The following is a 57671-nucleotide window of genomic DNA, read 5'->3' as shown; positions in this document are numbered from 1 at the left end:
GGCCGCGCGACGTCCCCATCGTGCGTGTTCGGCCCGCTGCGGACGTCTCCGTGCTTGCTGTGCTCCCGCGTCCGAGCGGCGGCCGCAAGCGGGAAGACTCCAGACGCTCCGGTCACCTGAAGAATCAGCTGCGTACCCGGAGGGGAATCCGGGTGTTCCGCGGCCCTCGGGACGAACCGCACGGCGCGTCCCGGTCCGAGGTCTCGCACATCAGAGAGGAAGTCGGGCACATGGCAGCCACGCCCACCAGCGGGGAACGGCACCGATGCCGGATCTGCGCGGGTTCGGTCCGGGAATGTCTGGATCTGGGATCGCAACCCGTCTCGAACACCTACCCGAAGAACGTCTCCGAGTCGGCCGTCCCCCGCTTTCGCCTGGCCATCGGCGTGTGCACGACATGTGCCATGGTCCAGCAGACGGAGCAGGTCCCCGCCCAGAGCATGTACGGCGCCGAGTACCCGTTCCGCACCTCCACGTCGGCCCTGATGAGCGATCACTTCCACACCACCGCGCGGGACATCGTCTCGAAACTGTCAGGGATCTCCGACCCCTTCTTCGTCGAGATCGGCTGCAACGACGGCACTCTGTTGGGACGGGTGGCCGGTGCCGGGATCAGGCACCTCGGAGTCGACCCCGCCGGGGACGCCGCGGAGACCGCGGTTCGGGGCGGCGCGCGGGTCATGGTCGACTACTTCGGCGAGACCAGCGCGAAGGCGGTGCGGGCGCGGCACGGGACGGCCGACGTCGTCTACTCCGCCAACACGATCAGCCACATCGGGGCCATCGACGAGGTCTTCCGCGGCCTGGACGTCCTCCTGTCCCGAGACGGCGCCTTCGTCGTGGAGGACCGCTACCTGGCGGACATCATCGAGGGCACCTACTTCGACCAGATCTACGACGAGCACATCTACCTGTTCTCCGTCCGCTCGGTGAGCAACCTGGCCTCGCTCTTCGGCTTCGAGGTCGTGGACGCCGAACGCCTGGGAACCCACGGCGGATCAATGCGGTACACGATCTCCCGAAGGGGTGGACGCGCGGCCTCCCCAGCGGTGGCCGCGGCCCTGGCCCTGGAGGACCGCCGGGGCCTCGACGACCCCGACACGTATGTCCGCTTCGGTCAGCGGGTGGAGAACACCAGGGCGGAGCTCGTGGGACTGCTCCGGGACCTCAGGACGAGGGGAGCCTCCGTGGTGGGCTACGGGGCGACCTCAAAGAGCGCGACCGTGCTCAACTACTGCGGGATCGGGCCGGATCTCCTGCCGTTCGTGTGCGACTCCACACCCGGCAAACAGGGAAGGCTGACCCCGGGCTCGTGGATCCCGATCCGTCCGCCGGAGGCGTTCGTCCCCTATCCGGACTACGCCCTGCTCTTCGCCTGGAACCACGCCGAGGAGATCATGTCCAAGGAAAGGGCCTTCTCTGAGGGGGGCGGGCACTGGATCACCTACGTGCCCGAAGTGCGTGTCACGAGTCCGTCCCGCTGAGGCGCGACCGATGAGCGGTGCCCGCGCGGAGGCGACCGTCGCGCCGTGGGCATCCCACACCGTTTCGACTCGAACGACGGATCGGGGCCGGTGCGAGCACCGGCCCCGATCCGCGTCCATCTACCAGTCCAGTGTCCGGGAGAACGCCCGGACGTCCCGGACCAGGTCGTCAGGGCGTTCCAGAGCCGCGAAGTGGCCACCCTCCGCGAACTCGGTCCAGTGCGTCAGTGAGGGCAGAATGCCCTCGGCGTAGCTCCGAACGGCCCGAACGGCGTCCTTGGGGAAGCAGGCCACACCGACCGGCGCCTCCAGGGGCCACGGCCCGGCCCAGGTGCGCACGAAGTTCTCCGTGGTGTGGTTGGACTCGAAGTAGAAGTGCGCGCTGCTGCCCGCGGTGGCCGTGAACCAGTAGATGCTGGCGTTGGTCAGCATCCGGTCCCGGTCCACCGCGTCCTCCGGGGCCTTGCGCGAGTCCGTCCACTCCCAGAACTTCTCCCAGATCCAGGCGAGCTGACCCACCGGTGAGTCCGTGAGGGCGTAGGCCAGGGTCTGGGGCCGGGTGGACTGGATGTGCCGCCAGCCCGCGCCGTCCTCCTCGAACCAGGCGGCGAAGCCCAGTCGCTCGGCTTCGGTGGCGTCGGGTGCCCCCGCGCCCGGAGGGGGGACGGTGACCAGCATGTTCACGTGCACACCGGCGACGTGTTCGGGGTCCAGGAGACCCGTGCGCAGGGAGATGACCGAACCCCAGTCACCACCCTGGGCGGCGTAGCGCCGGTACCCGAGTCTGCGCATCAGCTCGGCCCATGCGCGGGCGACCCTCGCGGTGTCCCACCCGGGCTCGGTCGGCGTTCCCGAGAAACCGTATCCGGGGATCGAGGGGATGACCACGTGGAAGGCATCGGAGGGATCTCCACCATGGGAGACGGGATCGGTCAACGGCCCGAGGACGTCAAGGAACTCCACGGGAGAGCCGGGCCATCCGTGTGTGAGGAGGAGGGGCCGTGCTTCGGGTTCGGGTGATCGGACGTGCAGAAAGTGCACGTCCACACCGTCGATCTCCGTGATGAACTGGGGGTGACTGTTCAGGTGCGCTTCGGCCGCACGCCAGTCGAAGCCGGTCCTCCAGTACTCGACGAGCTCCCGCAGGTAGCCGAGTGGTACGCCGCGCTCCCACTCCCCGCCCGGCCCCTGTTGCGGCCAACGGGTGTCGGCCAGGCGACGGTGGAGGTCGTCCAGGGCCTCCTGGGGTACGTGGATCTCGAAGGGGCGAATCTGTGTCATGGATTCCTCGTCTCTCTCAGTGACGCGGCACTGCCCCTCGGTGGGGAGGTTGGGGTACGACTCGTTCGCGGGGGCGGGTGATGGCGTTGCGTGCGACACGGAGGAGCAGGTTCGGGCGCATGATCGACTGCGGGGGCGCCACGAGCCCGGCCGCGCGGACGAAGGCCTCTGACAGCTGCGCGTCGTGCTCGGCGGCCCGTTGGAGACGAGACGTGTAGGCGTTGGCGAGACGTGTCTTGAGAGTGCGCCGCCCCTCGGCTCCGGGGTAGCCCAGATCGGCGCCGGCCGCCAGTTCCCAGGGGGCCTGGACGTCCCGTCCGACGTCGCGGAAGAAGCGCGCGGCCGTGAGCGGTTCCGCCGCCCGCAGGTGTCGCCTGAGGCTGAGGGCCTCCCGTGCGGCGACGGTCATGCCCTGCGCGTAGACGGGGTTGAAGGAGCAGACGGCGTCCCCGAGGACCAGGAATCCCTCAGGGAAGCGCCGGAGGTCCTCGTAGCGACGCCGCACGCTGGCCGGGTAGTGGATCCTCGTCGGTTCGTCCAGCGGTTCGGCGTCGACGATCGCGTCGTGGATGTCGGGGATGGGCAGGGAGCGGCTGAACTCCGTGAAGCCCTCGGGGTCAGTGGGCGGGTGGTCCCCGAGGACCCCCGTCAGGGACAGCTGTACGTGTCCCTCTCCTCCGGGCACCGGGTAGAAGAAGGCGCCCCGAGGGTGCGAGGGGGTGGCCGCCGGAATGATGGCGATGTCCTCGCCGAACGGGTCGGAGTTCAGGCGGTAGTGCCGCGTCGTGTAGGCCAGACGGATGCCCACCCGGTCCTCAGTCGGACGCTCGTACCCGAGTTCCTCGAGCCAGACCGGGGTCCTCGATCCCTTTCCGGTGGCGTCCACCACCAGGTCGGACTCCAGGGTGGTCTGCTCCCCTCCGTCCGGGGTCACCCGAACGCCGACCACGCGGCCCCCGTCGCGATCGGTCACCAGGCCGTCGATGGAGTGCCCGGAGCAGACGGTCACCTGCGCGATCGCGAACACGCGTCGACGTACGTGGTCCTCCAGCACCGGGCGACTGGCCGCCAGTGAGAGCAGGCCCGAGCGGCTCGGCCGCATCCTTCGACCGCCGAAGTACCACCGGATGTCGCCGCTGAAATCGCCGACACGGACCCCGGCTCGGACGAGGTCGTCCGTGAGCCCGGGGAACAGGCCTTCCAGGATCTGTTGTCCCTGGGCGACGAGGCCGTGGGCGTGGCGCCCCTGCGGCACGCCCCTACGGGCCACGGCCCCGTCGGCCAGTGAGTCCCGGTCCACGAGCACGACCTCGTCGTGTGACTCGGAGAGGACCCTGGCGGCGAGCAGCCCCGCCATGCTCGCTCCGAGCACCACGGCACGGTCCCTGCCCCGGCGGTGGTTCACTGCGGTCATGGGTGTCTCCTGCCGATCAGATGTAGTCGGTGTTGGGTTCGAGCCCGCACAGGGTCCTGCCGTGGAGTTCGAAGTTGGTGGCCGGGTGCATGATCGCGTGCAGGGACAGGGTCCGGATGTCGCGTTCCACCCGTTGGATGGGCACGGACGAGTAGACGGAGGAGGCTCCGCTCGCGTCGGCGAGGAGCGTCACCGCCTCCCTCGCCCGACGACAGGCCGCACCCATGTGCAGACGCACCTGGGATCGGTCACGCACCGACCAGCGTCCGTCGGGGCCTCCGAGGTCCGCGATCTCGGCGGCGCGACGGGTGTGGAACGACGCTTCCTCGATGGCCGCCTCGGCCTCCGCGACCGTGAGGTGGGTAATCGGAGCCGAGGCCTGGTCGTCGTAGGAGGTGTAGGTGATCTTGCGGCCGGGCAGCCTCTCGAAGAACAGGTCCCGCGCGGCGAGGGCCAGGCCCAGGGCGACCCCGCTGATGGTGGCGCACGCCGTGGGCATGAAGGGGACCTCGTACACGCCGGGCCGCCCCTCCCCCGTGTCAGTGGTCGACCCTTGGAGGACCGGCACCACCGGAAGGACACGCTCCTCGGGCACGAAGAGGTTCTCGGCGGCCGTGGAGACGCTTCCCGATCCGCGAAGACCCGCGGCGTCCCAGTCGTCCAGGATGGTCAGGTCGCTGACCGGGACGGCCAGCATCACCGGCTCGAAGCTCCCGTCCGGCCGGGCGAGCACGGCCGCGCTGGTGTTCCACCCGCTCTGCTGGACCCCCGTGTTGAAGGACCACTTCCCGCTGACCCTGACACCGCCCTCGACCGGCTCCGCGACGGCGGACGGGCCGATGATGCCGCTCACCCTCGTGTCGGGTGACGAGAACACCTCTTCCTGGACCTTCTCCGGAAAGCGGCTCATCATCCAGGAACTGATGGCCCAGACCGCGACCGTCCAACCGGTCGCGCCGTCTCCGCGGGTGACCTCCGTGACGGCCTCGGTGACCGTGCGGGTGTCCGCCTCGTGGCCCCCGTAACGCGCGGGTCGACGCAGTCTCAGGAGACCCGCGCCATCGAGCGCCTGGACGACCTCGTCCGTCAGGCGGCGCCGCGATTCCGTTTCCTCGGCGTTCGCGCGCAGCAGCGGACGCAGTTCCCTCGCCGCAGAGACGAGTTCTCCTTCTCCGGCACCGGAAATTCCCATGTGCAACCTCCCTTGTTGACGAACTCTCCGGCCCAACGGTTCCACCCGAGGTCGAGGAATTCTTCTTTTGGCTTGCTGTCCGAGGCAAGGGTGAAACCGACTCCGTGGAGCGCAATCCAGAAGGCGCCCGCGATGTCGGGAGATCGGATGATGGCGGGCGAGCCAAGGCGAGGACGGGGACCCGAAGCAGAACCGTGTAAGGCAGAGGAGAGATATGGGAGAATCGAACGGGAACACGGAACCGATCACCATCGATGCGTGGTTCCACTACTACATTTCTCCGGAATTTCTGGATGGCATCCGTTCGGTGGCCGCGGAGTTCGAGAGAATCCACCCCGAGTACCGGATCAGAATCACCGGGCACCATTTCGAGGACATGCCCGGCGCAGTGGCTTCCGCCGCTTCACGCGGGAAACATCCCGCCATCGCGGAGTACCTCTACCTCTCCACGCGGGAGGCCCTCGACACCCGCGACAGGAACGGACGCCCGCTGTTCCGCTCAGTGGAGGGAGCGCTGCGGGGACGGGAGGAGATCCGCGGACAGCCCGTGGTCCTCGGCGACGTGCTCCCCTCCGCCCGCGACTACTTCAGCTACCGGGGCGAGGTCATGGCCATGCCCTGGATGGTCTCCACTCCTCTGATGCTCGTGAACCGCTCGCTCCTGGACCGGGCCGGAGTCGAACGCGTCCCCCGGACCTGGCGGGAACTGGCCGAGGCGTGCGCGGCCGTGCGGGCGTCCCCTGGAGGCCCGGACCACGGTGTGACCTGGGCCAACTACGGTTGGTTCTTCCAGCACGCGGTGGCGATCCAGGGCGGGCTCCTCGCGGACCGGGACAACGGTCGTCAGGGAAGACCGGAGAAGGTCCTGTTGGACTCCCCTGAGGCACTCGCGTACGCGCGGTGGTGGCAGAGCATGCACAGGGAGGGTCACTACCTCTACACGGGCACGAAGGCGGATTCCCGCAGTACCCCGCAGGCCTTCTCCGAGGCCCACGCCGCCTTCGCCGAGGAACGTGTCGCCTTCGTGTGGGGTTCCTCCGTCGAGGCGGCACAGGTGGTCGAAGCGGGGCGAGCCCAGGGCTTCGAAGTCAGCACGCACCCGATACCGCACAACGACGCGGTCCCCCCGCACGGCCATCTCATCGGCGGGGACGCCCTCTGGCTCTCCGACGGCCTCCCGGACGAGGTCGAGAGGGGAGCGCTGGCCTTCCTGCAGTTCCTGGACTCGCCGGAGGTCGCCGCCCGCCGACATCAGTCCACGGGGTTCAGCCCCGTGACTCGGAGCGCCGTCAGTCACCTCACGCGGAGCGGATGGTTCGAGCTCAACTCCCACCACCGCACGGCCGTCGAGCTGTTGGACGCCCACGCGCCGACTCCGGCGGCCCGCGGAGCCCTCATCCAGGGCTTCTCAGGAGTCCACGACATCGTGACCGACGCCATGCACGACGTGCTGTTGGCGCGGGCCGAACCCGCGACGCGTCTCCGGGAGGCCGCGGAGCAGGCGCGGTCGTTGCTCAACGAACGGACCCCGCCGGGGGCCACAGTCAGAGAAATGGGGAGGAGCACCGCATGAGTGCAGGTCCGCAGGACGTCCACGCGCTGGTGAAGGCGTTCGTTTCGGCAACCGGGGACGAGACGGAACACCGGTTCACGGAACTCGTCGAGACCGCCTGGCAGGACGGACGCGCCACCCCGGCCTCAACAGAGGTGGTGGATGAGGTCGTGAGGGTCCTGTGGGGAGCCGATACCAGGCACCAGGGCCTCCTGGTGGTTCTGTTGGGGTTGCTCGCGGGATCCGACGACGGTCTCCGCACGACCCTTCGGGAGCACCTCGACCCCTTCCTGGATCTACTCGCCGGGACCGGAGGCGGTCGTCCCCTGACTCTGGCGCTGTTCTACCTGCTCGGACACTTCCCTGAGAACAGGGAGCGGATCATGGCCGCGGTTCGGGAGCTGGATCCGCCCGAGGACGACCGGACCCGTCTCGAGCGCTCGTTGCGACGGCTCGACCCGGAGGAGGCCGTCATCGGGCGGGTCTGGCCCTCTCCCTCAGCCTGGCCCCTCAGCGACGACGAGATCCGCGCCGACCGCGCTTGGGTGTCCGAGCTGAGTGCCGACCAGCTCTCCCTGGCATGGGACCGGGACACCCGCTCCGTACGTTCCCACACGGGGGCGAAGGCCCTGTGGGCCGTGCGGGAGGGCATGCCCGTCACCGTGGAGGACAGGAGCCGTCACGCCGAGGACCCCGTGTTCGAGGTCTCCTCGCTCAAGGAGCGGCGACCAGGGGGCCACTCCTCCTCGCTGCGCTGCACCTCGTGCCGGGGGTCCCTGGTCACGGTCGGGACCACCTCCACCTGTCAGGGCTGCTCGCTCACGTACCCCGTGGACCACGGGGTCATCGACCTGCTCAACCCCTCGGCCCCGAAGGAGGGGAGCGCGGGGGACGCACTCCAGCAGGCCCAGGTCATGCCCAGGGTCGGGGGGCACTACGAGAACGGCCTACGCCCGGCCTTCCTGCGGTCCATGGGATCCAACTGGGGAGGCCAGGTGACGCCCTCGGACGAGGACGCCTACCTCGCCCGACACCTGGCGCCAGCGAAGGGGCCGGTCCTCGACCTGGCGGCGGGTGGCGGGCGGTGGACCGCCGTCGTCGCGGACACGGTCGGAGCGGAGCGGGTCACCGCCCTGGACGCGAACCCCTCGATGCTCCTCTGGCTGCGCGGACGGCTCCCCCAGGTGGAGGCGGTGAGGGCCAGCGCCCTCGACCTTCCGTTCGACGACGCCTCCTTGGGTGCGGTGAACTGCTGGAACTCCCTGCAGGCACTGCCGGACCCCGGACTCGCGATCCGGGAGGTGGGACGTTGTCTGAGACCCGGCGGCCTGCTGACACTCCTGACGTTCCTCCGCTCACCGGATCCGGTCTACCGGCATTTCCAGACGACACAGAACTTCCCCGGGTTCCCCGATGGGATGCCGCTCTTCGAACGCGACGAGATCCTCGCCTGGCTCCGCACGTCGGGCTTGTCCGTGCGTGACGAGTGGGCGCCGGGCACGTTCTTCGTCATCACTGCGGAGAAGGTGGGTTAGTCGCCCGCCACCACCCTCAACGGACGCCTGCGGCGCGGTGTCCTCGCGTCACCACCAGTCCACCTCTCGCCGCGCCGCTGAAGGTCGCACAGCCAACCCCGGGCGGGCGCCGCTGTGCGACACCACGGAGCCCGATCAGCAGCGCACAGGAGGGACGACGGCCGCTCGAAGGCCGCTGACCAACCTTGGGAGGCTGCTGGAGAAGACGGGAAGGAAGGAGGAGCCGAGGCCCGGTACCAAACAAGCCACCGAGTTGGAGGTTGTGCGGCCAGTGGTTGCGAGACTCGGGGTCAGGGCTTGGTCCACCGGCCAGAAGCAATTCCATCCACATCCAGGGCTATGACCCTGGCCATCGCGCCGCCCCGAAGAAACCAGGTCCTGGCCTCCTCGAACTGACCCGCGTCCTTCAACAGGACGCCGAGGTTGACCATCGCCTCGGTGTGGCCCTGTTCGGCAGCCCGACGGAACCAGTCCTGGGCCTTCCTCCTCCGACCCGCATCCTTCAACAGGACGCCGAGGTTGACCATCGCTTCGGTATGGCCCTGTTCGGCAGCCCGACGGAACCAGTCCTCGGCCTTCGCCATCCGCCCCGCCAGGGCCAGGGACGCCCCGAAGAGGAACATCGCGGAGGTGTCTCCTTGCTCCGCGGCCCGACGGAACCAGTCCTGGGCCTTCCTCCTCCGACCCGCGTTGAACAGCAGGCCCCCGAGGGTGACCATCGCCTCGGTGTCGCCCTGGCCGGCGGCCCGACGGAACCAGTCCTGAGCCTGCTTCTGTCGACCTGTCTGCTCCAGCAGCCTCCCAAGGTTGGTCATCGCTTCTGTGTGGCCCTGCTTGGCCAGAGGCGTCCAGGCCGTTTCGGCGACGTCGGCCCGGCCCGCGCTGTAGGCGGTGAGGCCGACGTCGAGGCGGTCCTGGTCGGTGGCCGTGTCCAGGGCCACGCGCCAGACGATCTCGGGCAGGGGGCCTTGGAGGGTGAGGTAGTCGAAGGCCCGCCACCGACCGTCGTGGTCGACGGGCACCAGGAGCCCGGCCATGCCGCTGCGCTGGTGGGTGGCCCAGGCCCAGGCCTGTTCGGCTTCCTCCGCCAGGGGCGGCGGATCGGGCAGGTAGGCGAAGTGGGCGGCCTGGATCTGTTCCCGGGTCAGGGGGCTGGGCACCCCGGCCTGCGCCAAGGCGACGGCGGCGGCCACCAGGGCATAGCCCCGGGGGTGGCCGCTGTCGGGGCCGGTGCGCCAGATCTGTTCCAGCACGGGGCCCGCCGCAAGCTGCTCGGCCACTCCGAAGCGTTCGTCGACCGCGGCCCGGACCAGGCGCTCGTCGCCGCTGGCGTGCGCCTGCTCGCGCTCGTGCCGGTTCCAGCGGCGCTCGACGACAATCGGTGGGGTCCTGAGTACCGCGTACCCCGCCCCCTCCGAAGCTGCGAGTTGTTCGGCGGTGCTCGGACGCAGGGTCTCCAACTGGTTCCGCCGAATGGTGGCGGCCACGATCGCCCCGGCCCCGCCCAGTACGGCGACCAGAGCAGGGGTCAGCCCCGAGGGGCTCAGATGGCGGTCCAGATCGTCCAACCACACCACCCACCCCTGCGGTGCGCGTGCGGCCCGTTCCTTGAGCCATGCGGGAAGAGGCCGCAGGTCGGCGCCCTCGGGCGGTGCCACCAGCATCCGGTCGGGCAGGGTGCGGCCCAGCGCGGCGACCAGGGCCCGGGTCTTACCTGCGGTCGAGGCGCCGGTCACCAGGACCAGACCACCGCGCGCTGAGGCGGCGGCCGCGGCCAGGCCCTTGTCGAGCGCGTCGTCCACGTCCCTGGCCACGTAGGGAGGAAGCCCCTCGTCCTCAGATCCGGGTAGGGCGCTGTGGACGCCCAGTTCACTCGCGTCGCACTGATGGACGGGCAGGGCCATTTCCACCCACCCGGGCACCGGTGCGTCGGCAGGTGGGGAGTGCACGGTGACCGGTCCGTTGATGTCCCCGGCCTGGATGGAGATCCCATGGTTGTCGCCCATGCGGTTGTCGACCACCCGGTCACCGGTCCTGGGGTCGGGGAGCCGCGAAGTGCCCCGGCCGCTCCGGTGCCGCGTCCAACATCGTCGAAGGGACTGTGCGTGGCCGTGTTCGTCGCATAGGACGATTCTGCCGCCCACACAGCGACTGTGGCCATGCTCTTCCGGACGAGGTCGCACGGTACACCCGAGCAACTGATGGATGTGAGGGTTCGATTTCCAGATCCTGGTCCTCGGATGAGGAGCTACGGTGAGTGCTCCGGCCAGGGGGCCACGCCCTCCACGAGTAGGCCCCCGCACCGTACGGGGTGCGGGGGGGCCGCTGGGCTTCCGGACGCTCAGAGCGCCGTCTCAGGCGCGTTCGCACCGTCCAGCAGTGTCCGGAGGAAGCTCTCCACCGCCTCGATCACGGTGGCCTCCTCGAAGAGGTCGGTGCGGTACTGGACGGAACCGAAGAGCTCCCCCGTGGGCGGCAGGTGGATCGTCCACAGGGCGCCGTCGGGGACGTCGGCGCCCTGAGGAACCGAGGTCAGCCGATCCTGGATCTCGGCGAACTCGACTCCCCCGAAGACCTCGTTGGCCAGGAGTTGGGGGGCGGGAAAGACCTGGAACACCACGGGTGCGGCGTCGTCCGCCATCCCGGGCGCCATGAGTTCGGGTGCCTCGGCGAACACGCGAACGGCGGGGATGTCCTGGGAGTAGTCGTCACCGCACGCGCGGCGGACGAGGCCGAGCACCTCCCGGAAGTCGGCGGGTTCACCCAGCTGGACTCGCAGCGGAAGGAAGTTGAAGAAGGGGCCCACCGTCCGATGGAAGCGCTGGTCCGGGCGCCCCGGCGTGAAAGTGGGAACGACGAGGTCGGTCTCTCCGGTCAGACGTGACAGGTGGAGTCCGTAGGCGGTCAGCAGCACCATGAAGGGGGTGCTGCGCGACCGCCGGGCCAGATCGAGCACGGGGAGGAAGCGGTCGGCAGCCACTCCGAACCGGTACACGGCGGTCCGGGGCGGGCGGCCCTCCGAGCGCGGGTGGTCGGTCGGGGTGGCGGTGAGCCGTGCGCCGTCCAGACGGTGCCTCCAGTACGTGCCCCGGTCAGCGTCCGACTCGGCCCTGGCACGCTCCTCCCACACGTGCTCGCTGTACTGGGGCACCCCGTCCGGCCCCGGCACTCCACCGTCGCGGCGTACGGCGTAGGCCTCGGCCAGGTCACGTACCAGGACCCGCACGGACCACCCGTCGGTCGCGATGTGGTGCGCCATCAGGACCAGGACCGCGTCCTCCTCGTCGAACCGTCCGAGAACGGCGCGCAGGTGGGGGACCTCGTCCGCCCGCTTGGACCACGACTCGACCTCGCTCACGAGGGCCTCCGCGACCTCGGCCCTTTCCTCATCCGTGCCCGCGTGTAGTGGGCGCTCCGTCAGGGAGACCGGTCGAACTGCGAGGACACGCTGGTGGTACTCGTCCCGGTCCCTGATGATCACGGTGCGCAGCGCCTCGTGGCGCTCCACCATGTCGTCCAGGGCGAGTCTCAGCGCGGGCACGTCCAGTGGTCCGCGCAGACGCCAGCCGTGGACGATGTGGTACCGGGGTCCGAAGGGACCCTGTTCGTCGCCTCCGTCGAAGACGCTGACGAACTGCTGGTTACAGGACAGCGGAATGCGGTCCTGATCGTTCCTGGGTTCGGTCGGTGCTTCCGAAACGGTCACTGTGCGTCCCCTTCTCGACAACGTTCGAAGACGACGCGGCCCCGCGGCCGTGCACACCCTGGGGGCCGCTCCGCCAGCGCACGCTAACAAGCGACGCCGCCCGCACGCTTCTCCCCGTTTGCCGCTTCACCGGCGCAAACAGGCGCACCGGCGAGTTCGCGAACGGATGCGCCGCAGGGCAATCGTGGAGACGTCGCGGTCGCCCAACCCGTGTGAGGCTTCTGCACGAGTCGGCGCCGAGACTGAGGAGACCAAGCACCATGGCCGTCACCCGAAGGCCCTCGGAACACCTCCGAGGCACACCAGACACGCCAGTGCCGACCCACAGCGAGATGGTCGCCCGGGCGGCGGCCATGGGCCCGAGCCTGATCGACGCCCAAGCCGAGACGGAGCGCCGCACGCACTACTCGGCGCAGACCCACAGGGCCTTCTCGGAAGCGGGCTTCTACCGAATCCTCGTGCCACGCCGGTTCGGAGGGTTCCAGATGGCCCCCCGGACCTTCCTGGAGGTGTCGAGGACCCTCGCCCGGGCCTGTCCCTCCACGGGGTGGATGTACTGTCTGGGCGCCACTCACGCGCTCGCGGTGGCGAGCCTCTTCGGCGAGAGGAGCCAGTCGGAGCTCTTCTCGGGCGGGGACTTCATCTGTCCCGCCACCATCATTCCCGGCGGCGAGGCCCGCAGAGGCACTGACGGCGGCTGGGAGATCGAGGGCACCTGGCGCTACTGCTCGGGTTCGCCCTACGCGACGCACTTCATGGGGCACGCCCTCGTCCACGGTGAAGGGGGCGCCCCTCCGGAGCCCATGCTCTTCGTCCTGCCCCGCGACCAGTGGGAGCTGCTCGACGACTGGGGAGAGCAGCTCGGCCTGCGCGGGAGCGGATCCCACGGAATCACCACCCTCCCGGGGGCTCGTGTGCCCGAGCACTGGACGCTGAAGGGGCACCTGAGCGATCTGACGATGGCTGAGGGCACCCCCGGAAGGGAGCTCCACGGTCCGCACTACAGCGGTGGCCCGCTGAGCTTCATGAACCTCGAGATCGCCGCCCTCGCGGTGGGCATGGCCCAGGGAGCCCTGGACGCCTACGGGGAGGCGATGGTCTCCCGCACGACCGTCCTTCCTCCCATCACCGCAAGGTTCGAGGACCCCGACTACCAGACCTGGTACGGCGAAGCCGCAGGGCTCATCGGCACCGCCGAGGCCGCCGTCAACGACGCCGTACGCCAGTGGGAGTCCCTGTGCGAAGCGGGGCCCGCTTCCTTCACCAGGGAGGAGGACCTGCGGATCACCGCGATGTGCCGCCAAATCATCCTGCTGTGCTGGCGAGCGGTCGAGCGACACCTCTTCCCCACCGTCGGTTCGAGCGCCGTGCGCCACGGCGAGCGGATCGAGCGGGTGTGGCGTGACATGTCCACGCTGCATGGACACGCGGGGATCTCCGTCCTCCTGCCGACCCGTGCGATGCGTGACCTGGCACGGACGCGGTTCGGGAGGGATCAGTGAAGGGAGGGGACGAGACGCCGCCGACTTCGGGCGAGGCCGGTTACGCCAAGGCGACCGAGGTGTTCAACACGGCCCTGCCCCTGCACCCCGCGGCGGCGGTGACGGTCCGGTCGGTGGAGGAGGCGCGCGCGGCCGTGCGTCGGGCAGCTGCCAAGGGCCTTGCGGTCCGGACGCACACGACGGGACACTCCGCGGGCTCGGGCCCGGACATGGCGAGCGCCATGCTGGTGCGCACCCGGATCGAGGGGCGGATCGAGGTCGACGCCGCGTCACGCAGTGTCCGCCTACCGGCCGGGTCCGTGTGGGGCGACATCGTCGACGCGTGCGCGGCTCACGGTCTGGCGGTGCCCCACGGTTCCTCTCCGACGGTCGGTGCCGTCGGCTACCTCCTGCGAGGAGGGCTGAGCTCGCATGGGAGGCTGACCGGTGTCGCCGCCAACAGTCTGCGCGCGGTGGAGTTGGTGACCTCCGACGGGCGGGCTCGCCGTGTCGACGCGGCGTCGGATCCCGACCTGCTGTGGGCCCTGCGCGGTGGGGGCGGGGGCCTCGGAGTGGTCACCTCCGTCGAGGTGGACCTCTTCCCCGTCTCCGAAGTCTTCACCGGAGCCGCCTTCTGGCGGGTTGAGGACGCTCACCGCCTGGCCCCCCTGTGGACGGCCTGGGCCCGCGGGGCACCGAGGAACGTCACCACGTCCCTGAGGGTCATGCGCCTGCCCGACTCCCCAGACGTGCCCCAGGAGCTGCGGGCCCGTCCCGTGTTCTGCGTCGACGGAGCCGCGATCAGCACGGGAACCGCGGGGCCGGAGGCGACCGCCACGGCCGGGGACCTGCTCGGGCCCCTGAGGGCGGCCGCGCGGCCCGTGTTGGACACCTGGCGGAAAACGGACCTCACGGCCGTGCCGTCCTCCCACATGGACCCGGTGACCCCGCTCCCCCTCATCACCGACCACATGCTGCTGCGCGGGGACGGAGGCCAGGAGACGGCCGACTTTCTCGAAGCGGCTCTGGACGGCTCCTGTGAGCACCTGGCCAACGTGGAACTTCGACAGCTGGGTGGCGCCCTGGCCGATCCCGACGTACCGGGCGGCGCCCTCGACCGGTTCGACGCGGCCTACGCCTACGTCGCGGGGGGAGTTCCCGTGGCGGGCAGGGACGCCGTCGACACGGGCCTCGCCCACGTCAGACGGGCCCTGTCTCCCTGGGACACGGGACGGGCGGCCCCCACCTTCTCGAGCGCCGGGGCGAACGGCACGCCGGCGCTGGCCGCGGAGCACGCCCGGGCCCTGGCCTCCGTCAGGGAGAGAACCGATCCACTCGGCCTCTTCCGCGACGACACGCACGCCGCCTGCACCTGACACGAAGGAGTTCCCATGCGTCCCAACGGCGCGATCGTCATCGACCCCACGGGCGCTGACATCCACGAGGAGGCCGAGCGGATCCGGGTCCTGGGCCCGATCGCCCGGATCGAGTTGCCCGGAGGGGTTCGGGCGTGGTCCGTGACCGGATACGAGGCAGCCAGGCAGGTCCTGGCCGACACGCGTTTCTCGAAGGATCCGCGCAAGCACTGGACGGCCTTCTCGGACGGCACGCTCGACCCGGCGTTCCCCCTGATCGGGTGGGCCATGATGGAGAACCTGACGACCTCGCACGGGGAGGACCACGCACGGCTCCGACGGCTGGTGACCGGGGCCTTCACCACGAGGCGGGTGGAGAGACTTCGCCCGGAGATCGAGAGGACCGTCGACCGGCTCCTCGACGCCCTGGAATCCGAAAGCGGCGACGCACCGGTGGACCTGCGCTCGGGGTTCGCCGAACCCCTGGCCCTGAACGTGATCTGTGAACTGCTCGGCGTTCCACAGGACGTCAGGGCGGTCCTGTTCAGCGGCGGCGAGGCGAACGTGGACACCACCAACACCTCACAGGAGACCGCGAGCGTCATCGAACGCGTGCACGGGATCGCCGGGGAGCTGATCGAGTCCAGGCGCGAGCAGCCCGGCAACGACCTGGTGAGCGACCTCATCCGGGCACGGGACGAGGACGGATCCAGGCTCAGTGAAGCCGAGCTGATGGGCACGATCCTGCTGCTGGTCTCCACCGGCACCGAGCCCGTCAAGAACCTCCTCACCAACACCATCTCGGAACTGCTGGGGAGTCCCGGGAGTCTGGCGGCCGCGTTGGAGGGCCGTACTCCCTGGGGTGACACCGTGGAGGAGACCCTGCGTGTCCAGGCCCCCGTCGCACATCTTCCGTTCCGCTTCGCCGTCGAGGACGTGGAGGTCGCGGGGACGGTGGTTCCCCGAGGTGAGCCCGTACTGATCCACTACGCCGCGGTGGGCCGCGATCCGGCGATCCACCACCGGGACCCCGACGTCTTCGATCCCGACCGCGCCGACAAGCGCCACCTGTCCTTCGGGCACGGGGTCTACCGCTGTGTGGGAATGCCGCTGGCTCGTCTGGAAGCGGAGGTGGCACTGTCCTCCCTGTTCAGGCGTTTTCCGGAATTGCGCCTGGCCGTGCCCGCCTCTCGGCTGGAGCGTCAGAGCACCTTCATCATGAACGGCCTCAGCTCCCTTCCCGTGCGACTTGGGAAGAAAGTGACCGAATGACCGGATTGCTCACGCTCCCCCCACGGGAATCAGCGAACGATGCGAGGAACCTCCGTTGACACCACTCCCATGCTTTATGCTAACTCCGCACGATTTCATGTGGTACTCCCCCCGAGCCACTCGAAAGAGAGAATTCCGATCTTTCGCGCTCCTCCCCCGAGGAAGGTTGAATGGCACCCCCAGAAGGCTTGAGCAAACCCCCGAACGCCAACCCGCGAGCATGGTTCGGGCTCGTCATACTCGCATTACCCACGCTCCTGATCTCAGTGGACATCGGCGTGCTGTTCCTGGCCCTGCCCCACCTCAGTGCTGACCTGGGGGCAAGCAGCACGCAACAGCTGTGGATCACCGACATCTACGGCTTCGTTCTGGCCGGCTTCCTCATCACCATGGGAACCCTGGGAGACAGGGTGGGCCGTCGACGCCTCCTGCTGGTCGGCGCGGCGTGCTTCGGCGTGGCCTCCATGGTCGCCGCGTTCTCCACCACCCCCGAGACGATCATCGCCGCCCGGGCCCTGCTCGGAATCGCGGGCGCGGCGATGATGCCGTCGACCCTCTCCCTGATCACCACGCTCTTCGAGGACGAACGTCAGCGCGGTCTGGCCATCGGTGTGTGGGTCAGCTGCATGATGTCCGGCGCCGCGCTCGGTCCGGTCATCGGAGGCGTTCTCCTGCAGTACTTCTGGTGGGGGGCGGCCTTCCTGCTCGCCGTTCCGATCATGGTCCTCCTGCTCGCCACGGGACCGTTCCTGCTGCCGGAGTTCCGCAACGACGCAGCCGGGCGGATCGACCTGCCCAGCGCCCTTCTGTCCCTCGTTGCGGCCCTGTCGCTGGTCTACGCGATCAAGGAGTTCTCCCTGAGAGGCGCGGAGACCGCGATCCTCTCCGGACCGGTCCTCGCCCTCGGCATCCTCCTCGCCGTGGTCTTCGCTCGCAGGCAACTGCGCCTGGACGATCCGCTCATCGACATCCGGCTCTTCTCCCGGATCCGGTTCAGCGCGACGCTGCTGTCGATGTTGTTCACCGCTCTCGCGCTGGCGGGCACCTTCCTCCTCGTGAGCCAGTACGTACAGTCCGTCGAGGGCCTCTCGCCCGGTCGTTCCGGGCTCTGGCTCGCCCCAGCCGGTATCGCGATCGCCGTGGGGTCCCTGCTGGCACCGATGCTGACAAGCAGGTGGAGCGCCGGGGCCGTCATGTCGGGCGGCTTCGCCCTCGGGGCGATCGGGTTCCTCATGATCAGTCAGGCCCCCTCAACCGGCGGAACGGCTCTGGTCACCATCGGGATCACCCTGGCCCACCTGGGAGCCGGACCAGTGGTCGCCTTGGGTGCCCACCTCATCGTCGGCTCCGTACCCCAGGAGAAGGCGGGATCAGCGGCTTCGATGTCGGAGACCGCGAACCACTTCGGCTCCACGCTCGGACTGGCCCTGATCGGTACCGCGAGCGCCGTCATCTACCGGCGGGCGATGGCCGAGGAACCCCTTCCCCCGGGCACTCCCGAGAACGCCGGGGAGACCCTGCCCGCGGCCGCGAACGCCTCAGCCGACCTCGCCGCGCCCGCGGGCGCCGAACTCCTTTCCGCCGCGCAGTCCGCCTTCACCACGGGACTGAACACGGCGGGGTGGATCGGAACAGCCGTCTTCCTGGTTCTGGCGGCCTCCGCGGCCTTCCTTCTGCGGGAACCGCGAGCCATTGGCGGTGAGAACTCCGCGAACGAGGAGGAAGGGGTTCCGGACTCCAGCGGACAGGAACACTGAGACAACCTCCCGGCAAACTACTCACAAGCGTCGCCCCCGGAGTCGGATCCCTGATTCGACTCCGGGATTTTTTTACAGCAAGCACAAACGAAGAATAAAGCATCTCCGTGAATTAATAAGATGGACAAGGGGGCGACAGCAAGGGAGTTCGATGAAAGCTGCGGTGGTTTCCAATGCTGGGCCGGACTGGGAAATTCGGGAAGTCCCGACTCCAACACCAGGACCGGGCGAGGTTCTGGTCCGGGTACGCGCCTGCGGACTGTGCCACAACGACGTACTCGTCGGGCAGAAGCGCTTTCCCTTCCTCGGTCCGGGACCGATCATCACCGGGCACGAGGCCGCCGGAGAGGTCGTTGGGCTCGGAGCGGACGTGAGGAACCGCCGGATCGGCGACCGGGTCGGAGTCCCGTGGATGCAGGGGTCATGCGGTCAGTGCGCCTACTGCGCCACGGACACGTCCCTGACCGGTCAGACGGCCATGGGTTGCGCGTCGCCCCGTACCACCGGGGTGACGGTTCAGGGAGGGCACGCCGAATACGTCGTCGCCTCGGCATCGGGCACGGTGCTGCTTCCCGACGGACTCTCCTATGAGGTCGCCGCGCCCGTCCTCTGCGCCGGGTACACGGCCTGGAGCGCTCTCACCGACGCGGCTCCAGGCCCGAACGAGCGAGTCGCGGTGGTGGGTCTGGGCGGTGTCGGACACATGGCGGTCCAGTACGCGAGTGCCTGTGGCCTCGAAACCCTGGTCGTGACCGGCAACCCGGAAAAGGCGGGTACAGCTCGCGAACTCGGCGCGGCGAACGTCGTCACCAGCGGCACGGAACTGGCCGAGATCGGTGGAGCCGACGTCATCATCGCGGTGACCCCCAGCGCTTCTCAGGCCTCGGAGGCGCTCCAGGGGCTCCGGCGAGGCGGACACTTCGTCGTGTCCGGCATCTTTCCCGACGGTTCCCTCGACCTGGGCCCCCGAAGCACATTCTGGGCGAGGCGGCAACGCATCAGCGGCAGCACTCACGCCGGTCCGGCCAGGCTCGCGGAGGCACTGGACCTCGTGGCCAGCGGCCGGGTCACTCCGATGTTCGAGCTCTTCTCGAAGGACAGGATCGAAGAGGCCGTCACCGAGCTCACCAGGGGCACGAGTCGGTTCCGGGCCGTCATCACCTACTGACCGGGAGGTTCCATGGCAGCGCAGGCCGGGTGCGGCGAGGTCGACGGCCGCACACACGTGAGGATCCGGCTCAACGAGTACCCGAACAGAGACCACACCAGAGGGATCCTCGAGGCGGCGCGGCGGTTCGAGCGTGAACACCCGTCCGTTGTCCTGGACATCACCACACACGAGTTCCCCTCACACCCCGAGGCAGTGCGAACCGCCGTCGCCGCGGGTGAACGTCCGGCGATCGTCCAGTACTTCTACTCCAAGGCGCAGGAGGCCCGGGACGCCACCCGACGAGACGGGCGACCACTGTTCGTTCCCGTCGGGAGAGCGGTTCGTGGTCGCACGGAGATCCTCGGCGTACCCCTGGTCCACGACCAGCTCATACCGGCAGCTCGTGATTACTACACACACGAGGGCGAGTTCTCGGCGATGCCGTTGCTGGTGTCGACCACACTCCTCTACACGAATTCCTCCCTCGTCCAGAAGACGGGAGTCCTCGAATCGCCCAGGACCTGGTCAGAGCTGCGATCAGTCTGCCAGGCGGTGGCCGCCCTACCCGAAGGGCCGGACCACGGCGTGACGTGGCCGAACCACGGATGGATCATCCAGCAGTTCATCGCCCGGCAGGGAGCTCTGCTCGCCGACCAGGGAAACGGCAGGTTCGGGCGCGCCACAACCGTGGACCTCACCTCCGAGGCCGTCCTTGCCTATGTCCGCTGGTGCGTGGGGATGCACAGGGAGGGCCTCTACCTGTACACGGGTCACTGGGGTGACGGGCCGGGCTTCGCCAGCTGGCGGGAGAACCACAGGGCGTTCGCCGAACAGCGCACTGCCTTCGCACTGAGCTCCTCAGTGGATGCCGAACAGATGGTCAGGGCCGGGGAAGAGAACTCCTTCTCCGTTTCCCTGGCTCCGCTGCCGTACAACGAAGACCGGCCGCAAGCGGGAACCATGATCGGGGGCGACGCCCTGTGGCTGTGCGCCGATCTTCCGAGAGCCGTCGAGGACGCGGCTCTCGCCTTCCTCCATTACCTGCTCAACGCCGAGAACACGGCTGAGCGACACCGCCGCGTGCGCTCCGTACCGGTCACTCGGGAAGCCGTCGAACTGCTCGAGAAGGACGGCTGGTTCCGCGAACACCCCCATGAGCGCGTCGCCGTTGACGCCCTCTCCTCGTCGTCGGGGGCTCCGGAGACCCTCGGAGCCGTCATCGGCGGGTTCGACGGTGTCCAGGACGCGCTGTCCCTCGCGGTGCACGACATCCTCCTCCACGAAGCAGAGCCTCACGAGCGACTCACACGCGCCTCCGAGGACGCACGAAGGGCGATCCATGAACACGAAAGAGCCCGCCGCGAGCGAGCCGAGAGCGTTGGAGAGTTCCGATGACATCTGACACCGCACACGGACGCTTCTCCCACTGGGTCCGCGAGACGCCGGACGCCGTCGCCGTGGTCTCGGGGGAACACCGCATGACCTACCGGCGACTCGACGAGGAGTCGGACCGGGTGGCCGACCTGCTCCTGGAGGGGGGTGTACGGCCGGAGGAACCGGTGGCACTCCTCATGGAACGGTCCGCCACGTTGTTCACCGCGGTGTTGGGGGTCCTGAAGGCGGGTGCCTGCTATCTGCCGCTTCATGACGCCTACCCGGACGAACGGATGGCCCGCATCCTCGAACTGGCAGGCGACCCGGTCGTCCTGGCCGATCCGGCCTCCGCGTCGGCGCGTACCCTGCCGGGTGTCGAACCGCTGATCGTGGAAGCCGGCGATGGACCCTCGCGTGGGGTCCCGGCCGTCCCGACCGGAACGGGTCCGGAGTCTCCCGCCTACGTCATGTTCACGTCCGGTTCCTCCGGGGAGCCGAAGGGCGTGGTCGTCAGCCACGCCAACGTGCTCGACCTCGTCTCCGATCCCTGTTGGGACTCCGGAAACCACCGTCGTGTCCTCATGGTGGCCCCGCACGCCTTCAGTGTCTCCGCCTACGAGATGTTGGTCCCCCTTCTGCGCGGCGGAACGGTGGTGACCGCGCCGAAGGGACCTGTCGGGGTCTCCCAACTGTCCCGCCTGATCCGGGAGAACGAGATCAGCGGTATGCACGTGACCGCGGGTCTGTTCCGGGTACTGGCCGAGGAGGCCCCGGGCTGTCTCTCCGGTCTGCGCGAGGTTCTGACCGGTGGGGACACCGTGTCCGCGGACGCGGTCCGCAGCGTCATGATCGCCTGTCCCGACCTTGTGGTGCGCACGACCTACGGGGCCACCGAGACCACCCTCTTCACGGTGAGCGCGCCCGTGGCGTCCCCACCCAGCTCCGGATCACGACTGCCGGTGGGCCTACCGATGGCGGGTGTGGGCGCACACGTCCTCGACGACGCCCTGCGGCCCGTTCCGGACGGAGTTCAGGGGGAGCTCCACCTCGACGGTCCCCGACTGGCGCTCGGTTACCTCAACCGCCCCGACAGCACGGCCGAACGTTTCACCGAGGCAGCGGACGGCTCCGGTACGCGCACGTATCGGACCGGCGACCTGGTGCGACGCGGAAGCGACGGCATGATCGAGGTCGTGGGCCGCGCGGACCAACAGGTGAAGATCCGGGGCTTTCGGGTCGAGCCCGGGGAGGTCGAGGCCGCCCTCTCCCGTATGCCGGAGGTGGCCCACGCGACCGTGGTGCCACAGGACTTCCCCCCGGGAGGGACCGGCCTCGCCGCGTACGTGGTGCCGGCCTCCGGACGGATCGTCGACCTGACAGAGGCACGCGACCTGGTTCGGCGACTGCTTCCGGAGTACATGGTCCCCTCCGCGTTCGCGGTGATGTCCGCCCTGCCCCTCACCCCCAACGGGAAGGTCGACCGGTCCGCGCTGCCGCCCCTGACCACCGATCGGGCAGTGGAACGGACCGAACCCCGGAGCTCCACGGAACGACTCGTGTGCGGTCTGTTCTCCGAGGTGCTGGAAGCGACGCCGGTCGGCCCCGAGGATGACTTCTTCATGTTGGGAGGCCAGTCCCTGCTCGCCATGCGTCTCCTCAATCGAGTGGAGGGCGAGACCGGGGTGGCCCTGCGTGTCGTCGACCTGTTGGACGCCTCCACGGCCCGCGGTCTCGCTTCCGTGGTGGATCGGCACAGGGCCGAGGAGCACGCGTGAGCGCGGAGGGAGAGGGCATGGTGCGGCTGCTGGAGACGGAGCGGTCTCCGTCGACGGCCCGGGAGCTCCCCGCCGGATTCGACACGGACGAGGTTCGCGCCCTGTACCGGGACATGGCGATGGTCCGACGCCTGGACACCGAAGCGCTGGCCCTGGCACGCCAGGGCGAGCTGGCGGTGTGGACGCCGCTACGCGGGCAGGAGGCCGCCCAGGTCGGTTCCGCGCGCGCACTGCGCCCGGACGACATGGCCTTCCCGACCTACCGCGACCACGGCGTCGCCTGGTGTCGCGGGGTACCGCCGGCGGAACTGCTGGCGCACTTCCGCGGTGTCGCGCATTCGGGCTGGGATCCCGGGAAGTACCGACTGCAGCCCTACTCCGTCGTCGTCGGAAGCCATGCCCTCCACGCCGTGGGCCATGCGATGGGGGCGGTTCTCCAGGGATCGGATGACGTCGCCGTCGCCTACGTCGGGGACGGGGCGATGAGCCAGGGAGAGGTCAACGAGGCCTTCGTCTGGGCCGCGTCCCGGAAGGCACCGGTGGTCTTCGTGTGCCAGAACAACCAGTGGGCCATCTCCGAACCGGTGGAGCGACAGTCCCTCGTTCCGTTGGCGGACAGGGCCGGGGGCTTCGGTCTTCCCGGGGTCCGTGTGGACGGCAACGACGTGCTCGCCTGCCTGTCCGCGACACGTGCCGCGCTGAGACGCGCCCGAGCCGGGCACGGACCCACACTCATCGAGGCGTACACCTACCGCATGGGACCACACACGTCCTCCGACGACCCACGGCGCTATCGCTCGGCCGCGGACGAGGCAGCCTGGCTGCGCAGGGACCCCCTGGACCGGTTGGAGGCGCTCCTGAGGAGGACGGACTCCGGGACGCCCGAGTTCCTGGAGTCCGTCGAGCGGGACTGCGAAGCGTTCGCCCGTGTCCTGAGGCGAGAGTGCCGTGCCCTGCCCGAACCGGCCGTGGACGAGATCTGGGCGCACACGTACGCCGATCCCCACCCTCACGCCGAGGACGAGAGGGCGTGGTTCACCGAGTACCTGGACTCGTTCGAGGAGGAGCCGACATGAGTGCGAGCGTTTCGGAGACCACGGCCCCACCGGCGGTGATGCCCCTGGCGAAGGCCCTCAACTCCGGCCTGAGGGCGGCCATGTCCTCCGACCCCTCAGTGGTGGTCCTCGGGGAGGACGTGGGCACGCTGGGCGGGGTCTTCCGGGTGACCGACGGCCTGGTCGCCGAGTTCGGACCCGATCGGGTCATGGACACCCCTCTCGGTGAAGCCGGCATCGTCGGCACCGCCATCGGTATGGCTCTGCGCGGCCTGCGCCCGGTCTGCGAGATCCAGTTCGACGGCTTCGTCTTCCCCGCCTTCAACCAGATCACCACCCAGCTCGCCCGGATCGCGTCACGGACCCGGGGTTCGACCCGGGTACCACTGGTGATCCGGATACCCTTCGGCGGCGGAATCGGGGCCGCGGAACACCACGGCGAGTCTCCGGAGGCCTACTTCACCCACACCCCGGGGCTGCGGGTGGTCGCCTGCTCATCACCGGACGACGCGTACTCGATGATCCGCCAGGCCATCGCCTGCCCCGATCCCGTGGTCTTCTTCGAGCCCAAGCGGCTCTACTGGGAGCGCGGTCCCGTCCGGACCGACCGGGTCCCCGGCAGGTCCATGGGCGACGCGGCGATCGTGCGCGAGGGCACCGACGTCAGTCTGCTGGCCTACGGGCCGACCGTGCGCACCTGCCTGGACGCCGCCGAAGCCGACACCGAGCGGTCTCTGGAGGTGGTGGACCTCCGGTCGCTCAGCCCCTTGGACCTGGCCACCGTCACGGCCTCGGTTCGCAGGACGGGACGGTGCGTCATCGTCCACGAGGCGCCCGTCTTCGGCGGTCATGGAGGCGAGGTGGCCGCGCTGGTGACCGAGCACTGCTTCACAGACCTGCGCTCGCCGGTACTCCGCGTGGGCGGGTTCTGCGCTCCCTATCCGCCCTCACGGCTGGAACACCACTACCTGCCCGACCTGGACCGGGTCCTGGACGCCGTGGACAGGGTGTGGTGAGTCCGATGAGAAGGGTCTGTTTCTCTCTGCCGGACGTCGGTGAGGGACTCACCGAGGCTGAGGTTCTGGAGTGGCTGGTGGAGCCTGGGGAGAGGGTGTCCGTGAACCAGCCCCTGATCGAGGTGGAGACGGCCAAGGCCGCGGTGGAACTCCCCTGCCCCTTCGACGGTGTCGTCGACACCCTGCTGGTGGAGGCCGGCACCGTCGTACCGGTGGGCACCCCGCTCCTGGCCGTGATCGTGGAGGACCGTGAGGACTCCCCGGGAGAGGCCCCGCCGTCCCTCGTGGGGCACGGCGCGCCAAGCCGAACCACGCCCGTGAGACGTCGGAGGAGAAGACCGAAGGAGCCCCCCTCCGGTCCCGGCCAGAACTGACAAGGGAGGCGCGCCCGCGGGCGCGCCTCCCCCTCAACGTTCACGCACCGTCGGGGACTCCGCGGAGGAGCCCTCTTCCCGCCTCCCGGAGATCGTTGAAGGATCGCAGGTCCGGGACGGTCCATCCCTCCAGGTCGTACTCCCCCATGCAGGTGTCGGCGAACGCCTTGAACGCGTCCACCTCCCCGGAAGAGGTCTGGGCACGGAGCATCTCCACCCGGGTGTTCTCGTGGTTGCCGGCGTAGTTGCGTTCGTACAGTTCGTGGCGACCACCGAACTCCGTCCCCGTCGCGTCCCACAGGAGCTTCATGAGCTTCGTACGCTCCTGCGCGTCCACTCCGCCCGTGCCCCGGACGTACCGGTCGAGGTAGGGCCGCACCTCCGGGGACCGCAGGTCCTCCACACCCGAACTGACGTACACCAGAGCGCTGGCCACGTCCTGTTTGATGATCTCCATGACGCGCGGATAGCCCACCTGCATGAACCACCGGTACGCCATGACGTAACGGCGGTTGGGCAAAAGCGCCCCGCCGCGCCACTCCACGGGGTTGCGGGCGGCTGCGTCCGACAGTCCCCAGAAGAGGTCCTTCCAGGCGAGGACCTCGCCCAAGCGGCTCTGCACCCCCCGGAAATCGTGCGTACCGGTCATCTCCAGAGCCTTGGCCAGGAGTCCCGCGATGAACTCCAGTTTGACCGCGAGCCGGGTACAGCCGTGGAACGTGAACCGCTCGGTGAATCCGGAGTGCTCGGCGAACATCTGGACCTTGCCGACGTTCCCGTAGACGAACACGTTCTCCCAGGGGATGAGCACCTTGTCGAGCACGAGAATCGTGTCGTTCTCATCCAGCCGCGAGGACAACGGATGGTCAAAGGGGCTGCCGGTGAGCGCTGACGCGGCGGTGTAGGAGGGGCGGCACAGCAGTTTCACTCCGGCCGCGTCCATGGGCACGGTGGCTATGAGGGCGAACTCGCGGCGCCTGACCGGCAGCCCGTAGTGCGCCACGAAGTTGTAGTGGGCGAGGGCCGAGCCCGTGGCCACCACCTTGGCCCCGCTCACGACCAGGCCGTTGTCCGTCTCCTTCTCGACGTGGACGAAGACGTCCGAGACGTCGTCGGGAGAGCGGTTCCGGTCCACAGGCGGATGGATGATGGCGTGGTTCCAGTAGAGCACCTTCTCCTGCGACTCCCGGTACCACCGACGCGCGTTCTCTTCGTAGGGCGCGTAGAAGTCCGCGTTCACCCCGAGGGTGCCGAGGAAGGATGCCTTGTAGTCGGGGCTGCGCCCCATCCACCCGTAGCTCATCCGGGACCAGGCGGCTATGGCGCGCTGGTCGGCCACGAGATCCTCCACTGAACGAGAGGCAGTGAAGAACTTGTGTGTGTAACCACCCGAACCGGTGTCCGTGGGCGCGATGAGGTCACCGTTGGCCTCGGGGTCGTGCAGAGCGTCGTACAACCGCGCGGTCATGCGCACGGGATTGTGGAACGCGGGGTGGGTCGTGACGTCACGGACCCGCTCACCGTGGAGGTACACCTCCCGGTCGTCCTTCAGGCTCTCGACGTACTCCAGCCCAGTCATCGGTCTGTTCATCCGCCGACCTCCCTCTTCCCTACGGGACCGGGCCGGGGGCGGTCCCCCGGCCCGGCCGGTTGTTCGGTACGAGTCGTCCGGTCAGCTCCGGAACTGTCCGGGTCTGCGCCCCTCGCCTGCCGGGCCGCGGTAGGCCTGGGCGATGTCCAGCCAGTGGTTCGCGTCGGCGCCGACGGCGCTCACGGCCAGGTCGTCGCGGTGGCGGCGGCGCGTCACCAGGAGGCAGAAGTCCGTGGCCTCCCCGGTGACGCGCTGTTCGGCGTCGGCGGGGCCGAACTCCCATTTCTCCCCGGAGGGCGAGGTGAGCTCGTAGCGGAACTCCGTGGCAGGCGGGGTGAGACCTCGGGACTGGTAGCCGAACTCCCAGGTCAGAACCGCGAAGCCCACCACGTTTCCGATCCGGTCGGTGCGTTCGGGGGTGACACCCAGCGCGTCGGCGATGTCCTGCCCGTGGGCCAGGACCTCCATCATCCCCGCGCAGGCGAGGACGCCCGGGGGGATGGGGCGCACGAGCCAGGGCACCGGTTGGTCGGCCGGGGCCGCGGCGAGCGCCTCGACCGCGAAGTCACGGTCGGCCCGCCAGCGCGCGAGCAGCTTCTCCGGGTCGTCCAGGGGGTAGGTCGCCAGGACCGCGTTGACGGCACCGTCGAAGTCCTCGCTGGCCTTGGCCGTCATGGCGGCGAAGGCCTCGGCGTCCGAGGCGGCGGTTCCGGCGAGCCGGAAGACGAAGCAGAGATGGGCGACCTGGTGGGCCACGGTCCACCCGGGCGCCGGGGTCTGCCTGGTCCAGTCGACGGGGTCGAGATCGGCCACGAGGGCGTCGATCTGGGCCGCCTCGGCGGACAGGTGCTCGATGACGGCGGGCAGTTCCGTGATGACGTTGGGAAGGTTGTTCACGGCTGGTTCCTCTCGTTCTCCGGTGGTGTCCGGCTGGTCCGCGCCGAAGCCGTGCGGACGGTGTGGCGGGCCGCGGTCATGGCGGCCCAGGAAACGGCCCGGACCAGGGCCGCGTCGTCGGCCCCGGCCTCCCGGCACGCGGCGACTGTGTCGTCGCCGACCTGGTAGGAGGCCCGGGCCGTGAGCAGGGTCAAGTGGCCGAGGGGGCGGTCGGCGACGGGAAGGTCCCGGACCGCCGTCCGCGCCCAGGAACGACTGACCCCGGCCGGTCCCGTTCCGTGCTCGGCGAGGTGCCGGTGGAGCAGGCCCCGGACGGTGTCGGGAAGCGTGCGGGCACCGGCCTCGTCGATCGCGGAGACCGCGGCGGTCAGGGCCTGCTGGATCCGGGGGTCGGCGACGGCCCAGCCCAGGTCGTCCGGTACCGGGGCCCTCCGTGCGGGTTCGGGCAGCAGTTCGAGGGAGGCCCCGGGGACCGGGCTCCCCCTGTCTGCGGCGATGACCGCGCCCGTCGCGCGGCGCAGCGTCCCCCGGACCGCCGCCGGGGCGAAGTCGGGCAGGGGTGAGTCGGGCAGGAAGACGTTGACGAGGCGGTTGATGTGCTCGAACGTCAGCGTGACGGCGCCCAGTTCGGCCCGTTCAACGGGGTCCGCGGTGGACCAGGCGCGTGGGTCACGGGCGTCGTCGGCCGGGTCGAGCGAGCCGAGCGTGGAGCCGTGCACCTCCACGCAGTAGGGACAGGTGTTGTCCCGGGAGACGGCGGTCGCCACCGCCTCCCGGGTGGATCGCGACGTGCGCCCGGCGACCAGCAGCGACTCACGCAGCGCCACCCAGGTGGCCGCGGCGCACTCGGGGGCGGGTGTGAGCAGGGCGACCGGTGGCGCGAGGACCCCGAAGTCCCGTTCCAGCTGGCGGTGGAGGGCGGCGGTGGCGCCTCGGGCCGCTCGCGGTGACACCGGCCGCACATGGCGCACGTCTCTCAGGGATCTTCTGACCGCGGCTCTCAGAGCGGTCCGGAACACGGGGCACCTCCCGGGGGTCGGTGGTGGAGGGCCGGGCGCCTCAGGTCCTCTGCCCGACGAGTTTGAGGACGCTCCCGCGACCCGACGTGGCGCCGTCGGGGGCGGGAGCGCCGTAGGTGACGTCGACGCCGCGCTCACGGGCGGCGTCGACGATGCCCGGAACGGACCGCTCGGCCAGGGCCGCGATGGTCATCGCGGGGTTGACCGTGAGGGCGCCGGGGACGGCGGAACCGTCCGTGACGAAGATGCCGGGGTGGCCCCGCAGCTCGTGCCGGTCGTCCAGGGCCGAGGTGTGCGGGTCGTCGCCGATGCGGCACGAGGCCAGCGGATGGACGGTGTAGGCACCGACCAGGTCGTTGGTCCACGGAGCGACGCTGGCGATCCCGTCCTTCTCGAGGATCTCCCTGACCTCGGCGTCCGACTGCTCCCAGCCCTTCAGGGTGTTCATGGTGGGGCGGTAGCTGAGCGGCCCCCGGCCGAGCATCTGCTGGGAGAGCCGGGTCGCGTTCCCGGTGGGCGGAGGAGCGCCGAAGACGCCCTCGTTGTCGTCCTCGCTCATGGTGAAGACGATCAGCCACGACTTCCAGCGGCGCAGCATCTCCTTCTTGTCCGCGCCGAACCAGGACGGGGCCGGGGCTCCGGGGACCTGGGCGAGGATGGTGCCGAGCGCCGGTGGGAAGTAGAGCTGTTCGAGGGAGTAACGGGAGTACTCCGGCAGGTCGGCGTCCAGCCGGTCCCAGTTGGCCACGCAGGGGCCCTTGCCGACCTGGAAGGCCTCGTAGGCGCGTTCGTCGTCCCGCTCCAGCCCGAGAACGTCGCGGACGCGGTCCTCGTTGACCACGGCCGTGTTGAGGCGCTCGCCGTTGCCGGAGAAGTAGCGGCCGACAGCGTTCGGCATCGTTCCGAGGTCGGCCTCGGAGCGCTTGAGGATGACGGGTGTGGCACCGGCGCCCGCGGCGAGCACGACGATCTTGGCGTCGATGACGCCGGAGTCCGTCCTGATCCGGTAGTCGTCCTCGTCGATGACGTCGTAGTGCACCCGGTAGCCGCCGTCGACCGTCCGCTCGACACGCTGCACCTCGTGGAGGGGCCGGATCGTCGCCCCGTGGGCGAGCGCGGCGGGCAGGTAGTTGAACATCAGGGACTTCTTGGCCTCGAAGCGGCAGCCCGCCATCATCCAGTTGCAGTTGACGCAGGTGTCCTTGTCGATCGCGACCGGGACGGGGTTGGCCGTGCGTCCGGAGTGGTCGCAGGCGGCGCCCCAGAGCCCGCCCGGGTAGCTGACGTCGGACCAGTCCTGGGTGCGGACCCCCATCGCCTCGGCGACCCGGTCGTACCAGGGGTCGAGGGCGTCCCTCGTGATGGCCTTCGGCCACATGCGCCGCCCGATGGACCCCTTGCGGTCGAAGACGAACCGGGGGGCGCGCGGCAGCGCGGCGAAGTACACCATGCTCCCGCCGCCCACGCAGTTGCCGCCCAGGATGCTCATCCCGTCGCCCACGGTGAAGTCGAAGGCCCTGGTGTAGGAGGAGCCGAGGAGGAAGTCGTGCTCGAAGTCCTCGCTCTCCAGCCAGGGACCGCGTTCGAGCACGGTGACCCGTGCCCCGCCCGCCGCGAGGTGGTAGGCGGTGATGGCTCCGCCGAATCCGCTCCCGACGACGAGGACGTCGGTGGTGTCGTTGCTGCTCATGCGGGGCTCCCCGAGGAGGTGGTGTCCGGGTGGAGGCGGGCCAGGGGCCTGCCGTAGGAGTACTCCTTGAAACGCAGCAGCCCGTCCGCGTCGGGTGCGGCGAAGCCCATGGCCAGCAGGCCCGGGTGTCCGTCCGCGATGGCGACGGGCGTGCTGATGTGGGCCGCGCTGTCGTAGGCCATGTTGCAGAAGAGCGCCAGCATCACCCAGAACTCCTTCTCCGGGTGGCCCGGCGCGGTCAGGGCCCTGACCAGCGCGGTCCGTTCCTCGAAGGGCAGCTGGACGAAGGCCGGCTCCTCCTCGGCCAGTGCGAGGCCGCACAGTCCGGCGTGGTGGCGCGCGTGGTCGTTGAGGAGACCGACGAACTCGCCCAGGCCCGAGGTGACGCCGGTGGCTGGGGTTCTCAGGAGCTCCAGCGCCCCCGCCTCGACCGCCCCGGCGTCGTGCGACCGTCCGGCGATCGTCGCGTCGTCCGGCGTGCGTTTGGCCCCGGGAAGGATGGTGTCGGCGAAGGCCTCCAGTGTCCGTGTCTCAACGCTCCCGGCGTCCGGGATGCCCTTGGGCATGGTCGTCTCCTCTGTGGTGTGCGGAGTGGGGGGTGGTGCGCCGGGCCCGGGATCCGGTCAGCCGTTCCGCGCGCGGCGGACCGTCATGGGCAGCCCGTCCTTCACGCGCAGTGAGAGCATGGGCTCCGGCACGACCCTGTGCCCGGGTGCGAGGGTCAGGCGCAGTTCCCGGGAGACGGTCGCGAGCACGAAGACCGCCTCCAACATCCCGAGGTTGCTGCCGACGCACACCCGGGGGCCCGCTCCGAAGGGGATGTAGGAGTAGCGGTGTCGGCCGTCGCGGTTGGCGGGGTCGAAGCGCTCCGGATCGAAGCGTTCCGGGTCCTCCCAGGAGTCCGGGCGCCGGTGCAGGGTGTAGGGGCAGATCAGGACGTCCGACCCGGCTGGCACGTGGTATCCGCCCACCTCGTCGTCGGCCAGCGATCTGCGGGGCAGGATCCACACCGGCGGGTACAACCGCATGGTCTCCTGGACGACCATGGTCGTGTAGGTGAGTTCGTGCAGGTCCTCGTAGGTGGGTGGCCGGTCACCGAGGACCCGCACCGCCTCCTCGTGAAGCCGTTCCGCGGTGCCCGGATTACGGTCCACCAGGTAGAACGCCCAGCTCAGGGTGCTGGCCGTGGTCTCGTGTCCGGCCAACAACAGGGTGACCAGCTCGTCGCGCACACGGCGTGCGCGGGCACGGGGGTTCGGCTCGGCCGCGGCGTCGGCGAGCACACGGGAGAGCGCGTCGTCCCCGCCCTCGGGAACGTGGTCCCGGACCAGGCGGCCCACGATGCGCTGGAGCTCCCTGCGAGCGCGCCGGAACCTCGTCTGGGTGGGGAAGGGGAGCCAGACGGGCAGCCCGTTCATCGTGACCATGTCGAACATGGCCTGGTCCTGGACCGCCTCGAAGGACTCCCCGATCGTGTCGAACGCGTGGAGGTCGGTGTCGAGCAGTGTGCGGCCCAGGACTCCCAGGGTCAGTCCGGTGGCCTCGGCTGCCAGGTCCACCGGCCCGTTGCGGGAACGCGCCCAGAGGCGGTCCACCAGGGCGGCCGCCTCCTTCGCCACGGCGTCGGCCTGCCCGGCGATCCTCTGATGGCCGAACACCGGCCGCATGGTCCGGCGCTGGGCCTTCCACAGCTCGCCCTCGCTGGTCAGCAGCCCGTCGCCGAGCGCCCTCTTGGCGTGGACCTGCCCGATGCCCTTGTGGTAGTTGCCGCTGTTCTCGGTGAGCACGCGCCTGGCGTGGTCGGGGTGGTTGAAGAAGTACAGGGTCTTGGGGCCCGCGGCCATACGCACGGCGTCGCCGTGGTTCTCGGTCGCCGTGGTCATCATGGCGAGCCGGTCGCCGACGAGGTCGCGCAACATGGCGGGCGCGGCGGACAGCGGCGTGCGCGGCGGGTGGCGAAGATCGGGTCGGGTCATGACACTCCCCCCTCACGCGGGACCAGCTCGCGGGCCAGGGTGGCCCGCCACTCCTCGTAGCGGGGGCGTGCGGGGTCGGGTTCCGGTCCCGTGGCGTCCGGGCGCAGCTCGCGTGAGGCGCGGGCCGCGCTCTCCGCGTCCGTCCCGCAGAGCACGGCGGCGCCGAGCTCCGCGTGGGGAACGAGCAGCCCGGCCCGGATCCTGGCCTCGGCGGCGAAGGCGCTCCCCTGCGCGAGGAAGCCCCGGTGTTCCCCCGCGTGCTCCCGGAGGCGGTGGAGTTCGGCCTCGTCCGCCCCTCCCGCGTAGGTGGCGGCCAGGCCGATCCCCGCGTAGAGGTCGGAGTGGCGAGCCGCGGGGAACCGTTCCACCAGGCGCGCGACCACGTCGACGTCTGTTCCGCCGACGAACCACAGGGCTCGGCCGATCCCCTGGTCGGCGGCCCGCAGCGCGTAGGCTCCGTCCCCGGTCCGCCGTGCCGCCCTGGCGTCACGAACCTGCCGGTGCACGTACTTCTCGGTGTGGAAGTAGGCCTGGTGGAATCCGTAGCCGTCGTGGACCAGCCACCTCAACAGCGGGTCGAGTCCCCGGGTGTCCGGCCACAGCGGCCGTGGGAGACGGGCCATGGCCCAGCCGATCCCGACGTAGGCCATGTACACGTGGGCCTCACCGGGCCCACGGAGGAAGGCCGCGGTCCGGCGACTGCCAGGTAAGAGTCCGTCCAGGAGCGCGAAACCCATGGCGGCGCCCTCGTAGGCGAAGCCCTGGTAGCGGGTGGGCAGCGCCGTCAGTCGTTCGTCGGTGGCGGACGGGGACCCCGTCTCCACCGCGTCCCCGAGGCCGGCGAGGAAGGACTCCCCCACGGTCTCCAGGACCTCTCGGGCCCGTGGCCCCTTGTCGTGGAACCCTCGGGTCTCCAGTCTCGTCTCGGATGCGTTGGGTGTCATCACCCGGCGCCTCAGGGCGCCCACCACGGTGGCCAACTGGTCCTCGCTCCCGTCGCTTCCGGATCGGTCTGTCACCCATCCTTCTCGCGGCGGCGGGTCCGGATCTACTCAGGAATTGCCGTGCGGGGCGGGTGTGGGGGTCGTCGCACGCTAGGAGAAACGGTGGCGCACTCCCGCACGCCATCTCTCATAGGCGGGTTCGGTGCCTCCGCCTCCCGGTTCGACGCGCTGTTCGTCGGCGAGCGTGGCCGCGGCGGCCGAGTCCAGACCCGTCAGTGCCCGGACGGCCGTCTCGGTGTGTTCGGGGACGTGTCCGGAGAACACCCGGGCCTTGGCCGCGAAGACCGCCCCCTGGAAGACGTGCGGCGCGTCCTCGCCCGCCCGTTCCAGGAGCTCGCGAAGCTCCTCGGGGGCAGCCCCTCCCGCGAAGACCGCGGCGAGGCCGACCCCGCTCCACAGGTCGGCGCGGCGCTGCCGCGCGAAACGCCCGACGGCGGCGGCGACCCCGTCGTGACGGGCGCCGTGGACGAACCACAGCGCCCTTCCCACTCCCTGGTCGAAGGCGCGGGGGAAGTAGTCGGGGGCGCCCTCCCAGGGGTAGGGCTCGGGCGTACGCCGTTGGTCGATCCAGCGTTGGGCGTCGAAGTAGGCCAGATCGAAGCCGTAGCCGTCGACCGCCAGCCAGCTCATGGTCGGATGGTAGGGGTTGCCCTCCAGGTCGGGCAGGATGTCGCGCCAGAGCGGTCGCGGCAGCCGGGACATCGCGAACCCGATACCGATGTAGGAGAGGAAGGTGTGGGGCACCGCCGGACCGAGCATGAGGTCGCGGGTGCGGTCCCTGCCCCCGAAGGGGAGCGCGTCACGGATCGTGTAGGCCATGGCCACGCCCTCGAAGGCGAACCCCCGCAGGTCCGGTGCGACCGCTTCCAGCCGCCGCTCCACCTCCCCGGGGTCACGGACCTCGATTCCCCACTCGAAGCCGCAGACCACCGCCTCGGGGATCCTCTCCAGGTGGCGGGCCGAAGGGGAGTCCCGACCGGGATGCCCCAGGTGCGCGAGACCGACGTGGTGGAGCTGCGGTGTGAGCAGCATTCGTCTGAGGGCGCCGACGGGGCGCGGACGGGCACCCATCTCAGGCGACGGTCTGACGGATGCAGGCGGCGCGGGAGAGCTTGCCCTCGAACGCCAACGCCGGGGACGCCAGAGTGATGGCGAGGGGCGCGTCCGTCTCCTGGACGTCCTCCAGGGGCAGGTGGACGAAGGTCCGCAGCCCCCTGGCGATCCTGACGGGGTGGCGGGTCGAGCTCATGAGCATCCTTCCCGAACGCGTGCGGTCGCTCTTGGGCACCGCGGCCGCGATGACCACGTGCGGCCCGGAGGGGACGTCGGCGATGGTGAACTCCGCCCGGCCCGTCGCCGAGAGGACCTCGAAGGCCACCGGTGACCCCTGGGGCACCGATTCGGGGAACACGGCGACGAGCACGTCGACGGGTCCGACCTCCTCCGGGACGTCGACAGCTCCGCTGATCGTGTGGGAGGGCCCCGGTGTCCTCGGCTTCAGGAAGCGCGCCCGGCGCATCTCGTCCATCCCGGGCAGGCAGGAGTACTCGTGGGACACGACGACGAGCAGCTCGGCCACTCTGGGGTCGCGGTACTGGGTGGGCGACATCCCCACCGCGCGGGTGAACCTGCTCGTGAAGGTGCCGACGCTGTTGTAGCCGACCCCGCACACGATGTCGGAGACCGTGAGGTCGGTCGTGAGCAGGAGCCGTTTGGCGGCGAACAGGCGTACGGACGTCAGGTACCTGCCAGGGGGTACACCGGTCGCACGAGCGAAGACCCGGGAGAAGTGATAGGGGCTCACGAAGACCTCGGCCGCGATCTGGTTGAGGGTGAGCGGCTCCGTGTAACGCTTGTGCATGGTGTGGATCGCTTGACGGACGGACCTGTCCATTCTCTCCATATGATTCTCCCAGGCGCAGCAAAAGTCAGGAAAGTCTTCCCATTCATCCGAACCGTCGGACAGGGGCTCGGCGTGCATGCAAGTCAGCCAAAAGGAACTCTGAAGCAGAACAGGTCAGGGTCGATAGCCCGAGGAACCTAAACCAGCAGGACCCCAGTTCGAACGGGAATTCAAAATAAACATGACCACCGCACCTACTTTCCGCTCCAGACCCACAGGAAACCGCAATCGAAACCAGAGGCAAGAACTCGCCCCAGTGCAACCCGACTCTAAGGTCCGCCAAGCAACCCTCATAGTTCCACCGAGCAAGAGCGGCCATCATCTTCCAGATTGCTCCATACATACACGAAAGGGACAGACCGCCCCAGTATTTGTACCCCCCAAAAAACACCCAAAGTGACACTGCACAACGCTGAGTGATTACCCATTGGGCGGAGATTAACCGAACGTAGTTGTTGAACAATTAACCGAACGGAACGTGGGCGGATATTTACATCGACTGAAAACTCTGACCCGCGGTTACGACAAAGTTCCCGCGCGGTTTGCCCTCCGCCGGATACCGCGGGCGACTCCCCACCCGCAACCCGCGCTCAACAAGGCCGAGCGAGGCCTACCATTCAGGAACCGCCGGAAGAGGCGACCGAAACACGGCGCCCCCGCTCGCCCGAAAAAAGCGCCAGCCACAAGTAGCGGCCACCCGCGCCCACGGTCAGAATCGGTCGCATGAGTCCCAGAAAGGCAGATCCCCTAGCCCGCGCGCATCTGGTCGACACCGCGGCCCGCCTGCTCTCCGACGAAGGACCCCAGGCACTGTCGACCCGCCGGATCGCCCAGGAGGCGGGCAGCTCGACCATGGCCGTGTACACCTACTTCGACGGCATCGGCGGGCTCGTGCACGCGATGGTCCACGAGGGCTTCTCCCGCCTGCAGGAGCACCTCACCGGAGTGGCCCGCTCCGACGACCCGGTCTCCGACCTCGCCCTGCTCGGCAGGGCGTTCCGCCACAACGCCACTCACAACGAGCACCTCTACGCGGTCATGTTCGGCGGGTGCTCCCTTGCCGGGTTCAGCCTGTCCGAGGCGGACCGTCAGCACGGCCGCTACACGCTCCGCAACGTGACGGTGTGCGTGGAACGCTGCATGACCGCGGGACGCTTCCACCCGGGTGACCCCGAGCTGGTCTCCCACCGCCTCTGGTGCGCGGTCCACGGGCTGACCACCCTCGATCTGGGCTCCTACCTCGTCCCGCCCTACGACGCGGACCGGTGTTTCGAGGACCAGCTCGTGTCCCTCATGGTGGGCTGCGGCGACCTCCACAAGTCCGCCGAGCTGTCCGTGGCGGACTCCGCGGCCCGCCTGCCCGGTCTGGAGGAGACCGGCCCCTAGCGCTCCTCCCGATCGGTCAGAGCGGCACGTTCCCGTGCTTGCGCCTGGGCTGTTCCCTGCGTTTGTCCCTCAGGAGGGCGAGCCCCTCGGCCACGGCGGCCCGGGTGTCGACCGGATCGATCACGTGGTCGACGAACCCCTCCTCCGGGGCGCGGTAGGGGTGCATCAACCGCTCCCGGTAGTCCGTGACGAGTTCCCGCCGCCGCGCCTCCGGGTCGGCCGCGGCGCGCAGCTCCCTGCGGTGGACCACGTTCACCGCGCCCTCAGCTCCCATCACCGCGATCTCGTTGCCGGGCCAGGCCAACGAGAGGTCGGTGCCGATGGAACGGGAGTCCATCACGATGTACGCGCCCCCGTAGGCCTTGCGCACGATCACCTGGACCCGGGGGACCGTCGCCTCACAGTAGGCGTAGAGCAGCTTCGCGCCGTGCCTGATGACTCCCGCGTGCTCCTGGGCGGTCCCCGGCAGGAAACCGGGCACGTCCACGAGGGTCACCAACGGGATGTTGAAGGCGTCGCAGAAGCGGACGAAGCGCGCGGCCTTCTGCGACGCGTCACTGTCGAGCACTCCGGCCAGGACCATCGGCTGGTTGCCGACGACCCCGACCACCGCGCCGTCCACACGGGCGAGCGCGCACAGCACGTTGGGCGCCCACCCCTCGTGGACCTCGAAGAAGTCGCCCTCGTCCACCACCTCGCCGATCACGTCCCGCATGTCGTAGGGCCTGTTGGGCTCCACCGGCACGATGTCCGCGAGGCGCGGACGCACGTCCCTTCCCGCCCCGGTCTGCGGGCCGGAGGGCGGGGTAGCGAGATTGTTGCCGGGCAGGAGTGAGACGAGGTGGCGGACGTCCTCCAGGCACTCATCCTCGTCGTCGTGGACGACCGCGGCCACGCCCGTCCGGCCGCCGTGGACGTCGGCGCCGCCCAGCTCGTCGTGGCCCACCCGCTCTCCGCTCACCGCGGCGATCACGTCCGGCCCGGTCAGGTACATCCTCGCGGTCCCGCGGACCATGAAGGTGAAGTCGGCCAACGCGGGCGAGTAGGCGGCCCCGCCCGCGCAGGGGCCGAGGACCACGCTGATCTGCGGGATCACACCCGACGCGGCCACCTGCCTCCGGAAGATGCCTCCGTAGCCGTCCAGTGCCGCCACACCCTCCTGGATGCGCGCCCCGCCGCTGTCGTTGAGCCCGATGAGCGGCGCGCCGGCGTCCAGGGCCAGGTCCATCACCCGGTGGATCTTTTTCGCGTGCTCGGCGCCGAGCGAGCCGCCGAGGATCGTGAAATCCTGGGCGTAGACGAACACCCGACGGCCGTCGATCGTCCCGGACCCGGTCACCACCCCGTCGGTGTGGGGGCGGCGGCCCTCCGTCTCCGGGCCCGCGTCCCGGCGGCGTCGGAACATCCCGAGCTCGACGAAGGACCCCTCGTCCAGGAGCAGGTCCAGGCGTTCCCGAGCGGTGCGCTTGCCCAGGTCGTGCTGGCGTTCGACACCGCTGGGATCTCCCGCCTCGGTACGGGCGAGGAGGGCGTCGCGCTCACGGCGCAGCGCCGCCATGGTGCGGGGCTCCTCCTCGGCCCCCGACCCGCGGACGGGTGCCGGCCGCAGGTCCACCTCGGACACGCTCATGCGGTTCTCACCCGCCCGTTGGGCGCGCCGGGGGCCGCACCGCCGGGCAGCCCGTGGAAGGCACCGCGGTGGAACAGCAGGGCCGCGTCCTCGCTCCCCGACGCGGCTTCGAGCACGCGACCGACGAACACGGAGTGGTCGCCCGCCACGACCTCCTCCGTCACCTCGCACTCCAGCCAGGCGAGGGACCCGGTGATCAGGGGAGCGCCCGTGTGGAGTCCGGGGACCCAACCCACCGGGGCGAACTGCGCCCACCCGTGCGGGCGGGAGCGGTCCGCGAAGTGCCGGGCGGCGTCCTCCTGGTCGGCGGACAGGACCGACACCGCGAAGCGCCCCTCGACCGAGACGGCCTTGTGCAGGCGTGCCGTGCGGGCCACGCAGCACAGGACCAGCGGGGGATCGAGGGAGACCGAGCAGAAGGCGTTGGCCGTCATGCCGTGGGGGTTCTCACCGCCGACCGTGAGTACCGTGACCCCGGTGGCGAACGTGGACATCACCCGGCGCAGGTCCGCCATGTCAACCCACCGCCCCTCGCGGAGCCGTGCCCTCGGCCCGGTAGGGGGCCAGGGCCTCACGGAGTTCCTCGGGCACCCGGGTCGGCACGGTCGCCGTGTTCGGGCCGCGCATGCAGGCGATCCGCTGCCGTCCCCTGGCCACCAGCGTCTCCCCCTCCTCTCCCAGCAGGACGTAGTCGAAGGTGAACTGGACCTGGGTCTGGGTGAGCTCCTCCAGACGCATTCGGATCGAGAGCTCGTCGAAGGCGGTGATCTCGGCGAAGAACTCGCAGTCGACCCGCAGCGTGAAGAGCTTGAGGTCGCCGCGCACGTCGGCCAGGACCGCCGGGGCGCGCTCCTTGAGGAACATCTCCCGGCAGCGGCCCTGCCAGCGCAGGTAGTTGACGTAGTAGACGTTGCCCACCAGGTTGGTCTCCTCGAAACCGACGGTGTGGCGGACCTCGTAGTAGTCGGACATCAGCGCTCCTCTCCGCTCAGCACGGCGAACACCACCGGGTCGGGGTTCCCGTTCAGGGTGGTGCTCCAGGTGGCGATCCTGGTGTCCCCGGACGAGAGGACCACCCATCCGTGCTCGCCCACCTCCTCCAGCGTCAGCGAGCGGCCGGTGCCGCCAGCCTTGCGCAGGCACTCCAGCGCGCCCCAGAGCCTGGCGGCGGCCAGGTGCGGGGACTCCTGGACCCGTTCGGCGACCAGGTCGCGCACCGACATGAGTCCGCCGCCGAGCAACCCGGCCCAGTCCTCGTCGGAGCGTTCCCGCAGGGTCTCCACGTCACAGGCCAGGCGCCCGCTTCCCGTGACCGCCAGGGTCAGCCCGGCGCCGTGCGACGCGGAGACCCGCGCACCCTCGACCTCGGGGCGGCCGTCGGGCCGGTGCCGGACGCGGACGACCCGGTTCAGGGCCCGTCCCACCGCCAGTTCGGTCCTGGCCCTGCGCTCCTCGGTGCCCCCTGGGCCCCCGGACGCGGGGTCGGGGTCGACCACCACGGCCCGGGAACCGCCGAGCACCCGCTCCAGCTCCCTCTCCAGGTGCGGGCCGAGCAGCGCGGGGACCCAGGGTCCCGGCCCGCCGCTCCTGCGGACCGCGCGCAGTCTCAGCCCTTCCCAGCGTTCAAGCACGCCGCCGGACGGTTCCCGCACGTCCACGTCGTAGACGTAGGAGTCGCCCTCCTGGGACCGCTCGCTGGCGACCAGGAGCACGCAGTCGGGCTCCTCCTGGTCCTGGGGGCGGGCCAGCACGATCCGCTCCACCCCCTCGGGCAACAGCGTCCCGTCGGGCACGCAGGCCTGGAGGACGTGCATGGCCGCGTCCCGCACCCCCGGGTCCGCCAGCACCCGTCCCTGCGGCAGGAAGGTCCCGAACCAGTCCCCCTGGGAAGCCGTGGACAGCTCGGCGACCACGTGGCGGGCACTGGCCCGCCGATAGGAGAGAAGCCGCTGGAACCTCTTGCCCTGGAAGAGCACGTCACCGTACAGCTCCGAGGGGTCGGCGGACACCCGGGGCAGGGCCGGGAGGACCTCCGTGGCGGGATCGTTCCCCCGCCCCGGGTCCGTGCGCGGCCACCGCAGGACGGCGCGGAAGTGGTCCGCGTCGAACCCCGTCTCCTCGCTGCGGATGACCACCTCCACCGACTCGGGGTCGCGCACCAGCGCGGCCACCCGGACGGTGGTCGTCCCGCCCGGGCGGACGGCCACGGGGCGCAGGAAGCGCGCCCCCTCCATCACCGGTGGGCCCGAGTGGCCGCTGGCCGCGGTCGCCACCTGTGCCATCGCCTCCATGCCGATGACCGCCGGGAAGAGCAGGTCCCCGTCAAGGCGGTGGTCCTCCAGGTAGGGGTCGTCCGTGGAGGACAGGACCGCCTCGGTGACGAGCTCGACGCCGGAGTAGTGGACCAGGACGCGGTCCAGGAACCGGCCCAGCGGGAGTTCGCGTGCCTCGACGTCGAGGGTGGGCAGCCCGCCCGTCCGGCCGCTGACGACCAGCACCGGCCCGGCCGAGCGGTCGGCCAGGACACGGTGGAGGATCGCGATCCCCTCTTCGGCGGCGACCGGGGTGATGCCGTCGCGCATCAGCGCTTCGACGACGCCCAGCCGCTCCCCCATGCCCGCGCCCGACCAGACCGACCACTCCAAGGCCAGGACGCGTGTGTGCGGGTGATCGCGGCCGTACTCCACCGTCATCTCGGTGAGCCAGTCGTTGGCAGTGGAGTAGTGGGCCTCACCCCGCAGACCCGCGCGCCCGATGATGCTGCCGAAGGTGACGAGCAGGCGGAGCCGGTCGGGGTCCAGGGCTTCGAGCACGGCCCCCAGGCCGTCGGTCTTGGGAGCGAGGGTGCGCCTGAAGACCGATTCCGTCAGACCTCCCAGGGCGGTCGGTTCGTTGCGCCCCGCGCCGTGGAGCACGGCGGTGACCGTACCCAGCTCCTCCTCAGCGGCGCGCACCGCCTCCCGGACCTCGTCGGGACGGGTGACGTCCGCCCGGAGGTAGACGTGGCGGACCCCGGCCGCCGACATCCGCTCCAGGTTGGCGGCGAGTTCGGTGTCCTGGTCTTCGGCGGCCCGACCCAACAGTGCCAGGGCCGATCCGTACTCGGTGGCCAGGGACAGCGCGCACTCAGCGGTGATGCCCTTGCCCCCACCCGTGACCAGTACGACGTCGTCCGGCCCGAGCGGCGGGCCCTGCTCCGGGTCGGCCGCCAAGGGAGAGTTGCGCAGGACCGGCACCGTGCGGCTCCCGTCCGCGTCGTAGCTGGCCTGGGTGAACCCGGTCGTGGCGGCGGCCTCGGCTGTCACACGGCTGACCGCGTCCCGTCGGCCCTCCTCCGAGGCGGGCTCGGGATCGGCCAGCGTGACCACCGTGGTGAGGGTCCCCGGAGCCTCCAGGTGCAGGGTCCGGGCCACACCGGAGGCACCGCGCCTGCCCTGGACGACGACGAAGCGGGTCCCGGCGCCGGAGGCCAGCGCGGACCGCGCGGCGTCCAGCAGGGTCCCCGCCAGCTCGGGTCCTCCTTCGGCGGGAAGGCAGAGCAGCACCCCCTTCCCCAGGCCCGAGAGGGACCGGCGCAGGGGTTCGGCGAGCGGGTGTCCGGCAGAGGCGTACACGCTCCAGCCGTCGTCCGAGGCGGCCCCCTCCTCGACCGCGACCCCCGAGGGGAGGGGCTCGGGCACATGGGTGACCTCGAAGGCCCGGACCCAGGGGGCGGCGCCCGCGACCTCTCCGTCCGTCGCGCCCGCTCCCGCGGTGTCCGCCAGCCCGTCGATCACCTCGGCCAACTCGCCCAGGGTCGAGGTGGCGTAGCCGGAGGTCGCTTCGAGAGGCGGCAGACCCAGGCGACGGGTCGCCTCGTTGACCACCTGGCCGACCGTGATGGAGCTCAGGTGGAGGTCGTCGAGCGGCCGCGTGTTGGCACCCACCATGGAGACCGGAAGCTCGACGCGCTCAGCGGCCAGGGTCCGCAGGAGCTCCAGGGTGTCGGCGGCTCCGCTCTCCTCGGTCACTTCCCCTCCCTGGTCGCCGCCGTCCCCGGGCCCGGCGGAACCGGTCTCCCTGCGTCCCACGTCCAGACCGGGCGCCGTTTCGCACGGGCTCGCGAGGAACGAGAACTCCTCGGGGAGCTCACGGACCAGGCGACCGGCGAAGAGCCCGCGCACGTCAACGGAGGCTCCCAGCGCGTAGGCGGCGGCGACGGCCCGCAGGAAGGGCACCAGCGAGGAGGAGTCCGAGTCCACGGCCTCGACCGGAACGTCGGTGACCGCCGCGGCCGTCAGACCCGAGAGGACCCGTCCCGGGCCCACCTCGATCAGCAGGTCCGCGCCCCGCGCCAGCTGGACCACCGCCTCGTGGAAACGCACCGGGAGGACGACCTGGTCCCTCAGGAGGGCGCGCAGGTCGGTGTCGGGTTCGAGTTCACCACCGGTGACGGTCGACACCAGGCCGGGGGACGGCGGAGCGAACCGTGTCTCGGAGAGCCTGCGGTCGAGGACCTCGGCCGAGGCGGCGACGAGCGGTGAGTGGAAGGCGTGGGAGACCCTGACCCGCGTCGCGGTGACTCCCTCGTCACGGGCCCGCGCGCAGACACGCTCCACGGCGTCGGCGGGCCCGGAGACGACCGTCTGCTCCGGTCCGTTGTACCCGGCGACGACCACCTCGGGCTCCCCCTCGACCAGGGCCTCCGCCGCTGGGCGCCCCGTCTCCAACCCGGCCATCGCGCCGTCCGAGCGCCCCGTCAGCGCCATCGCCCGCCCTCGTGCGGCGGCGAGGTCCAGGACCTCACTGCCGTCGACGGCACCGGCCCAGGACAGGGCGGTCAGCTCGCCCAGACTGTGCCCCGCCGCCCCGTCGGCCCTCACGCCGAGATCGTCCAGCACGGCCATGGCCGCGAGGGAGCCCGCCACGATTCGGGGCTGGGCGACCTCGGTCGCCACCTGGTCGCCGCCCTCCGGAAGGCCGGCCGAGCGCAGGACCCGGTCGGCCGCGCCGAAGCGGCGGCGCAGGGCGCCGGTGCGACCCGTCCCGGCGCCCTGCCCGGGGAAGAGGTACCGGATGCTGGGCGCGGTGGCGCGGTGGGCGAGGTAGGCACCCAGCTCCGGTGCCCACACCTGCGTCTGCCCGGCGTCCATCCGGGTCAGCAGGACGCGCACCGCCCGTTCCGCGGCCTCCGGGGAGGACGCGACCACGGCCGCCCGCGCGGGGCGGCCCTCGGAGCGCTCGGCGAGTGAGGCGGCGAGGTCGGTGAGTTCGGCGTAGGAGAGGCGGGGAAGCAGCTCCGCCAGGTCCTCCAGGCTCCGGCGCACCTCGGCCGGGTCGGCGCCGTCCACGACGAGCAGCTCCGCGTCCTGTCGGCCCGCGGCCAGGGTGCGGGTCCGCTCGGTCACACCGACGCCCCGCTGCCCCTGCGCGGCCTCCACGGTGATGTGGGTGTTGACGCCGCCGAAGCCCATGGCCGAGACACCGGCCCGGACGGGGTGGCCGTCCGGCCAGGCGAGCGGCCGGTCCGGCACCCGCAGGGCGGCCGTCTCCTCCTCCAACAGGGGGTGCGGGTCGTGGTGGCCGGTGGCGGGCGGGATCACCCCGTTGCGGACGGCGAGGATCGCCTTGATCAGCCCGGCGACCCCCGCCGCCGCCTTCGTGTGACCGAAGTTGGCCTTGATCGTTCCGAGGGCCGCGGGGGGCGCGGTGGGGTCGGCGGCGGTCCTGGCGCCGGAGAGCGCCGCGAGTTCGGTGGCGTCGCCCAGCGCCGTCCCGGTCCCGTGTCCCTCGAAGTAGCCGATGGTCTCGATCCCGTACCCGGCGCGGGCGTAGGCCCGTTCCAGGGCGAGACGGTGCCCGCTCTCCTCGGGTCGCGTGATCCCGCCCCGGCCGTCGGAGGAGACGGCCCATCCGGTGATCAGGGCGTGGATTCGTCTGCCCTGGGCGATCGCGTCCTCCTCCCGCATGAGGACGAGGGCACCCGACCCCTCCCCCGGCCAGAAGCCGTTGGAGTCCTTGTCGTAGACCTTCATCTCGCCGGTGGCCAGCGCCCCGGTCTTGGCGAAGCCGATCACCTCGAAGGGGTCGATGGACAGGTCCACACCGCCCGCCAGAGCAGCGTCCAGGTCCCCGTCGGCGAGGGCGGTGGCGGCGGTGGCCACGGACAGCAGGGAGGAGGAGCAGGCCCCGTCCACCGTGAAGCCGCCGCCTCCGAGGTCGAAGTGGTTGCACACGCGACCCGCGATGGTGTTGGAGAGGCCGCCCGCGAGGGTGTCCTCGTCGATGCGGGGGAAGGGGGCCTTGTAGGAGGTCTCCAGGTTGGCCAGGAATCCCTCGGCCTCCTCCTCGTCCCACCCGTGGTCGAGCAGGGCCGAGGCGACGGTGCGGCGAACGTAGGGCCAGCGCAGCCGCAGCGTGTTCGCCCGGGAGAACTCACCGGTGAGGCTGTTGCCGATCACCACGCCTGTGGAACGGCGCGGAAGCCCCTCACCCTCCGGGAAACCGGCGTCCTCCAGAGCCCGGGACATCGTCTCCAGGGCCAACCAGTGCGTCATGTCGGTTGACCGAAAAGAGCTCCCGGAAACCCGGTACCGCACTCTGTCGAAAGTGAACCCCCGAAGGACGGCGGCCTTCTTCGAGTAGAACCTGTCCTCGGCGGAGGGATTCTCCGACCAGTAGTCCGCCAGGTTCATGCGCTCGTCCGGAAGCCTGCGAAAAGCCCTCCTTCCTGCGAGGACGTTCTCCCACAGCTCACTGGGAGAGTTCGCGTCCGGGTAGGTCAGACCGATTCCCACCACTGCAATTCTGGTGCTTTTCATAACCCAACCCCGTACAATCCAGAGAGAGAGCGATAAACCGAAAATCCTGGATCAATCATGCGTGACGCGGGGACGAGTGTCTTCTTCCAGACTGCTACCCCGGGGCAACCCATTCCATAACAGCGTAATTATTTCCGGGAAACAGAATGGGCTCCCCCACGGGCGGCAGCCACCGCTCGCCCGCCGCGGCCGGACCGCGGCCGACGCGCCACCCGGAGCCGAGGCGACTGTGGCCCCCAAGGCACACCGGCAGAGGAGGGCGCACCATCAGGCAGGGGCACAGGGACCCAAAGTCCGGGACTCGGTTCCGGCAGGGGCGTGGCGAAGTGGGCCTCACTTCCCGGACGCCCGAAGAGGCGGATCATTGCGGCTTCCCGCCCCGCAGAAAAGGCGAGTCGACACAGTTTTCTCGCGCAAACGCAAAAGCACGGAAAACGCGCAGCGGAACTCCCCGAACCCTTCCCTTGTCAGCACGGAAGAGGAGCTTGCGAGGCCTTCCTCGGCACCCGATCACCCGCAGTCGAACCTTCACTGGAATCGCCCGGTCACTCAACCGCTGGAGGCGCCACTGGCGTTGGTCATCGCGATGACGGATCACCGTTCCCCCCTACGCGACGGGGCAGGAAAGGGTTACGGACCTCCACGGCGGACATATGCGCGGGAAAGCGTCAGATGATGCGGGAGCCGAAGGGGACGAGCCCTTCCGGAAGTTCCGCCCGCGCCCGCGCGGCGCCTCGACTCAGGGACGAGGACCATGGCGACCGGCACAGCTCCCACCCACGGAGTGATGCGCCGAATGGCAGGCCCCCGAGCCCCGGGGCGCCGGCACGCGCCCGGCCACCGCTCACGAAACCCCGGGGCTCCACTGCGTGCCCGGTGGGCCACCCCCATCGTCGGAACGCCCGCTGAGCCCTCACGGCGCGAAGCCCACCCGACGGACCGCCGCCCATAACGAAGCGATGGCGATTTTCGCAACGAAGGAGTGGTTGTCACTTCGTTACGTAGGAGTCGACCGGATCGCCCATCGGAACGCAAAGCACGTGGTGACAGGGGTTCTGGAGCGACACGCAACCGGATACAGCGCGATCGGGCCACCGTGATGCGATTCTGACTGGTTGATTAGTCAAGCGCAACACAGTAGTAACTGGATGGCCCGTGCCCTCGAACCCGGAGGTGACCCGAGTCATCCGCTGGAACATCGACAACAAAGTCTTCTGGCCCGCGCTGATCATGGTCGTCGGCTTCAGCGCACCGTTCGTGATCGCGCCGAGAACGGGCGAACGCCTGCTCGGCGACGTCCTGGCCTGGCTCCAGTCCGACCTGGGCTGGGTGTACATGTGGTTCGTCGCCGGCCTCGCGGTGCTGCTCGTCTGGCTCGTCTTCAGCAGACACGGCCGCATCAGGATGGGCGGCCCCGACGACCGGCCCGAGTTCTCCACTCCCACCTGGCTCGCGATGATCTTCACCGCCGCGATCGGCGGCGGCCTCATGTACTGGGGCATCATCGAGTGGGCCCACTACCACGCCGCTCCCCCGTTCCAACTGGAACCGCACGGCACCGAGGCCGCCGAGTGGTCGGCCACCTACCCCCTCTTCCACTGGGGCCCCACCGCCTGGGCGGTCTTCTGTGTTCCGACCCTCGCGCTCGCCTACGCCTACCACGTGCGCAGGATCCGCCGCCTGCGCCTCAGCGAGGCCTGCCGGGGAGTGCTCGGCGACCGTGTCGACGGCTGGCCCGGACGGGTCATCGACGTCCTGTTCATCCTCGGGATGATCGGGGCGGCGGGGACCTCCCTGGCCCTGGCCGTGCCCACCATCGCGGAGGGCGCCTCCCGCATGTTCGGGGTCGAGCCGGGCGCCGCCCTCAACACCGTCGTCATCGGCTTGTGGACCCTGCTGTTCGCGGGCAGTGTCGCACTGGGCCTGCACCGAGGTCTGAAGCGCCTCGCGAACCTCAACCTCTACCTGGCCGCAGCCCTGGGCCTCCTGGTCCTGGCGGTCGGACCGACGGTCTTCGTGATCGACACCTTCACCAACAGCGTCGGCCTGCTCGCCCAGAACATCGTCCGGATGAGCACCTACACCGATCCCGTCGGCGGATCCGGCTTCCAGGAGGTCTGGACCGTCTTCTACTGGGGCTGGTGGATCTCCTACGGACCGTTCGTCGGGATGTTCTGCGCCAAGATCTCCAAGGGACGCACCGTCAGGCAGATCATCGTCGGCATGTGCGGCTTCGGAAGCCTGGGCTGCTGGCTGTCGTTCGCGCTGCTCGGCAACTCCAGCATGGCCTTCGACCTGAGGGGCCAGGCGCCCATCGTCGACACGCTGGAGGCCGAGGGTGCCGTCCCGGCCATCTTCGCCACGCTGGAGGCCTTCCCGCTCAGCTGGATCATCACCCCGCTGTTCCTCGCGCTGCTGCTGATCTTCCTGGCCACGACGCTGGACTCCGCCTCCTACATCATGGGCGCGGCGACCTCCCGTGACCTTCCCAACGAGGTGGAGCCCTCACGGTTCAACCGCGTGCTCTGGGCCCTCGTCCTCGCGGCCGTGTCGGTCTCGGTGATGTCCGCCGGGGGCACCGACGCGTTGCAGACCCTGTCGGTCGTGACGGCGTTCCCGCTCATCGTCGTCCTGACCCTGGTCGCCGTGTCCCTCGTGCGCTGGCTGCGCGAGCACGATCGCCACCACGGCGCCCTGGAGGGAGACCCCGGGCCCGCTGACGAGCTCGCGGCGGACGGATCCACGGCCCCGACGGCCGGGCGATCGCCAGCATGACCGCGCACGGCACCAGGCAGCCCACACCGAGCCGGAGGTTCCCGTGCCGCACGGCGGTCAGTGGGGACCAGGCCGTGATCAGCCCACCGTCGACGAGGGGCTGACGAAGGGGGAACGCGGTGCGAGGGCGGTGGGGTTCGTCCGCGGATCCGCCGCCCGATGAGCACGCCGGACACGGACGACCAGGTCGCCGACACACCGGCGGGGACGATGTCCGGGAAGCGGACCGGGGACGCGTCGCGCGGTCCACGGGACACGCTCTCCCCCGCCAGGAGCACGTGCGGCTGCCGGAGGGAGGCAGGCCTCCTCCCTCCGGCGCGGACGCCCGGGCTCACCGGTCCGCGGGCAGGCTCATCCGCCGTTGGACTGGCGGATCCCCTCACCGAGCGCCTCGAAGGTGTAGACGAAGCCGCCGTCCTCCCCGCTGACCGTCATGAAGGCGTCGGTCGTTCCCGGGGCGATGGCCAGGTTGGTGGCGGTGTCCAGTCCCTCGGCGTCCTCGGCGGGGACGCTCACCGTCGCCAGGTGTTCGCCCGTGGAGCTGTAGACGAAGATGCTCGGCTGCCCGTGGACGGCCTGGTAGACGTTGCCCTGCGCGTCGACCGCGTTGGAGTCGATCTGGCTCGTGCCACCGTTGAAGTGGACACCCGTGTGGGCCGTGGCCACCTCGGTCCCGTCCTCGTTGAGCCCGAAGTGGTCGATGCGGTTCGCGGCGTACTGGCTGACCCACAGCCCGGTGAAGTCCTCGGTGAAGGAAATGCCGTTCGGAGCCGGGAGTTCGTCGGCCAGGACCGTGGCCTCGGCCGTGTCGCGGTCGATCCTGACGACCCTGCCCTGGGGGTCCCAGACGGGATCCGAGTGACCCGTGGTGTCACTGACGTACAGGTTCCCGTCCTCGTCGAACGCGATGTCGTCGGGGAGCATCGGCTTCCCGTCGACGTCGCCGGAGAAGAACGTGACCGGGTCCTCGCCCTCAGGGGTGAAGCTGTCGATCTTCCCGCCGATGAGATCGGTCAGGTACAGCCGGTCGTCGTGGGGGCTGAACTGCGCGGAGGTGTACACACTGGCCTCGTCGGTGAGGACCGGTGACACCTCCAGCGACTCCGTGTCCACCCTCAGGACCTTGGGTTCTCCCGCCGGAGCGGTGACGTCGACGACGAGTAGCCCGCCGTCCGGAGCGAAGGTGGGCCCCTCCAGCAGGGTCATCCCGGTCTCCTCGTGGACCGAGCTCACCTGGACCAGTTGGGAGGCGGTGCGCTCCTTCTCCGCGGCCTCCTCCTGGCCGCAGGCCGTGGTGGCGGCGATCAGAAGGACTGCCATGAGCAGCCCCGTGGTGGCGACGAGCGGGTGACCGCGTCGGTTCGATTCCATGTCTTCCGTCCCGATCGTGGGTTCCGTGGCGTAGGGGGTCAGCGTGCGTCCGTGACCGCGTGGTCCCGGACCAGGACCTCGTGGATTCGGTCCCGCCGCCAGTCCTCGAGCAGCCGGTGGAAGGCCACCGGGCCGGGGCCGTAGGACTGTCCGCCCGCGTGGCCGGCCCCCTCGCGGTTGTAGTAGCCGGGGGTGCACTCGCGCTGGAACTCGACGGTGTCGAGCACGTTCTCGCCGATGGTGCGGGCCCACTCGTCCACCGCGTCGGACTCCGGTTCGATGACACGGGCGCCGGTCCTGAGGCCCTCCGCGATGACGGCGGCGATGTGCCCCGCCTGTTCCAGCAGGATGTGCGTGAAGTTCACCGATGTGGCGTTCTGCAGCGGACCCAGGTGGAAGAGGTTGGGGAAGCCGTCGCTGTAGAAACCGTGCAGCGTCCTCGGGCCACGGCTCCAGGAGTCGAGGAGTTCCCGCCCACCGCGGCCCCGGACCGGGAGGGTCCCGGACACCACTCCGGAGACACCGACGTCGAAACCGGTGGCGAAGACGACGCAGTCGACCGGGTACTCGACGCCGCCCACGACGATCGCGTCCTCGGTCATGCGGGTGATCCCGCCGTGGTCCGCGGTGTCGACGAGCGTGACGTTGGGCCGGTTGAAGGTCTGGAGGTAGTGGTCGCTGAAGCAGGGCCGCTTGCACATGTAGCGGTACCAGGGTTTGAGCAGCTCCGCCGTGTCCGGGTCGTCCACGACCTCGTCCACGCGCGCGCGGATCTGGTTCATCTTCCGGGCGTCGGCCAGCTCCTCGACACGTTCGCGCTCCTCCGGGGACACGCTGGTGTCCAGCGCCCCGGTGGTCAGCTTCCGTTGCAGGCGCGCCGTCGACGTCCAGCCGTCCCGGGTCAGGTCCGTCTCGACCGGCTCGCCGGAGACGAGGGCGAGGAAGTTCTCCATGCGCTCCCGCTGCCAGCCGGGCTCCAGGGAGGCGGCCCACTCGGGGGAGGTCGGACGGTTGTCGCGGACGTCCACCGAGGACGGCGTCCGCTGGAACACGTACAGGTGCTCCGCGTCGCGTCCCACGTGCGGGATGACCTGCACTCCGGTGGCACCGGTGCCGACGACCGCCACACGCTTGTCGGCGAGTCCGGTGAGCCTGCCGCTCTGGTCACCGCCGGTGTAGCCGTAGTCCCACCGGCTCGTGTGGAAGGTGTGGCCGCGGAAGGTCTCCACACCCGGGATACCCGGGAGCTTCGGCTGGGTGAGCGTACCGGACGACGTGATGACGAACCGGGCGCGCATCCTGTCGCCCCGGTCCGTCTCGACCACCCACTCGTCGGTCTGGTCGTCCCAGATGAGACCGGTGACCCTGGTCTGGAACACGGCGTCGCGGTAGAGGGCGAAGGTCTCGGCGATCGCCACGGCGTGTTGCCGGATCTCCTCCCCCGGGGCGTAGCGCCACCGGGGCACGTGGCCGACCTCCTCCAGCAGGGGCATGTAGGAGTAGGACTCGATGTCGCAGTGGATGCCCGGATAGCGGTTCCAGTACCAGGTACCGCCGAAGTCGCCGGCCTCGTCCATCATCCGGATCGACTCGACCCCGGCCTGCCGCAGGCGCGCTCCGGTCACGAGCCCGCCGAAGCCGCCTCCGACCACGAGCACCTCGACGGCATCGGTGAGCGGTTCACGCTCCGTGCGGGGGGTGTAGGGGTCCTTCGCGTAGTAGCCGAAGTCTCCGGAGGCGGAACGGTACTGGGACGCGCCGTCGGGCCGGACGCGGCGTTCCCGTTCCTTCGCGTAGCGGGCCCGCAGACCCTGGATGTCGAGCTCCGCCGCGTCAGCCTCGATCGCCGTTCGCGTGTCTGGTGCAGTGCCCATGGGGCTTCCCAACTTCGTCGCCGATGGTGATGGGGGCGCGAGCGCCGAACCGGCGGGGGCGACCGGAACGCGGAACGGGCCCGTGCCGGACTGGGCACCCGGGGTTCCGCGCGGGAGGCGGCGCGCCTCCATGCAAAAAAGATTAGCATCAGGCTAAGTATTTCGTCAGCCGAGTCTCCGTCGGGGCGGAGCTATCCTGATCGCATGGGACCAGACGCCACGGAGCAGGGAGAACGCGCACGCGTCGTGCACGAGATCAGGGCCCTGACCGCGGCCATGGAGCAGGCCGCGCTCCCCGCGCAGGTCCAGCACCTGCTCTCGATGAACCTCACGATCCAACAGCTCAAGGTCCTCATGGTCCTGGTCACCACGCGCGAGGGAGCGACCGGTCGGGGACTGGCCGAATCCTTCGGGGTGTCCATGGCCACCATGTCGGGCCTGGTAGACCGGCTCGCGTCCCAGGGCATGGCCACGCGCTCGGAGGACCCCGACGACCACCGCGTCCGCCGCGTCCACGCCACCTCCCGGGGGGCGGCACTCGCCCAGCGCCTGGTGATGGAACGCCCGGAGTTCAACGACAGCGTGCTCATGGGCCTGAGCATCGAGGACCTCAACGCCCTTCAGCAGGGGATCCGCGCCGTGAGCGACCGTTACGCCAGCCTCGTCGGCGGGTTCGGCGTGCCCTCGGACGCCGCCGCGGCCAACGGGGCCGACGCCACCGCCTGACGCTCCCCGCACGGCCTTCGGTCCGCACCGGGAACTCCCCCGGGCGGATTTTGGCCCGTGTTTCCTCCCATGAGGCAGCGAGGGCCTTGGAGCAGACCGGCCGTAGGGCCGACATGTTCCTCCGTTCCGCTCCATGTTCCGGCCGTACAACCCCTGTTGGAACCCCGTTGTCCCCGTGCTGGCCGCCGGGGCGCCATCCGCGATCCCGCGATGAATATCCGGTTCGTGGGAGGGCAGTGCGTAGGGCAGGGGGCGGATCGTCGCCCTTGGTCGCGAGACGCACCAGTACGCCTTCGACCACCGAAAGGAAGAAGAGGAAACCGAGAGGAGGGGTCTGCCGTGACACTCGTAGACGCCCAGATCCAGGACCACTACCCCACCCGTGTCGACCCTGCCCAGGGCCGGGGGTGGATCGAACGCGCCGAACCGACCGTGCACCCCGGGGTGACGGACGGGCCGGCCTCCGCGAAGGAGCTCACCGACCACGCCCGCGACGGGTTCCACATCCAGCGGGACCTGCTGTCCGGGCCGGAGGTCAGCTCCACGCTCGACGAGCTCCGCGCGATGGTCGAGGACCCTGGTATCCGCGCCGACGAGCGCACCATCACCGAACCCGCGTCCGACGAGGTGCGGTCCGTCTTCGACGCGCACCTGTTCAGTGAGCGGATCGCCCGGCTCATCCGGGAACCCCGCATCCTGGACCGGGCACGCCAGATCCTCGGCTCGGACGTCTACGTCCACCAGAGCCGCGTGAACTTCATGCCGGGCTTCCGCGGCAACGGGTTCTACTGGCACTCGGACTTCGAGACCTGGCACGCCGAAGACGGTATGCCCCGGATGGGGGCGGTCAGCCTTTCCATCGGCCTGACCGACAACCATCCCTTCAACGGCGGGCTCATGCTCATGCCGGGGGCGCACCGGACGTTCGTCCCCTGCCTGGGACGCACCCCGGACGACAACTACCGGTCCTCTCTGAAGGCCCAGAAGATCGGTGTCCCGCAGGAGGAGGACATCGCCGCACTGGCCCATCAGCACGGGATCGAGCAGTTCACCGGCCCGAGCGGTTCGGCCCTGTGGTTCGACTGCAACAGCATGCACGGCTCCGGCAACAACATCACGCCGTACCCGCGCTCGAACATCTTCGTCGTGTTCAACAGCGTGGAGAACGCTCTGGTCGAGCCCTTCTCCGCCCGGGAACGCCGGCCCGGCTTCGTGGCTGCGCGCGACTTCACGCCGCTGCGTTCCTGACTCCCGGAGTATCAGCCGTCTCCGGGCATCGCCGCACCAGGCGGCGCGCACCGTGAGTGGCGCGTTGACCCGGACCGGGTCCGCCACCGATGATGCTGCGCTATGAACCTCGGTGCAGGCGACGCCACGGACCCACCCGCTGCCGTCGTCGTCCGTGACCTGTGTGTCCGGCGCGGCGGCAGCTCGGTGTTCGACGGACTCGACCTGGGGGTGGCCCGGGGCGGCGTCACCGGTCTGATGGGCCCCTCCGGGTGCGGCAAGACCACCCTGATGCGCACGATCGTCGGCACACAACGTGTCCGGGCGGGCAGCGTCACGGTGCTCGGCCAGGAGGCCGGGAGCGCGGGACTGAGGCACCGCGTCGCCTACGACACCCAGGCCGCGTCGGTGTACTCCGACCTCACCGTCGAACAGAACCTGCGCTACTTCGCCCGCCTGGTCGGCGCCTCCCGCAGCGACGTGGGGCGCGTTCTCGACCAGGTGAACCTGCGGGCCCAGGCCGGTCGGAGGGTCGACACGCTCAGCGGCGGACAGGCCAGCCGGGTCTCGCTCGCGGTCGCGATCCTCGGCCGCCCCGAACTCGTCGTCCTCGACGAACCCACCGTGGGCCTCGACCCACTGCTGCGCGAGGAACTGTGGACGGTGTTCCGCTCCCTCGTCGCCGAGGGGACGACGCTCATCGTCTCCAGCCACGTGATGGACGAGGCCCTGCGCTGTGACCGACTGCTGCTGATGCGCGACGGTCGCGTCATGGCCGACACCACACCCGCTCGGCTGCTCTCCGAGACCGGAGCGAGCGACCCCGACCGCGCCTTCCTGGCCCTGATCGAGAGGGGGGCCGGATGAACCTCACACGTGCCTACGCCACGAGCGGTCGCGTCCTGCGCCAGCTCGGCCACGACCCCCGGTCGATCGTGCTCCTGCTGGTGGCCCCGAGCCTGCTCGTCGGCCTCTTCGCGTGGCTCTTCACCGACACACCGGTGTTCGACGACATCGGCCCGGCGATCCTGGCCCTCTTCCCGTTCGTGGTGATGTTCCTGATCACGAGCGTCACCACGCTGCGGGAACGCCGCTCCGGAACCCTCGAACGCCTCCTGTCGACCCCGATCGGCAAGTTCGACCTCATCTTCGGCTACGCGTTCGCGTTCGGACTCACCGCCGTCGTCCAGGCCTTCGTGACGGTGCTTTTCGCCGTGTACGTGTGCGGGCTCGACGTCGAGGGGCCGCTCTGGTCGTTGGGCCTGGTCGCGGTCGTCGACGCCCTTCTGGGGACCGCGCTCGGACTTTTGGCCAGCGCGTTCGCGCGCACCGAGTTCCAGGCGGTGCAGTTCATGCCCGTGCTGGTGTTCCCGCAGATCATCCTGGGCGGGCTCTTCATGCCGCGTGACCAGATGCCGGACGTGCTCCACGCGATCTCGGACTGGCTGCCCCTCAGCCACGCGATCGACGCGGTCGACGCGGTGGCGGCCGGGGACGGCGCCTGGGACGTGTACCGGCCGCTGCTGATCGTGGCCGCCTTCACCGTGGGCGCGGTGCTCCTGGCCTCCCTCACCCTCCGCCGCCGCACACCCTGACACGGCCACCGGGCCCGGGGCCGGTGCGTCAACCGGGCGGACCGCGCCGAGCACTTCTTCGTCGGACTCCACTTGTAGGACACCGGGCGGGAGGCGCTCGGCCACTCCGACGACCAGCTGATCCACCAGGCGCTGGGTGAGGCCATGATCGGGTTCGCCGCGGACATCGCGGACGCCCACACGACTCTGCGGCGCTGGCGCTCGGCACTCCACGGCCAGCACACCCGGGCCGGGGAGCGTCATCTCGGCGGCGGTGGACGCGAGAAGGACCGGCTACCGCGATCCGATTCCCCGGGGCTGCTGGAGGGCCTGCACTGGCACTACCTGGAGCCGAACGCGAGGCACGCCCCCGGGACACCCGCCCTTGAGAAAGCCGTCGATCGGGCCACCGATTCGGAGGGTGGAGCCTTGGCTGTCTGCCCCCGTGGGAGAGCGGTCGTGCGAGGCGTTCCGGCGGGCCACGACCTTCGAGTGGATGTTCCGGGACGCGGCCTGGCGTGGCGGCACTGAACCGGGTTCAGGGCTCCGGGACCGGGGTGAGCCGGAAGACGGGGATGACCCGGTCGGTCCGCCGCTGGTAGAGGGCGAAGTTGGGCCAGACCTCGCTCATGCGCGCCCAGGCGCGGTCCCTGGCGGCTCCGCTGAGCTCCTCGGCCCGCACTGTGACCAGGCGGCCCGATCGCTCGATCTCCGCCGTGCGCGCGGCCCTCAGGTTGTGCACCCACGCCGGGGTGGCGGGCGCGCCGAAGGACGAACCGGCCACCAGGCGGTCCGGGCCGTCGGGGACGCACAGCAGGGGTGTGGTGCGCGGCCGTCCGCTCCTGCGGCCCTTGACGGTGAGCACGGTGTTGGGCAGCCCGGCGAGGTCGAGCAGTCCGAGCCGCCCTCGACTGAGGCGGTGCAGCCTACGGTCGAGCCAGGTGATCTGGGGCAGGAGTCGGGGCAGCCACGGGAGGGCCCCGATGCGTACGGCGAGCGGTGTGAACAGGCCCATGTCCGCATCGTAGGCGCCTCCCGCCGGATTCGGCAGACCCCGTACGGCCCACGGGACGATCGGTCCGGGTGACTTGCGACGACACGCCCTCGCTGCTGGGATCTCGACGGGTCGGGGGGAAGACGCTGCACGTGGTGTACGCCTGGCGATGCCGTTGGTGATGTCCCTTTACGCGGGCCCCACCCGGTTCCCACCGCAGGAGGAGGTCTCCGACCAGGGCCACCGGGTACTGGCCGAAGCGTCCCGGCACGTGCGGGAGCGTCGTCCCGAGGACTCGTGGAGGAGTGCTGGCGCTGGGGAACCGGGCACCGCGCTGTCGCGCCGCATCGGCCCGTTCGACCTCGTGGTGGTGGGATCGCGGGGGCTGGGCGCGGCGCGGTCGGTACTGGAGGCATCGGCGAGCGTCCCTCTGGCGTCCCGCACGAAGTGTCCCGGTGGCGGTCCTGCCGGGGCACCCCCGGCCCCGCTGAGCGGGCCAACGTCCACCCCGACCGGTGGTAACACGCTCCCAACTGGTGTGATGTCGTCGGGCACGGGAACACCGCCGTGCCCGGCGGAGTTCCTCCTACGAAGGAACACGCCGATACCCGGACCAAGGGCCTCGGCGCGAACGCCCGGCTCTCCCGGGCCGTTCGGGCGCCGCCGTTCCCTCACCTCTCCCCCGTCACCCGAGGAACCCGATGCCCCAGCTGCACCCCGACCTGTCCGCTGCCCGATTCCTGCCGACGCCGACCTTCGGCCCACGCACGGCACGTCTGGCGCAGCGGCTCACCGAACGCATGCGGCCGGTCCGGGCACCCTCCGACCTCCTCATCGAGGAGCACACCGCGCCGGGGCCCGAGGGCGCGCCGTCGCTCGGTCTCCGTGTCTACCGGCCACGGTCGCTGGAGGGGCCCTCACCCGCGCTGTTGTGGAGCCACGGCGGCGGCTACCTGTTCGGCAGTCCGATCCAGGACGAGAAGGGCAGCATCGAGTTCGCCCGCGAGCTCGGCGTCACCGTGGTCGCGCTCCGCTACCGAAAGGCACCCCAGCACACCGCCCCGGCACCGGTCGAGGACGCCCTCGCGGCGCTGTCCTGGATGGTCGAACAGGCCGGGCCGCTGGGCATCGACCCCGACCGCGTCGCGATCGGCGGGGCCAGCGCCGGCGGCGGCGTCACGGCCGCCCTGGCCCAGATGAGCCTGGACCGGGGCGGCCCCCGACCCCTGTTCCAGCTGCTCGTCTACCCGATGCTCGACGACCGCACCGCGCTGCGCGGCGACCTGGAGGGGCTCGACGCGCGCATGTGGTCGATGGCCAGCAACCGGTTCGCCTGGCGGGCCTATCTCGGTTGCGACCCCGGGGACGCGGGGGTCTGCCCCTACGCGGCGCCGGCCCGTCGCGACGACCTGTCCGGGCTGCCCCCGGCCTGGATCGGAGTGGGCACGCTGGACCTGTTCCACGACGAGGACCTCGCCTACGCGGGGCGCCTGCGCGAAGCCGGGGTTCCCTGTGCGACCACCGTGGTGCCGGGGGCATTCCACGGGTTCGACACGTACCTTCCGCACGCGGAGGTGGTCCGGGAGTTCCGCCGCGAACAGGTAGCGGTGCTGCGCGCGGCCTTCGGGTGAACACTTCCGAACCGACGTTCCGGAGAACACCCGCTTCGAAAGGGACTCGATACATCATTGAATGGTGGCGCCACAGGGGGCTCTTCATGAATTCTGTTGGCCGGTCCCGGTCAGCAGAATTCCTCGTTTCACCCTTTGCGCCCGACCGGCTTTCGTGTTTTTCATTAACTGGCAAGTAACCAAGCCGAACACGAAGGACGGCCATGACCGCTATCCCCCACTCCGGAATGGACAGACGCGCGCTCCTGAGGACGGCGGCCCTCACTTCGGGAGCCGCGGTCCTCGGCGGTTCCCTCGGCGCCCTGGGCGCCGGTGGCGCCGCAGCCGAGACCGTCGACCCCGCCGCCCAGGCGGCGCCCGAACTGTACTGGCGCGGCGCCTGGAACGCGCGTCCGCCGAGCAGCCCCATCCAGGTCCTGGCCACTCCGCCGCAGTTCATCGTGGTCCACCACACCGCGACGGCCAACAGCACGAACTACACGCTCGACCACGCCCTGAACCTGTCCAAGTCGATCCAGAACTACCACATGGACAGCAACGGCTGGATCGACACCGGTCAGCAGCTCACCATCAGCCGTGGCGGCTTCCTCATGGAGGGGCGCGACCGCACCCCGGAGTCCATCGCGGCCCGCCAGCACGTCGTGGGCACGCACGTGGCGAACAACAACAGCACGTGCATCGGCATCGAGAACGAGGGCACCTACATGACCCAGGGCCCGACCCAGGCCCTGACGAACACGCTGGTCGACACCCTGGCCTGGCTGTGCGGGGCGTACGGCCTCAACCCGGGCAGCGCGATTCGCGGACACCGGGACTTCAACGCCACCGCC

General features: G+C 70.1%; 42 protein-coding genes (1 of these 42 only partly in view). 21 read left to right on the top strand and 21 right to left on the bottom strand.

Annotated features, from left to right (window positions below):
* Positions 1 to 230: 230 nt before the first annotated feature.
* A complete protein-coding gene (locus KBX21_RS05305; RefSeq protein WP_210841158.1) occupies positions 231 to 1484 on the top strand; it encodes a class I SAM-dependent methyltransferase in 1254 nt (417 codons plus the stop codon).
* A 120-nt stretch (positions 1485 to 1604) separates the two neighbouring features.
* Here the strand turns inward: KBX21_RS05305 and KBX21_RS05300 are convergent, their stop codons facing one another.
* From KBX21_RS05300 to KBX21_RS05290, 3 genes are read right to left on the bottom strand one after another with little or no spacing between them, the layout of a single operon-like run.
* Positions 1605 to 2765: an epoxide hydrolase family protein gene (locus tag KBX21_RS05300; protein ID WP_210841157.1), complete on the bottom strand. Its 1161-nt coding sequence runs from the start codon at positions 2763 to 2765 to the stop codon at positions 1605 to 1607.
* Between the two features lie 16 nt (positions 2766 to 2781).
* Positions 2782 to 4179 (bottom strand): NAD(P)/FAD-dependent oxidoreductase, encoded by a 1398-nt coding sequence (locus KBX21_RS05295; protein WP_247665241.1) that lies wholly within the window; start codon positions 4177 to 4179, stop codon positions 2782 to 2784.
* 16 nt (positions 4180 to 4195) lie between these two features.
* On the bottom strand, positions 4196 to 5371 hold the full coding sequence (locus KBX21_RS05290; RefSeq protein ID WP_210841156.1) for an acyl-CoA dehydrogenase family protein: 1176 nt from the start codon (positions 5369 to 5371) through the stop codon (positions 4196 to 4198).
* Positions 5372 to 5585: 214 nt separating this feature from the next.
* Here KBX21_RS05290 and KBX21_RS05285 point away from each other — a divergent pair, with 214 nt between their 5' ends.
* Positions 5586 to 6944, top strand: a complete 1359-nt coding sequence (locus KBX21_RS05285) for an extracellular solute-binding protein (protein ID WP_210841155.1) — start codon at positions 5586 to 5588, stop codon at positions 6942 to 6944.
* Complete coding sequence (locus KBX21_RS05280; RefSeq protein ID WP_210841154.1) at positions 6941 to 8458, top strand: class I SAM-dependent methyltransferase; 1518 nt, start codon at positions 6941 to 6943, stop codon at positions 8456 to 8458. Before KBX21_RS05285 ends, KBX21_RS05280 begins: the two co-directional genes overlap by 4 nt.
* A 290-nt stretch (positions 8459 to 8748) precedes the next feature.
* Here KBX21_RS05280 and KBX21_RS05275 read toward each other — a convergent pair whose 3' ends face one another.
* Both KBX21_RS05275 and KBX21_RS05270 read right to left on the bottom strand, forming a co-directional pair.
* Positions 8749 to 10464, bottom strand: coding sequence for a tetratricopeptide repeat protein (locus KBX21_RS05275; protein WP_210841153.1), 1716 nt, complete (start codon positions 10462 to 10464; stop codon positions 8749 to 8751).
* A 335-nt stretch (positions 10465 to 10799) separates the two neighbouring features.
* Entirely contained in the window at positions 10800 to 12164 is a 1365-nt protein-coding gene (locus KBX21_RS05270; protein ID WP_210841152.1) for a condensation domain-containing protein, read from the bottom strand.
* Positions 12165 to 12478: 314 nt separating this feature from the next.
* Between KBX21_RS05270 and KBX21_RS05265 the strand changes: the two genes are divergently transcribed.
* The 10 genes from KBX21_RS05265 (at position 12479) to KBX21_RS27065 (ending at position 24773) form a co-directional block, all read left to right on the top strand.
* Positions 12479 to 13666 carry an acyl-CoA dehydrogenase family protein gene (locus KBX21_RS05265; protein WP_307869158.1) on the top strand — a complete coding sequence of 396 codons (1188 nt, stop codon included), beginning with the start codon at positions 12479 to 12481 and terminating at the stop codon, positions 13664 to 13666.
* On the top strand, positions 13663 to 15021 hold the full coding sequence (locus KBX21_RS05260) for an FAD-binding protein (RefSeq protein ID WP_210841150.1): 1359 nt from the start codon (positions 13663 to 13665) through the stop codon (positions 15019 to 15021). The genes KBX21_RS05265 and KBX21_RS05260 overlap by 4 nt, the downstream gene beginning before the upstream one ends.
* Before the next feature lie 15 nt (positions 15022 to 15036).
* Complete coding sequence (locus KBX21_RS05255) at positions 15037 to 16272, top strand: cytochrome P450 (RefSeq protein WP_210841149.1); 1236 nt, start codon at positions 15037 to 15039, stop codon at positions 16270 to 16272.
* A gap of 188 nt (positions 16273 to 16460) precedes the next feature.
* Positions 16461 to 18029, top strand: coding sequence for an MFS transporter (locus tag KBX21_RS05250; RefSeq protein ID WP_247665239.1), 1569 nt, complete (start codon positions 16461 to 16463; stop codon positions 18027 to 18029).
* 151 nt (positions 18030 to 18180) lie between these two features.
* Positions 18181 to 19197: an alcohol dehydrogenase catalytic domain-containing protein gene (locus tag KBX21_RS05245; RefSeq protein WP_210841147.1), complete on the top strand. Its 1017-nt coding sequence runs from the start codon at positions 18181 to 18183 to the stop codon at positions 19195 to 19197.
* A gap of 12 nt (positions 19198 to 19209) precedes the next feature.
* Positions 19210 to 20574 (top strand): extracellular solute-binding protein, encoded by a 1365-nt coding sequence (locus KBX21_RS05240; protein WP_210841146.1) that lies wholly within the window; start codon positions 19210 to 19212, stop codon positions 20572 to 20574.
* Positions 20571 to 22328 (top strand): non-ribosomal peptide synthetase, encoded by a 1758-nt coding sequence (locus tag KBX21_RS05235; protein WP_210841145.1) that lies wholly within the window; start codon positions 20571 to 20573, stop codon positions 22326 to 22328. Before KBX21_RS05240 ends, KBX21_RS05235 begins: the two co-directional genes overlap by 4 nt.
* Before the next feature lie 17 nt (positions 22329 to 22345).
* Positions 22346 to 23404, top strand: a complete 1059-nt coding sequence (locus KBX21_RS05230; RefSeq protein ID WP_374225700.1) for a thiamine pyrophosphate-dependent enzyme — start codon at positions 22346 to 22348, stop codon at positions 23402 to 23404.
* Positions 23401 to 24399: an alpha-ketoacid dehydrogenase subunit beta gene (locus KBX21_RS05225; protein ID WP_210841143.1), complete on the top strand. Its 999-nt coding sequence runs from the start codon at positions 23401 to 23403 to the stop codon at positions 24397 to 24399. The genes KBX21_RS05230 and KBX21_RS05225 overlap by 4 nt, the downstream gene beginning before the upstream one ends.
* Positions 24400 to 24404: 5 nt before the next feature.
* Positions 24405 to 24773, top strand: coding sequence for a biotin/lipoyl-containing protein (locus KBX21_RS27065; RefSeq protein WP_210841142.1), 369 nt, complete (start codon positions 24405 to 24407; stop codon positions 24771 to 24773).
* A gap of 40 nt (positions 24774 to 24813) precedes the next feature.
* Here the strand turns inward: KBX21_RS27065 and KBX21_RS05215 are convergent, their stop codons facing one another.
* The 9 genes from KBX21_RS05215 to KBX21_RS05175 all read right to left on the bottom strand — a co-directional run bounded on the left by KBX21_RS05215 (position 24814) and on the right by KBX21_RS05175 (position 34811).
* Positions 24814 to 26364, bottom strand: coding sequence for a 4-hydroxyphenylacetate 3-hydroxylase N-terminal domain-containing protein (locus tag KBX21_RS05215; protein ID WP_210841141.1), 1551 nt, complete (start codon positions 26362 to 26364; stop codon positions 24814 to 24816).
* 81 nt (positions 26365 to 26445) lie between these two features.
* Positions 26446 to 27261 (bottom strand): TIGR03084 family metal-binding protein, encoded by an 816-nt coding sequence (locus KBX21_RS05210; RefSeq protein ID WP_307869157.1) that lies wholly within the window; start codon positions 27259 to 27261, stop codon positions 26446 to 26448.
* On the bottom strand, positions 27258 to 28214 hold the full coding sequence (locus KBX21_RS05205; protein ID WP_210841140.1) for a carboxymuconolactone decarboxylase family protein: 957 nt from the start codon (positions 28212 to 28214) through the stop codon (positions 27258 to 27260). Before KBX21_RS05205 ends, KBX21_RS05210 begins: the two co-directional genes overlap by 4 nt.
* Before the next feature lie 106 nt (positions 28215 to 28320).
* Positions 28321 to 29970, bottom strand: a complete 1650-nt coding sequence (locus KBX21_RS05200) for an FAD-dependent oxidoreductase (protein WP_210841139.1) — start codon at positions 29968 to 29970, stop codon at positions 28321 to 28323.
* The gene (locus KBX21_RS05195; RefSeq protein WP_210841138.1) at positions 29967 to 30536 is read right to left on the bottom strand and encodes a DUF5987 family protein; all 570 of its coding nucleotides are present in this window, start codon (positions 30534 to 30536) and stop codon (positions 29967 to 29969) included. The genes KBX21_RS05200 and KBX21_RS05195 overlap by 4 nt, the downstream gene beginning before the upstream one ends.
* A 57-nt stretch (positions 30537 to 30593) precedes the next feature.
* Positions 30594 to 31946 carry a cytochrome P450 gene (locus tag KBX21_RS05190; RefSeq protein ID WP_210841137.1) on the bottom strand — a complete coding sequence of 451 codons (1353 nt, stop codon included), beginning with the start codon at positions 31944 to 31946 and terminating at the stop codon, positions 30594 to 30596.
* Complete coding sequence (locus tag KBX21_RS05185) at positions 31943 to 32965, bottom strand: DUF1702 family protein (protein ID WP_307869156.1); 1023 nt, start codon at positions 32963 to 32965, stop codon at positions 31943 to 31945. The genes KBX21_RS05190 and KBX21_RS05185 overlap by 4 nt, the downstream gene beginning before the upstream one ends.
* Positions 32966 to 33040: 75 nt before the next feature.
* Positions 33041 to 34021 carry a DUF1702 family protein gene (locus KBX21_RS05180; protein WP_210841136.1) on the bottom strand — a complete coding sequence of 327 codons (981 nt, stop codon included), beginning with the start codon at positions 34019 to 34021 and terminating at the stop codon, positions 33041 to 33043.
* 1 nt (position 34022) lies between these two features.
* A complete protein-coding gene (locus KBX21_RS05175; protein WP_210841135.1) occupies positions 34023 to 34811 on the bottom strand; it encodes a helix-turn-helix transcriptional regulator in 789 nt (262 codons plus the stop codon).
* A gap of 765 nt (positions 34812 to 35576) precedes the next feature.
* Between KBX21_RS05175 and KBX21_RS05170 the strand changes: the two genes are divergently transcribed.
* Complete coding sequence (locus KBX21_RS05170) at positions 35577 to 36239, top strand: TetR/AcrR family transcriptional regulator (protein ID WP_210841134.1); 663 nt, start codon at positions 35577 to 35579, stop codon at positions 36237 to 36239.
* A gap of 16 nt (positions 36240 to 36255) precedes the next feature.
* Here the strand turns inward: KBX21_RS05170 and KBX21_RS05165 are convergent, their stop codons facing one another.
* From KBX21_RS05165 to KBX21_RS05150, 4 genes are read right to left on the bottom strand one after another with little or no spacing between them, the layout of a single operon-like run.
* The gene (locus KBX21_RS05165; protein WP_210841133.1) at positions 36256 to 37869 is read right to left on the bottom strand and encodes an acyl-CoA carboxylase subunit beta; all 1614 of its coding nucleotides are present in this window, start codon (positions 37867 to 37869) and stop codon (positions 36256 to 36258) included.
* Entirely contained in the window at positions 37866 to 38384 is a 519-nt protein-coding gene (locus KBX21_RS05160; protein WP_210841132.1) for a flavin reductase family protein, read from the bottom strand. Before KBX21_RS05160 ends, KBX21_RS05165 begins: the two co-directional genes overlap by 4 nt.
* A gap of 1 nt (position 38385) precedes the next feature.
* On the bottom strand, positions 38386 to 38841 hold the full coding sequence (locus tag KBX21_RS05155) for a thioesterase family protein (RefSeq protein ID WP_210841131.1): 456 nt from the start codon (positions 38839 to 38841) through the stop codon (positions 38386 to 38388).
* Entirely contained in the window at positions 38841 to 44645 is a 5805-nt protein-coding gene (locus tag KBX21_RS05150) for an SDR family NAD(P)-dependent oxidoreductase (protein ID WP_374225698.1), read from the bottom strand. Before KBX21_RS05150 ends, KBX21_RS05155 begins: the two co-directional genes overlap by 1 nt.
* A 1179-nt stretch (positions 44646 to 45824) precedes the next feature.
* Here KBX21_RS05150 and KBX21_RS05145 point away from each other — a divergent pair.
* Complete coding sequence (locus tag KBX21_RS05145) at positions 45825 to 47444, top strand: BCCT family transporter (protein ID WP_307869155.1); 1620 nt, start codon at positions 45825 to 45827, stop codon at positions 47442 to 47444.
* Between the two features lie 351 nt (positions 47445 to 47795).
* Here KBX21_RS05145 and KBX21_RS05140 read toward each other — a convergent pair whose 3' ends face one another.
* The gene (locus tag KBX21_RS05140; RefSeq protein WP_210841129.1) at positions 47796 to 48815 is read right to left on the bottom strand and encodes an SMP-30/gluconolactonase/LRE family protein; all 1020 of its coding nucleotides are present in this window, start codon (positions 48813 to 48815) and stop codon (positions 47796 to 47798) included.
* A 38-nt stretch (positions 48816 to 48853) separates the two neighbouring features.
* Positions 48854 to 50689, bottom strand: a complete 1836-nt coding sequence (locus KBX21_RS05135) for an NAD(P)/FAD-dependent oxidoreductase (protein WP_210841128.1) — start codon at positions 50687 to 50689, stop codon at positions 48854 to 48856.
* Between the two features lie 204 nt (positions 50690 to 50893).
* Here KBX21_RS05135 and KBX21_RS05130 point away from each other — a divergent pair, with 204 nt between their 5' ends.
* From KBX21_RS05130 to KBX21_RS05115, 4 genes are all read left to right on the top strand, one after another.
* Positions 50894 to 51415 carry a MarR family winged helix-turn-helix transcriptional regulator gene (locus KBX21_RS05130; protein WP_210841127.1) on the top strand — a complete coding sequence of 174 codons (522 nt, stop codon included), beginning with the start codon at positions 50894 to 50896 and terminating at the stop codon, positions 51413 to 51415.
* Positions 51416 to 51754: 339 nt separating this feature from the next.
* Positions 51755 to 52663: an ectoine hydroxylase gene (gene thpD / locus KBX21_RS05125; RefSeq protein ID WP_210841126.1), complete on the top strand. Its 909-nt coding sequence runs from the start codon at positions 51755 to 51757 to the stop codon at positions 52661 to 52663.
* A gap of 102 nt (positions 52664 to 52765) precedes the next feature.
* Positions 52766 to 53509 carry an ABC transporter ATP-binding protein gene (locus KBX21_RS05120; protein WP_210841125.1) on the top strand — a complete coding sequence of 248 codons (744 nt, stop codon included), beginning with the start codon at positions 52766 to 52768 and terminating at the stop codon, positions 53507 to 53509.
* Complete coding sequence (locus KBX21_RS05115) at positions 53506 to 54237, top strand: ABC transporter permease (protein ID WP_210841124.1); 732 nt, start codon at positions 53506 to 53508, stop codon at positions 54235 to 54237. Before KBX21_RS05120 ends, KBX21_RS05115 begins: the two co-directional genes overlap by 4 nt.
* Positions 54238 to 54754: 517 nt before the next feature.
* Here KBX21_RS05115 and KBX21_RS05110 read toward each other — a convergent pair.
* Complete coding sequence (locus tag KBX21_RS05110) at positions 54755 to 55231, bottom strand: nitroreductase family deazaflavin-dependent oxidoreductase (protein WP_210841123.1); 477 nt, start codon at positions 55229 to 55231, stop codon at positions 54755 to 54757.
* A 680-nt stretch (positions 55232 to 55911) separates the two neighbouring features.
* Here KBX21_RS05110 and KBX21_RS05105 point away from each other — a divergent pair.
* Positions 55912 to 56841, top strand: a complete 930-nt coding sequence (locus KBX21_RS05105) for an alpha/beta hydrolase (protein ID WP_210841122.1) — start codon at positions 55912 to 55914, stop codon at positions 56839 to 56841.
* A gap of 203 nt (positions 56842 to 57044) precedes the next feature.
* A protein-coding gene (locus KBX21_RS05100; protein ID WP_210841121.1) for a peptidoglycan recognition family protein crosses the window boundary here: on the top strand, positions 57045 to 57671 show its 5' portion. It continues 201 nt past the right edge of the window; the window shows 627 of its 828 coding nt (coding positions 1–627); the start codon lies at positions 57045 to 57047; the stop codon falls past the right edge of the window.

Origin of the sequence: Nocardiopsis sp. B62 (assembly GCF_018070675.1) — a bacterium.
GTDB lineage: Bacteria > Actinomycetota > Actinomycetes > Streptosporangiales > Streptosporangiaceae > Nocardiopsis > Nocardiopsis prasina.
The sequence above is the reverse complement of the archived record's forward strand: the minus strand, read 5'-3'. Positions and strand labels throughout refer to the sequence as shown.

Excerpts from the sequence above, each read along its gene's own strand:
- KBX21_RS05305 (WP_210841158.1), top strand. The coding sequence starts at position 231 with ATGGCAGCCACGCCCACCAGCGGGGAACGGCACCGATGCCGGATCTGC.
- KBX21_RS05300 (WP_210841157.1), bottom strand. The coding sequence starts at position 2,765 with ATGACACAGATTCGCCCCTTCGAGATCCACGTACCCCAGGAGGCCCTG.
- KBX21_RS05295 (WP_247665241.1), bottom strand. The coding sequence starts at position 4,179 with ATGACCGCAGTGAACCACCGCCGGGGCAGGGACCGTGCCGTGGTGCTC.
- KBX21_RS05290 (WP_210841156.1), bottom strand. The coding sequence starts at position 5,371 with ATGGGAATTTCCGGTGCCGGAGAAGGAGAACTCGTCTCTGCGGCGAGG.
- KBX21_RS05285 (WP_210841155.1), top strand. The coding sequence starts at position 5,586 with ATGGGAGAATCGAACGGGAACACGGAACCGATCACCATCGATGCGTGG.
- KBX21_RS05280 (WP_210841154.1), top strand. The coding sequence starts at position 6,941 with ATGAGTGCAGGTCCGCAGGACGTCCACGCGCTGGTGAAGGCGTTCGTT.
- KBX21_RS05275 (WP_210841153.1), bottom strand. The coding sequence starts at position 10,464 with ATGGGCGACAACCATGGGATCTCCATCCAGGCCGGGGACATCAACGGA.
- KBX21_RS05255 (WP_210841149.1), top strand. The coding sequence starts at position 15,037 with ATGCGTCCCAACGGCGCGATCGTCATCGACCCCACGGGCGCTGACATC.
- KBX21_RS05245 (WP_210841147.1), top strand. The coding sequence starts at position 18,181 with ATGAAAGCTGCGGTGGTTTCCAATGCTGGGCCGGACTGGGAAATTCGG.
- KBX21_RS05240 (WP_210841146.1), top strand. The coding sequence starts at position 19,210 with ATGGCAGCGCAGGCCGGGTGCGGCGAGGTCGACGGCCGCACACACGTG.
- KBX21_RS05235 (WP_210841145.1), top strand. The coding sequence starts at position 20,571 with ATGACATCTGACACCGCACACGGACGCTTCTCCCACTGGGTCCGCGAG.
- KBX21_RS05230 (WP_374225700.1), top strand. The coding sequence starts at position 22,346 with ATGGTGCGGCTGCTGGAGACGGAGCGGTCTCCGTCGACGGCCCGGGAG.
- KBX21_RS05225 (WP_210841143.1), top strand. The coding sequence starts at position 23,401 with ATGAGTGCGAGCGTTTCGGAGACCACGGCCCCACCGGCGGTGATGCCC.
- KBX21_RS27065 (WP_210841142.1), top strand. The coding sequence starts at position 24,405 with ATGAGAAGGGTCTGTTTCTCTCTGCCGGACGTCGGTGAGGGACTCACC.
- KBX21_RS05215 (WP_210841141.1), bottom strand. The coding sequence starts at position 26,364 with ATGAACAGACCGATGACTGGGCTGGAGTACGTCGAGAGCCTGAAGGAC.
- KBX21_RS05200 (WP_210841139.1), bottom strand. The coding sequence starts at position 29,970 with ATGAGCAGCAACGACACCACCGACGTCCTCGTCGTCGGGAGCGGATTC.
- KBX21_RS05195 (WP_210841138.1), bottom strand. The coding sequence starts at position 30,536 with ATGCCCAAGGGCATCCCGGACGCCGGGAGCGTTGAGACACGGACACTG.
- KBX21_RS05190 (WP_210841137.1), bottom strand. The coding sequence starts at position 31,946 with ATGACCCGACCCGATCTTCGCCACCCGCCGCGCACGCCGCTGTCCGCC.
- KBX21_RS05180 (WP_210841136.1), bottom strand. The coding sequence starts at position 34,021 with ATGGGTGCCCGTCCGCGCCCCGTCGGCGCCCTCAGACGAATGCTGCTC.
- KBX21_RS05175 (WP_210841135.1), bottom strand. The coding sequence starts at position 34,811 with ATGCACAAGCGTTACACGGAGCCGCTCACCCTCAACCAGATCGCGGCC.
- KBX21_RS05170 (WP_210841134.1), top strand. The coding sequence starts at position 35,577 with ATGAGTCCCAGAAAGGCAGATCCCCTAGCCCGCGCGCATCTGGTCGAC.
- KBX21_RS05165 (WP_210841133.1), bottom strand. The coding sequence starts at position 37,869 with ATGAGCGTGTCCGAGGTGGACCTGCGGCCGGCACCCGTCCGCGGGTCG.
- KBX21_RS05160 (WP_210841132.1), bottom strand. The coding sequence starts at position 38,384 with ATGGCGGACCTGCGCCGGGTGATGTCCACGTTCGCCACCGGGGTCACG.
- KBX21_RS05155 (WP_210841131.1), bottom strand. The coding sequence starts at position 38,841 with ATGTCCGACTACTACGAGGTCCGCCACACCGTCGGTTTCGAGGAGACC.
- KBX21_RS05140 (WP_210841129.1), bottom strand. The coding sequence starts at position 48,815 with ATGGAATCGAACCGACGCGGTCACCCGCTCGTCGCCACCACGGGGCTG.
- KBX21_RS05135 (WP_210841128.1), bottom strand. The coding sequence starts at position 50,689 with ATGGGCACTGCACCAGACACGCGAACGGCGATCGAGGCTGACGCGGCG.
- KBX21_RS05130 (WP_210841127.1), top strand. The coding sequence starts at position 50,894 with ATGGGACCAGACGCCACGGAGCAGGGAGAACGCGCACGCGTCGTGCAC.
- KBX21_RS05120 (WP_210841125.1), top strand. The coding sequence starts at position 52,766 with ATGAACCTCGGTGCAGGCGACGCCACGGACCCACCCGCTGCCGTCGTC.
- KBX21_RS05115 (WP_210841124.1), top strand. The coding sequence starts at position 53,506 with ATGAACCTCACACGTGCCTACGCCACGAGCGGTCGCGTCCTGCGCCAG.
- KBX21_RS05110 (WP_210841123.1), bottom strand. The coding sequence starts at position 55,231 with ATGGGCCTGTTCACACCGCTCGCCGTACGCATCGGGGCCCTCCCGTGG.
- KBX21_RS05105 (WP_210841122.1), top strand. The coding sequence starts at position 55,912 with ATGCCCCAGCTGCACCCCGACCTGTCCGCTGCCCGATTCCTGCCGACG.